Below are 56,176 nucleotides of genomic sequence, written 5' to 3'. Positions count from 1 at the left end.
CTGGCGCACTTTCTGGAACACCTGCTGTTTCTCGGGACCGAGCGCTTTCCTGTCGAACAGGGGCTGATGGCCTATGTACGGGCCCAGGGCGGGCAACTGAACGCGCGAACCTGCGAACGTGCCACCGAGTTCTTTTTCGAGCTGCCGGCCAGCGCCTTTGCCGGTGGCCTGGAACGTCTGTGCGAGATGCTCGCTCAACCGCGCATGAGCCTGGATGACCAACACCGGGAGCGGGAAGTCCTGCACGCGGAGTTCATCGCCTGGTCCCGGGATGCGACAGCGCAGCGTCAGTTCGCACTGTTTGACGGTCTTCATGCCGCGCACCCGCTAAGGGCCTTCCATGCCGGCAACCGCTACAGCCTGAACCTGCCCAATAACGCCTTCCAGCAGGCCTTGCAGCAGTTCCATCGCGAGTATTACCAGGCCGGGCAAATGGTCTTGAGCCTCGCCGGCCCCCAGCCACTGGAGGAGCTCCGAGCCCTGGCGGAACGCTACGGCAGTTGCCTGCCGAGCGGTCGACACCTTGAGCAGGCAGCGCCTCCCGCCCTAATGGCCACGGGCAACCAGACTTACCAACAACTCAGCGGCCAGCGGCTGGACCTGCTGTTTGCTCTAGAGCGGCTGCCCGCGGGCGCTACTGCCGCTGTGGATTTTCTCTGCACCTGGCTGCAATCGGCCAAGCCCGGCGGGTTGCTGGCGGAACTCCAGCAGCGCCAACTGGCTCACAGCCTCAAGGCAACGCTCCTGTATGAGTTCGCCGGCCAGGCCCTGCTGCACCTGGAGTTCGATCTGAGCAGCGTGGCGGCATCAGCCCCGGCTCAGGTACGCGAGCTGCTGACAGAGTGGCTGGGGTTCTTCAGTGCCCAGGCCGACTGGGCACCGTTGCGCGAAGAATATGCCTTGCTGCAACAGCGCCAGATCGAAGTTGCCAGCGCCCTGGAACTGTCCCGACGTGACAGCCGCCAAGCTGCCGATGGGCTGGATGAGTCGGGGCTGGCCGCCCTCAAGCAGGTGCTCAAGCAGTTGCAACCCCAGGCTGTGGACCACTTCAGCCACGACTGGCGCCTGCCTCCTGCCAACCCCTTTCTGCGCAGCACGATCGAGGCACCACGGGCCGGGTTGATTCGTGGGCAGACCAGCGCTCATCGCGGGCTGCGCACCTTTGCCCAGGATCGCTCCCGGGGCCGCAAGGAAAGCTCGGCCCTGAGCTTCAGCCAGGCGCTGCCAGCAGATCCTTCTGGTAGCGCCCTGACTCTGCGCTGGCAACTGGCCTCGCCTGCCCCGATGGGCTTGCATGCCCGGTTGCTGCGCAGCCTGGCGACATTGCGCGACGATGCCCGCCAGGCCGGCGTAGAGCTGAACTTCACCTCTTGTGGCAAAGACTGGCTGCTGAAACTGCACGGTTTGCCGTCCCCCATGCCCGCAGTGCTACTGCAAGCATTGAAAGCCCTGGGACGACCTGCCGAGTCGTTCTGGCAGGAGCAGGCAAGCGTCAATGCTGAAGCGCCCCTGCTGCCGATCCGCCAATTGCTCAAGGCATTCAGCGAACAGCCACAGCCCGACAGCCCGGCCCAGCCCGACCCAGAGGCCTTGCAAGCACTCTGGGCCAGCGCTCGCTGGGACGGACTGGGCCTGGCGCTGCCAGCCGCCATCCAGGAAGCCTTGAGCCGAACCCTGCAACAGATGCCCGGCACAGCGGACGCCACCCTCTGCTGGCCGGTGCCAGCAGGCACCGGCCAGCAGTGGCAGAACCTGCCCGGGAGTGCCGGTGAGCATGCCCTGCTGCTGTTCTATCCCGTGCCCAGCGCCAGCCTTGCCGACGAAGCCGCATGGCGCCTGCTCGGCCAGCTCTGCCAGACCCCGTTCTATCAGCGCCTGCGGGTGGAGCTGCAACTGGGCTATGGCGTCTTCAGTGCCGTTCGCCAGCGCAACGGCCGGACGGGTCTGTTGTTCGGCGTGCAATCCCCCGGCGCGACAGTCACCGAGATACTTCAGCACATCGCACAATTCCTTGAGCACCTGCCCGAACAACTCCAGGCACTCGACGAGCCCAGCTGGAATGATCAGCAACAGGCCCTGGCTCAACAGTTGCAGCCCGCGACCCTGCCCCTGGACCAGGCCATGGATTTGTTGTGGCAGGCAAAACTGGCCGGCCACTCGTCGGATTACCTGCCGCAGTTGCAAGGCTGCATAGAGGCCCTGACGCCCGCCATCGTGATCCAGGCCGCCCGCCAACTCAGAGTGGCTGCCGGCGGCTGCAGCGCGCTGGCCAACAGGTCGTGCCCGGGTGCACCCTGGCAAGTGGCAGAATGATCATTACCAGCGCTGCAATGAGCTTTCTTCAGAATTGCGGGCAACCTTTAGTGGGAATTTAGTAAGATAGCCTCCTAAGCATCTGAACATCTCCCGCCGGAGGTGGACTATATGTATAGGCAACACCCGTCCCACCCACCTCAAAGGAGCAATTTTATGACCTGGTCCAAACCTGCTTACACTGACCTGCGTATCGGCTTCGAAGTCACCATGTACTTCGCCAGCCGCTAATTTCTGCCTCTGGCCAGAAACGCAGCGCAACGCCTCGGCCCGTCCGGGGCGTTTTTATTTTCAGTTCTCCGTCCTTTTTTCAGTCTTGAGCCCAGGGAGCGTCCATGTTTGTCCAGATTCTAGGTTCCGCCGCCGGCGGTGGTTTTCCGCAGTGGAACTGCAACTGTGTGAACTGCGCCGGATTTCGCGACGGTAGCCTGCGGGCCCAGGCGCGCACTCAATCGTCCATCGCGATTTCCGATGACGGGGTGAACTGGGTGCTGTGCAACGCCTCTCCGGATATCCGCGCGCAGTTGCAAAGCTTCGCCCCCATGCAACCGGGCCGCGCACTGCGGGACACCGGCATCGGCGCCATCATCCTCATGGACAGCCAGATCGACCACACCACCGGCCTGCTCAGCCTGCGTGAAGGCTGCCCGCACCAGGTCTGGTGCACCGACATGGTCCATGAAGACCTGAGCACCGGTTTCCCGCTGTTCAAGATGCTCAGCCACTGGAACGGCGGCCTGAGCTGGAACCGCATCGAGCTGGACCAGAGCTTCAGCATCCCCGCCTGCCCCAACCTGCGCTTCACGCCGCTGCCCCTGCGCAGCGCAGCGCCGCCCTATTCGCCCCACCGTTTCGACCCGCACCCGGGGGACAACATCGGCCTGATCGTCGAAGACCTGCGCAGCGGCGGCAAACTCTTCTACGCGCCGGGCCTGGGCAAGGTCGACGCGCCACTCCTGGAGATCATGGCCGCCAGCGATGTGCTGCTGGTGGACGGCACCCTGTGGGAAGACGATGAAATGCAGCGTCGTGGCGTGGGCACCCGTACCGGCCGGGAAATGGGCCACCTGGCGCAGAACGGCCCCGGCGGCATGCTCGAAGTGCTGGAACAGTTGCCCCGCCAGCGCAAGGTGCTGATACATATCAACAACACCAACCCGATACTCGATGAAGACTCCGCCGAACGTGCCGAACTGGTACGCCGAAAGGTGGAAGTGGCTTACGACGGAATGAGTATTGAGCTGTAGGGCGAATCGCCCACAAGCTCGCCCCACGAGCCTTGGCCCCTTTGCGTAGGAGCGGGCTTGCCCGCGAAAGGGCTGCCCCCCGGAGAACACACATGACCGACACCCCGCTGTCCGCCGCCGAATTCGAGCAGGCACTGCGCGCCAAAGGCGCCTACTACCACATCCATCACCCTTATCACGTGGCGATGTATGAAGGCCGGGCGACCCGCGAGCAGATCCAGGGCTGGGTCGCCAACCGCTTCTATTACCAGGTGAACATCCCCATGAAGGACGCGGCGATCCTCGCCAACTGTCCGGACCGGGAGATTCGCCGCGAATGGATCCAGCGCCTGCTGGACCATGACGGCGCCCCGGGCGAGGACGGCGGCATCGAGGCCTGGCTGCGCCTGGGCCAGGCCGTGGGCCTGGATCCGGACCAGTTGCGCTCCCAGGAACTGGTGCTGCCCGGTGTGCGCTTTGCCGTGGACGCCTATGTCAATTTTGCTCGCCGGGCCAGTTGGCAGGAGGCGGCCAGCAGCTCGCTGACCGAACTGTTCGCGCCGCAAATCCACCAGTCGCGCCTGGACAGCTGGCCCCAGCATTACCCATGGATCGACCCCACTGGCTACGAGTACTTCCGCACCCGCCTGGGCCAGGCCCGCCGCGATGTCGAGCACGGCCTGGCGATCACCCTGCAGCACTACACCACCCGTGCCGGCCAGGAACGCATGCTGGAAATTCTCCAGTTCAAACTGGACATCCTTTGGAGCATGCTCGACGCCATGAGCATGGCCTATGAACTGAACCGCCCGCCCTATCACAGCGTCACCGATCAGCGGGTCTGGCATAAGGGGATCACCCTATGAGTTTCGACCGCAGTAAAACCCCACGCTGGCGCCCCGGCTACCGCTTCCAGTATGAACCGGCGCAAAAGGGCCACGTCCTGCTGTACCCCGAGGGCATGATCAAGCTCAACGACAGTGCCGCCCTGATTGGCGGCCTGATCGATGGCGAACGTGACGTGGCGGCGATCATCAGCGAGCTGGAAATCCAGTTCCCGGGGGTGGCCGAGCTCGGTGAAGATATCGAGCAGTTCATGGAGGTCGCCCGTGCTCAGCACTGGATCGAACTCGCCTGAACCGGCGGTTCTGCCCGGCAAACCGGAAGTTGGCCTGCCGCTGTGGCTGCTGGCCGAGCTGACCTACCGTTGCCCGCTGCAGTGCCCCTACTGCTCCAACCCCCTGGACTTCGCCGAGCAGGGCAAGGAGCTGAGCACCGAGCAGTGGATCAAGGTATTTCGCGAAGCGCGGGAAATGGGTGCAGCGCAGCTGGGTTTCTCCGGCGGCGAGCCGCTGGTGCGCCAGGACCTGGCCGAACTGATCGGCGAGGCGCGCAAGCTGGGCTTCTATACCAACCTGATCACCTCCGGCATCGGCCTCACCGAGCAGAAGATCAGCGACTTCAAGAAAGCCGGCCTGGACCATATCCAGATCAGCTTCCAGGCCAGCGACGAACAGGTGAACAACCTGCTGGCCGGTTCGAAAAAAGCCTTCGCGCAGAAGCTGGAAATGGCCCGTGCGGTCAAGGCCCACGGCTATCCGATGGTGCTGAACTTCGTCACCCACCGGCACAACATCGACAAGATCGACCGCATCATCGAGCTGTGCATCGCACTGGAAGCCGATTTCGTCGAGCTCGCCACCTGCCAGTTCTACGGCTGGGCCCAGCTCAACCGCGTGGGCCTGCTGCCGACCAAGGAGCAACTGGTGCGCGCCGAGCGCATCACCAACGAATACCGCGCCAGGCTGGAAGCCCAAGGGCATCCCTGCAAGCTGATCTTCGTCACTCCGGACTACTACGAGGAGCGCCCCAAGGCCTGCATGAACGGCTGGGGCAGCATCTTCCTCACCGTGACTCCGGACGGCACCGCACTGCCCTGCCACGGCGCGCGGCAGATGCCGGTGCAGTTCCCCAATGTGCGCGACCACAGCATGCAGCACATCTGGTACGACTCATTCGGTTTCAACCGCTTTCGCGGGTACGACTGGATGCCCGAACCCTGCCGCTCCTGCGACGAGAAGGAAAAGGACTTCGGCGGCTGCCGCTGCCAGGCCTTCATGCTCACCGGAGATGCCAGCAATGCCGATCCGGTGTGCAGCAAATCGCCACACCATGGGATGATCCTCCAGGCCCGTGAAGAATCTGAAACGGCCACCCACACCATCGAGCAACTGGCTTTTCGCAATGAACGAAACTCCCGCCTCATCGCCAAGGGTTGAGCCCTTCAGCGCCAGCCAGGCCACTACGGCCGGGGTCGATTTTGCTGAACTGCAACTGACGACCCACGGCCTGTTCTGGAATGAATATCGTCCCGAGGACGGCCGCTGTCGGATCTGGCAGTGGCATCAGGGCCAGCCCCAGTGCCTGACGCCAACCGGCTTCAGCGTGCGCAGCAGGGTCTATGAATACGGTGGTGGCGCCTTCTGCCTCAGCGATGATGCCCTGCTGTTCGTCAACGAGGCGGACCAGCAGCTGTATCGCCAGCCCCTGGCCGGTGGAGCGCCCAGCGCCTTGACTCAAGGCACGTGCCGCTACGGTGACCTGCGATGCCACGCTGGCCAGGTGCTGGCCGTCGAGGAGTGCGCCGAACAACACCAACTGGTGAGCATTGACAGCATCACCGGTCAACGCCGGCTACTGGCTGCCGGGGCCGACTTCTATGCCGCTCCTACCCTCAGCCCCAATGGTCTGCGCCTGGCCTGGATCGAGTGGGACCGGCCCCATCAACCTTGGACCAGCACCCGCCTGATGCTTGCTGAGCGCCTGGGCAACGGGACCTGGGGGGATCCCCGCTGCGTGGCGGGCGATGGCGAGCCAGAGTCACTGCAACAGCCGCGCTTCGACCAGCACGATCATCTGTATTGCCTCAGCGATCGCGGCGGTTTCTGGCAACCCTGGACCGAGTCGAGCGATGGTTTGCGGCCGTTGCCCAGCACCGCCGCGGACCATGCCCCGGCGCCTTGGCAACTGGGAAGTTGCACCTGGCTGCCCCTGGGCGGCGATGCCTGGTTTGGCAGCTGGACCGAGCAGGGTTTTGGCCGCCTCGGGCTGCGTCAGGACGACGGTTTCCAGCAGGACTTTAGCGGCAACTACAGCCGCTTCCGCAGCCTGGCGCTGGACCAGCACTACCTGTACTGCATCGCGGCTTCGCCTGTCAGCCCCTCGGCCGTTATCGCCATAGACCGCAAGACCCGGCAGGTCCAAGTCCTGGCGGGAGGGATTGCCCCTCTGCCGGCGGAACGCATCAGCCGCCCGCAGACCCTGTGCTACCCCAGCGGCGACGGCCAGGCCCACGGCTTCTTCTACCCGGCGATGAACGGTGTCAACCGGCCGCCCCTGGTGGTGTTCATCCACGGCGGCCCGACTTCGGCCTGTTACCCGATACTCGACCCGCGTATCCAGTTCTGGACCCAGCGCGGCTTTGCCGTGGCCGACCTGAACTACCGCGGCAGCACCGGATATGGCCGGGCCTATCGCCAGGCCCTGCACCTGCGCTGGGGCGAGGTGGATGTGCAAGACGCCTGCGCCGTGGTGGCCCACCTGGATGAGCAGGGGCTGATCGATCCGCAACAGGCATTCATACGCGGCGGCAGCTCGGGGGGCTACACCACCCTCTGCGCCCTAGCCTTCGCCAAGGTCTTCTGCGCCGGGGCCAGCCTCTACGGAGTCAGCGATCCGATCAGCCTGGCCCGCGCCACCCACAAGTTCGAAGGCGACTACCTGGACTGGCTGATCGGCGATCCTGAACGCGACAGCGAACGTTATCTGGCCCGTACTCCCCTGGCCCACGCCAGCAGCATCGGCGTGCCGGTGGTGTTTTTCCAGGGCGAGCAGGATGCGGTGGTGGTGCCCAAGCAGACCCGCGACATGCTCAAGGCGCTACAGGACCAGGGCATCGCCGCCGAGGCCCACTACTATCCCGATGAGCGCCACGGCTTTCGCAAGGCTAGCAACCAGGCCCACGCCCTGGAGCAGGAGTGGCGGTTTTACCGCCGAGTGCTGCAGGCACAGCACTGATCAGCTACTGCCCGTTCCCCTGGAACGGGCAGACCATCAGCGTTTGGCGATGATGTACACCGCATGCACGATCCCCGGAATGTAGCCGCACAGGGTCAGCAGGATGTTCAGCCAGAAAGCGCCGCCAAACCCCACTTGCAGGAAGACCCCCAGGGGCGGCAAGAGAATGGCGAAGATGATGCGGATCAAGTCCATGGGCAGCTCCTGATAACAATCGGCTCGAATGAGCCTTACCTGCAATCGACCTTGGCCATACGCCAGGGTTCAGAGCGATTCGAGGCCGCGCTGCCACTCGGGCGAGGATCTGGAGGCCATGTCCCTGCACCACGCTCAACAGCTTGATGGCCATGGCGCCCGTACAACGAGCCGGTACTTGAAGGAGGTTGCAAGAACAAAGAAGGGGTTTGAAAAAGCTGGAGATAAAAAAACGCCCCGTGCGAAAAATCGGACACGGGGCGATGCGTTATACCGCGAGACGGTTCAGGAAGTCAGTCAACGTAAGGTCGCATGTGGCCCGGAAAGGTAATCCAGCACCCGGAACAGCGTGGGTGCCAGACCACTGCAATGCGGGATTCCGGCGAGAATCGCCTGTTGATCCTCGACGCTATCGGGCTCGGCGCTGTGTTCAGCGCTCAGCCAACCGTTGGGGCGCGCCTGCAAAAGTGCCTCGATGCTGTGCAAGTCGCTCTGCAACAGGCATTGCAAGCCGATGGCCCGCTCCTGCCAGATAAAGCCCTGGTGATCGCAGGCCGCCGAGCGATAGAGCGGCAACGCGCCCTTGGGCAGATCGAAGCTTTCGCCGTGCCAATGAAAGGCCATCAGACGTTCCGGCAAGGCCAGCCCCAGAGGCGAGTCCTGGGCGTTGGGGTACTTTTCCACAGGCCACCAGCCAATCTCCCGCGCTGCACTGGGGCGAACCTGCGCTCCCAGCGCCTGCGCCAGAAGCTGGCCACCCAGGCCGATGCCCAGCACGCGCTTGCCGGCAGACAGGGCCTTGCGCAACAGGCGTTTTTCCGCAGCCAGCCACGGAGTCTGGGCCTCGTCGTGCACACTCATAGGCCCACCCAGAGCGATCAGCAGGTCGAAACTGTCGAGCCGCGGCAAACGTGCCTGGGCGTACAGATGGCAGATGTGCACGGCGCTCGCCCGCTCCAGCAGCCACTGGTTGATCCGCCCCGGTCCGGAGGCAGGCGAATGTTGCAGGATCAGTACACGCATCAGACGGCCACTCCCTTGCGACATTGCAATTGCGCCGTGCGCACCCGGGAAAAAGCCCGAGCCAGGCGCAGGAGCATTTCGTCGATATTGCCTTTGCTGACACTCAATGCCGGGGTAAAACGCAGGCAGTCCGGTTGCGGCGCGCTGAGCAGCAAGCCTTCATGCAAGGCGGCCTTGATCACCGCGTCGGCGGACTCATCCGCCAGGGTCATGCCCCACAACAAACCCTGCCCCCGCACTTGGCCCTGTGCATACCGGCTCGCCAGGCGGGTCAGTTCCTGCCCCAGGTACTGGCCGTTATGGCGCGCCTGCTGAAGAAAGCCATGCTCCTGCAAGCTGTCCAGAACCGCCAGGCCGGCCGAGGTCATCAGCGCATTGCCATGGTGAGTACCATCCAGCTCGCCCGACTCGAAACAGCAGGCCTTGCCCCGTGCCAGCAACGCCGCCAGTGGCACGCCACCGCCGAGCCCCTTGCCCAGAGCGATGATGTCGGCACGCACGCCATACAGCTGTTCGGCCAGCAGGGTGCCGCAGCGGCCGATGCCAGTCTGGACCTCATCGAGAATCAGCAGGATGCCCAGTTCACGGCACAGGCGCTCGACACCCTTGAGGTAATGCTCGGTCGCCGGAATGACACCAGCCTCACTCTGGATCGGCTCCAGCATGATCGCCACGGTTTGCGCATCCACCGCCGCGTGCAAAGCCGGCAGATCGTTGAACGGCACCTGGCTGAAACCCGGCAGCCCGGGGCCGAAACGATTGCCCGGAGCGCCGCTGCCAGCCGCCGACAACGCAGCAAAGCCACGACCATGGCAGCTCTGGCTGGCGGTGATGATGCCAGCCGCGCCGCCACGATGCAGTTGCCCCCATTTACGCGCCAGCTTGATTGCGGCCTCGCAAGCTTCAGTGCCGCTGCTCAGCAGGTAGGCCTGGTCGCTGCCGGTGCTGCGGCACAGGCGATCGGCCAGCTTGAGCATGCCACGGTTGTAGAACCCGGAACCCGGGTTGATCAGCGACTGCGCCTGCTCGGCAAGCGCGGCGACCAGGACCGACGGGCTGTGGCCAAGACTGTTGGCGGCCCCGGCCTGGGTGAAGTCCAGGTAAGTACGGTCTTCACTGTCCCACAGCCAAGAGCCCTGGCCGCGCACGAAGACCGGTTGGGGACGCTGCACACTGGGCATCAGGCACTCGCTGGAAAAGGCCGGGGCCGAAGCGTTTGCATAGGGCTCGGCGGCCAAATCTTCCAGGCTCGGCACAGTGCGGCGCAGGTTGAACAGATTCATGCCCGCAGGCCCTCCAGCGGCAGCCCCAGCAGGCGCGCGGACCAGTCTTCAACCCGGCCAGTACGCATGCGCTTGATAGCGATATCACGCCAGCGCGAGGAAAGCGCCGGGCAATCAATGAGGGTTTTCAAGCCAGCATGTTCCAGAGGTTCCTGGAAAAAACAGTGCAGGGCCCAGGCCACGGTGAGGCCGGGGTAACTGCGCTGAATCAGTTCAAAAGGTTCATCCGCTTGTACGAAACCTGGCTTGAGGACCCGGTAAAACCAGCCGCAACGACCATTGTCCTGGGCCTGTTGCGGCAGATTGGCCAGGCCCCAGCGATGGCTCAGGCGATAGCAGGGCGAACGCGGCTGGCTGACCTGCAATAGCGCACCGCCCCAGCGAAACAGATCGCCCAGGCACACCTGTTCTTCGGTGAGGCCATGGGTGGACAGGTTTTCACCGAAGGCCGGCGCGCACCAGGCGAACTGTGGGTAACGTTTGCGCCAGTGGTCATAGTGTTCAGCGGGGTAATGATGCAAGGCGCGCTCGGGACCGGTGTGAAAGCGCGGATCGCCGTGCTCATCGCTGCCCAGGCCTTGTGGCCACAACCAGAGTCGGTTGGCAACCGGGTACTTGTCAGTGTCGCTGACCAGACCCTGGCCGAGATTTTTTGCCTTGCCTATGTAAACACCATCGACGTAAACGGTATTCATCGCCCTTCGTGGCCCTGTAAGCCTTGTGAATAGGCGCTAGACTAGGCCCCTCCGGGGCTTCGGGCCATTTCGTTTTTTAAGCTTTTTCGATAAGAAATACTTATGGATTTTAAGCAACTGCGTTATTTCGTCGCGGTGTATGAAGAAGGTCATGTGGGACGTGCCGCCGAACGGCTGTCGATCTCGCAACCGGCGCTTTCCCAGCAGATCCGCCAGCTGGAACAGAACCTCGACGTCAGCCTGTTCGAGCGCAGCAGTAAACGCCTGTTGCCGACACTGGCGGCGCATACGCTGTACAACCACGCCCTGCCCCTGCTCGACGGCTTGCAACAGGCCCGCGAGGCCTTGCGCAACTTCAAGGGCCAGGCGCTGCGCACCTTGGCGATCGGCGTACTGCAAACCGTGCATACCAGCCTGGTGCCGCAGATGCTTGAGCGTGTACGCAAGGCCCAGCCCCATCTTGTGGTGCAGATCTATGAATTGACCGGCCTGGAGATCGAAAGACGCCTGCTCAATGGCTCGCTGGATATCGGCATCAGCTACTTGCCGCCACGCCAGCCAGGTCTGCATGGGGTACCGCTGTACGAAGATGAACTGACCCTGGTCATCCCGGAGCAGCATCCGCTGCGCGAGTTCAAAAAGGTCTCCATGAGCCAGGCAGCAGAGTTGCCGATGCTGTTGTTGGGAGAGGAGTTCCAGATCCGCCAGATCTGGCAGGCTCAACTGGCCAATCTGGGGCGGCGCCCGCAGGTGCAGGCGGAGCTGAACAACATGGCCGGGATTCTCGACAGCCTGCCCCATACACGGCTGGCCACCGTGCTTCCCGGGCGCTCCCAACAGCAGCACAGCAACAAGGAACTGTTGTGGAAACCGCTGAGCGAGCCCAGGGTGCCGCTAAAGGTGGGGTTGGTCTGCCGGGATCTGCAGCGTCAGCAAGGGACGCTGGAGCTGCTGCGCAGTTTGTTGGAAGACTCGATGAATGCGCAGGAACCGCGCCTGGGGGGAACTTCCGCCGTGGAGGTGCCGGGATAAGCCTGCCAAAATAAAAAACCCGGACAAAAGAAAACCCCGCCGAAGCGGGGCTTTGCAGACTGTTTCCCTGACATCCTTTTCACTCCACCATCCTGGCGGAATCCTACGTGTCCGTGTTGTTGCTTTGCGCTTCCTGCGCGACGTCCATGTGAAGTAGATTAGCTTCAGCCGTCATCTACCGATATGGACGATCAGCAGCACGTTATGTAAGAGATGACTTACAAACGCCCTTGCTGGTTAAAACTGCTCAGCCTGCAACAGGAACAGCGATTCGCTACCGGCCTTGACCGAGGCGCTAAGCGAGTGGATACGCGGCAGCAGGCGGGCGAAGTAGAACCGCGCCGTCCCCAGTTTGCTGGCATAGAAGTCGTCTTCCTGCTCCTTGCCCAACGCAGCCTTGGCCATCAGTGCCCACATGTAGGCGTAGGCGGTGTAGCCAAATACCTGCAGGTATTCCACCGACGCTGCCCCGATTTCGTTGGGGTTGCTGGCGGACCGGTCCAATACCCAGGCGGTCAGCTCATCCAGATTGTCCAGCGCCGCGTTCAGCGGGCGGATGAACTCCCCCCATTGCTCATCCGCCGTAGCGGTGAAATGGCGGATCTCGTCGGCGAACAGCTTATAGAACGCACCGCCGCTCCCGACGATCTTGCGTCCCACCAGATCCAGAGCCTGGATACCGTTGGTGCCCTCGTAGATTTGGGTAATCCGTACATCGCGCACCAGTTGTTCCTGGCCCCACTCACGGATATAGCCATGGCCGCCGAAGATCTGCTGGCCATGAACCGTGGTTTCCAGACCCAGGTCGGTCAGGAAAGCCTTGGCCACCGGGGTCAGCAATGCCACCAGGCTTTCTGCCCGCTTGCGGGTATCCGGATCTTCGCTGAACTTGGCGGTATCCAATTGCATCGCCACGTAGGTGGAAAATGCCCGGCCGCCTTCGTTTGCAGCCTTCATGGTCAGCAGCATGCGCCGCACATCCGGGTGCACAATGATCGGGTCGGCTACCTTGTCCTTGGCTTGCGGGCCGGTAGGCGAGCGGCTCTGCAGGCGATCACGGGCATATTCAATAGCGTTCTGGTAGGAACGCTCGCCAGTGGCCAGCCCCTGGATACCTACCCCCAAACGCTCGTAGTTCATCATGGTGAACATGGCCGCCAGGCCCTTGTTCGGTTCACCCACCAGGTAACCGATGGCCTGATCGAAGTTCATCACGCACGTGGCCGAAGCCTGGATGCCCATCTTGTGCTCGATCGAACCACAGGTCACCGGGTTGCGCTCGCCCAGGCTGCCATCGGCATTGACCATGAACTTGGGCACCAGGAACAGGGAAATACCCTTGGGACCAGCCGGCGCATCCGGCAGCTTGGCCAGCACCAGGTGAATGATGTTTTCCGTCAGGTCGTGCTCACCACCGGTAATGAAGATCTTGGTTCCGCTGATGGCATAGGAACCGTCGGCCCGAGGCTCGGCCTTGGTGCGGATAATCCCCAGATCGGTACCGGCATGGGGCTCGGTCAGGCACATGGAGCCTGCCCAGACACCGGCATACATGTTCGGCAGGTAGGTGGCTTTCAGCTCTTCGCTGGCATGGGCGTTGATCGACAGGCAGGCCCCGGCAGTCAGCATCGGGTACAGACCAAAGGCCAGGCTCGCGGAGTTGACCATTTCCTCGACCTGGGCCGATACCGCCTTGGGCATGCCCATGCCGCCGAATTCGGGATCGCCACCCACGCCGACCCAACCACCTTCGGCGTAGGTCTGATAGGCCTGTGGGAAACCTTCAGGGGTGGTCACCTCGGTGTTGTCCCAGTGGCAACCTTCCTCGTCGGCACCGCGACTCAGCGGAGCAATGCTTCTGGCGGTGACTTTGCCCGCTTCCTCCAGAATCGCCTCGACCGTCTCGACATCCACAGTCTCAGCCAGAGCCGGCAACTGGGCCCAGAGTTTGGCGACCTCGAAAACTTCATTGAGGACGAAGCGCATATCGCGCAAGGGCGCTTTGTAGTCAGCCATGGCAAACCTCGCAAGAACTAAAAAAGCGGGCCGAAACGGACCCATTTAGAAAACCAGAGTGTACCCGAACAACTTTTGCGACACATAGGGTCAACTAGTGACCTTTATGTAATTTTTAGTCACAGATATTCCCAAGCACGAAAAAACCCGCAGCAGCGGGCTTTGTTCGTGCCGCCCTAGCAGTTACAAGGCGAACAACTGCGCGGGAAGCTTCATCAGGCAATCACTGCCGGCCTCGATGGCCGCCCGATGAGCCCCCGTACGGGGCAGCAGGCGCTTGAAATAGAACTCGCAGGTGATCAGCTTGGCGGTGGCGAAGTCCTGGTCGCCCTGCCCGGCGTCCAGTTGCTGCTGGGCGACCAGAGCCATGCGCAACCAGAAATAGGCCAGGACGATGTAGCCGCTGTACATCAGGTAATCCAAGGCCGCGGCCCCCACTTCGTCGGGGTTGTTCATGGCTGCCATGCCGACCTTGGTGGTCAACTCGCCCCACTGACGGTTCAAGGCATCGAGTTGCGCGACATAAGCCTGGAGCTGCGGATGCTCGGCATGCGCGCTGCAGAACTTGTGCACAATCCGGGTAAAGCCCAGCAGCAGCTTGCCCTGGCTGCCCAGCACCTTGCGGCCCAGCAGGTCCAGGGCCTGGATGCCATTGGTACCTTCATAGATCGGCGCAATGCGGCAATCACGTACCAACTGCTCCATGCCCCATTCGCGAATAAACCCATGACCGCCGAACACCTGCATGCCGTGGTTGGTCACTTCCAGCCCGGTCTCGGTCATGAAGGCCTTGCAGATCGGGGTGAGGAACGCCAGGAGGTTCTCGGCGTCCTGGCGCTGGGCTTCATCGCGGCTCAGATGCGCCACATCCAGCAACTGGGCGGTGAAGTAGGCCAGGGCCCGGTTGCCTTCGTTGAACGCCTTCATGGTCAGCAGCATGCGCCGCACATCAGGGTGGACGATGATCGGGTCCGCCGCCTTGTCCGGAGACTTGGGGCCGGTCAGCGACCGCATCTGCAAACGATCGTTGGCGTATCTGATCGCCCCCTGGAAGCTGGTTTCACCCAGACACAGGCCCTGCATTCCGGTCCCCAGGCGGGCGTGGTTCATCATGGTGAACATGCAGTTCAGGCCTTTGTTGGCCTGACCAATCAGAAAGCCCCTGGCACCGTCGAAGTTCAGTACACAGGTCGCGGACGCCTTGATCCCCATCTTGTGCTCGATGGAGCCGCAGCTCACGCCATTGCGCTCGCCGGCCTCACCTGCCGCATCCGGCAGGAACTTGGGCACGATGAACAGCGAAATACCCTTGGTTCCGGCCGGCGCGTCCGGCAGCTTGGCCAACACCAGGTGAACGATGTTCTCGCTCATGTCGTGCTCGCCGGCGGAGATGAAGATCTTGCTCCCCGTCACCGCATAGCTGCCGTCTGCCTGGGGCACCGCGCGAGTCTTGATGATGCCAAGATCAGTGCCGCAATGGGCTTCGGTCAGGCACATGGTGCCGGTCCATTGCCCGGCGGTGAGCTTGCCCAGGTACAACTGCTTCTGTTCCGCGCTGCCGTGGGCATGAATAGCCGACATGGCACCGTGGGTCAGGCCCGGGTACATGCCCCAGGAGGTGTTGCTGGAGCCCACCATCTCGCTGATCACCAGCCCCAGCGAGTGGGGCAGTCCCTGGCCGCCATAGGCCGGATCGGCGGCCAACCCGTGCCAGCCGCCTTCAACGTACTGGGCGAAGGCCTGCTTGAAGCCCTTGGGCGTGGTGACCACGCCGTTATCAAAGTGGCAACCTTCCTCGTCACCGGAACGGTTCAACGGGGCCAGGACGTTTTCGCAGAATTTCGCGCCTTCCTCGAGGATGGCACTGACCATGTCCGGGCTGGCGTCAGTGGCCCCCAACGCCGCGTAACTGGCATGAAAGTCGAAGACGTGATCGATCAGAAAGCGCATGTCGCGCAAGGGGGCTTGATACTCGGGCATGGTGGTTTCTCCGGCAGCAGATCAGACCAACCTACTGCCGCCGCCCTCAGCCTGCCAATGACTGTGCAGGCGCTGAATGCGCCATCATCACTCAACCCGCAGCTGTATCCATGCGCACCGCACCGCGGCGGTTCTGTCCGAATGCAATGACACAGTTACGCCCCGCCCCCTTGGCGCTGTAGAGCGCCTGGTCTGCAGCCTTGAGCACTTCCTCCGGAGTCCGGTGCTCTGCCAGCCGCTCGGCGACGCCGATACTGATGGTCACCGAGACACTGGACGCGGCAGCGACACCGCGACGCTGGCGACCCTGCTGGTCGTCCTGAGGGCGGTTGTCCTGATTACGCAGTTGAATGTTGTAGGTGGCGATGATCTCGCGAATCATCTCCAGGTGCGGCATGCATTCGTCCATGGTCTTGCCGGCGAACACCACGGCAAACTCCTCGCCTCCGTAACGGTAGGCCCGGCCGCCCCCGGTGACTTTCGAGAGCTTGCTGGCCACCAGGCGCAACACCTGGTCGCCCACATCGTGCCCGTGGGTGTCATTGAATTTCTTGAAGTGATCGACGTCGGTCATCGCCAGCACATAGTTGCGCCCCAGGCGCTGCATGCGCTCGTTAAGCGCCCGACGCCCCGGCAGGCCGGTCAGCTCGTCGCGGAACGCCATCTGGTAAGCCTCGTGGGCGACAGCAGCAGCGATCATCAGCATCACCTGGCTGCACATGATGTTCAGGGTGAACGGCAGGATGAAGGTCTTGGGCAGCATCCAGAACAGCCCCAGAAGCCCCACCAGCTGCGCCGCGTGCAGCGGACGCGGGCTGCGCCAGTACTGGATCGCCAGCAGCAGGAAGGCTGCGAAGAACACTGGATACGACAACTGGATCAAACTCATCCAACTGCCATGCAGGGCCGGCCAGCGGATCTCCGCCAACCAGTTAAGCAGAGCCTGCGGGTAACTCTGCTCGAGCCCCAGAGCCACACTGCCGAAGGCCAGCAGCACGGCAAAACGCGCCACCATGTCCTGGAACAGGTGCGTGCGCTCCTGCCAGGCAGCGAACAGGCCGAACAACAGCGGCAGCAACAGGCAGCAGAGATGGAACACCACCGCCGCGTCTTCCCGGACCCTGCCGTTGTCCCGGTAATAGTCGGTCTGGGTGTCCAGCAGGAAATAGGCGATGTACACGGTGACCATCAAGAACAGTTCGCGCTGGCGCCGATACACCGCACAATACGCCCCGCCCAGCAACAGCACCAAGGTTGGCAGCACGTTGAACAGCGAGGTGAAGAAGACGTTGAGGTCCTTGACGTAGGCGGCCGCCAGCCCCGCAAGCAGAAGCAGTAAAGACGGTACAAAGTGACTGAAACGTACAGCGAAAGAACGCGGCAAGGGTAAAACTCCGACCCGGCTGATCAATGAATGGCATTGTGCCTTCATTTGTTGAAGTTAAGCACACGCGGTGTGATGGACATCACATTGCCATCTCTTTAACGGCAGGAAATCGCTTCTGCTTAGCGATTTAGTCGGGAATTTTCATGAAGATTCTGCGGGCATAAAAAAACCGCTCGCCCCAAGGGGCGAACGGCTTTTCGAACCACTGCGGTCGGGCTTAGTAAGCCAGGCCGAAGTCTTCTTCCTTCATGTCCATCAGGTTGTTGGCACCCGAAAGCATGGTTGCAACGTGAGTGCGGGTACGCGGCAGGATGCGCTGGAAGTAGAAACGCGCAGTCTGCAGCTTGGCGGTGTAGAACGCCTCTTCGGTGGTGCCGGCTGCCAGCTTTTCTGCCGCCAGGCGTGCCATGTCGGCCCAGAAGTAGGCCAGGCAGGCATAACCGGAGTACATCAGGTAGTCCACGGAGGCCGCGCCGACTTCTTCGCGATCTTTCATGGCAGCCATACCGACCTTCATGGTCAGCTCGCCCCATTCTTTGTTCAGTGCAGCCAGGGGTGCGACGAATTCCTTGACGGCTTCGTTGCCTTCGTTGTTCTGGCAGAACTTGTGGACGATCTTGGTAAAGCCTTTCAGAGCCTCGCCCTGAGTCATCAGCACTTTACGGCCCAGCAGGTCGAGTGCCTGGATACCGGTGGTGCCTTCGTACAGCATCGAGATACGGCTGTCGCGAACGTTCTGCTCCATGCCCCACTCGGCGATGAAGCCGTGGCCGCCATAGATCTGCACACCGTGGTTGGCGGATTCAAAACCAACTTCAGTCATGAACGCCTTGGCGATCGGAGTCATGAACGCCAGCAGTGCGTCGGCTTTCTTCTTCTCTTCTTCATCCACACCGTACTTGACGATATCGACCTGCTTGGCAGTGAAGTAGACCATTGCCCGGTTGCCTTCGGCGAAGGCCTTCATGGTCAGCAGCATGCGGCGCACGTCAGGGTGCACGATGATCGGGTCGGCAGCCTTGTCCGGCGCTTTCGGGCCAGTCAGGGAGCGCATTTGCAGGCGATCGCGAGCGTACTTCAGGCCGCCCTGGAAGCCGATTTCGGCATGGGCCAGGCCTTGCAGAGCGGTACCCAGGCGCGCGGTGTTCATGAAGGTGAACATGCAGTTCAGGCCTTTGTTCGCCGGGCCGATGAGGAAACCGGTGGCCGCGTCGAAGTTCATCACGCAGGTGGCGTTACCGTGGATCCCCATCTTGTGCTCCAGGGAACCACAGCTCACGGCGTTGCGCTGACCTACGCTGCCATCAGCGTTAGGCAGGAACTTGGGCACGATGAACAGCGAAATACCCTTGGTACCGGCCGGTGCGTCCGGCAGGCGGGCCAGAACGATGTGGACGATGTTGTCGGCCATATCGTGTTCACCGGCAGAGATGAAGATCTTGGTGCCAGTGACTTTGTAGGAACCATCGGCCTGAGGTTCGGCCTTGGTGCGCAGCATGCCCAGGTCGGTGCCGCAGTGCGGCTCGGTCAGGCACATGGTGCCGGTCCATTCGCCGGACACCAGCTTGGTCAGGTAGGCCTCTTGCTGCTCGGCAGTACCGTGCTCGGAAATGGTGTTCATCGCGCCATGGGACAGGCCAGGGTACATGCCCCACGACCAGTTGGCTTCGCCAACCATTTCGCTGACCGCCAGGCCCAGGGATTCAGGCAGGCCCTGACCACCGTGCTCAACGTCGTGAGCCAGGCTTGGCCAGCCGCCTTCGACGAATTGCTTGTAGGCTTCCTTGAAGCCGGCAGGGGTCTTAACGCCGGATTCACTCCAGGTGCAACCTTCCAGGTCGCCCACACGGTTCAGCGGAGCCAGCACCTGCTCACAAAACTTGGCACCTTCCTCGAGAATGGCGTCAACCATGTCCGGAGTGGCGTCCTGGCAAGCCGGGAGGCTCTGATAATGCGCCTCATAGCCGAGCAGCTCGTCACGAACGAAGCGAATATCACGCAAGGGGGCCTTGTAGTCAGGCATAGCGATAAACCTCTGCTGATGTAACCGGGAATGAACAACCGCGTTGAGTTTTTATAGCGGTCAAACAGTTGTTTGAAACATACGTTTACGCCCAAATCTTGTCAAGCGTCGCGCCAATGCCTTTCGTCATCGAAACAAAATGCATACGCAGGCGAACACCCACGGCACTGCCATGAAGTGTAGGAGCCGACGCACCGGTAATCAGTCAGGGAAAGGAATCAGCGAGAGCCGCTATCAGCAGAAAAGGCATGAAAAAGCCCGGTCTCTATGGGAGGCCGGGCTTTTGCAGAGGGTAATCAGGCGTAGGTATCGATCAGGGTGCCGAGGACTTCATCCGAGGCCTTGGCGACATTGACGCCCAGTTCTGCCTGGATCTTGCCCATGGACATCTCCACCATGCTGCTGGCCAGATCCGATTCCTGGCTGCGATCCACAGCGCGCAGGCGGTCAACCTGAACATCCGACGACTGGCTGCCGGCAGAGCGTTCAACTGCAGTGCTGGCAATCTGGCCGGCGGCTTGATCGACGCGATTCTGACCGGTCTGGATAGCGTTCAGCCCGGCGTAGAAAGCGGTGTTCCCGGAGATTTGCATGGGAGAACTCGACCTTGAGAATGAGTGACAGGTGTCATTGAAGCAGACCCGTCAAGAAAACACCCGTCAAAAACACTAATGGCAATATGCCCTGCAATAGGCAAAATCTAGTCCAGCAGATCCAGTTGCAAATGCTCGGCCACCGCCTCGGCGCTGGCCGGCTTGAGTTTCGGCACCCTGCCCAGGCACGGGGCCGGCAAGCGTTCGGCCAGGGTTGCGAGGTTTTCCTCCAGACGAGAGGTCTTTGGATCGATGATATTGGCCACCCACCCCGCCAGTTGCAGGCCGTCCTGAGCGATGGCTTCGGCCGTCAGCAACGCATGATTGATGCAACCCAGACGCACGCCCACCACCAGGATTACCGGCAACCCCAGCGCCATGGCCAGATCCGACAGATTGTCCTGGTCTGCCAGGGGTACCCGCCAACCACCCGCGCCTTCGATCAGCGTGAAGTCCGCGCCCTTGGCCAGCAGATGGCGCATGGGCGTCAATAGCGACTGCACGGTCAGCGCAACCCCGGCCTCTCGCGCTGCCAGATGAGGGGCGATGGCCGGTTCGAAGGCAACCGGATTCACTTCTGCATAGGCCAACGGCAACGAAGACTGCGCCTGCAATGCCAGGGCATCGGCGTTACGCAGGCCCTTGGCCGTCAGCTCGCAACCCGAAGCCACCGGCTTGCCCGCAGCAGTACTCAGGCCGGCCAGACGCGCCGCATGCAGCAAGCCGGCCGCAATGGTGGTTTTCCCCACATCGGTATCGGTACCCGTAATGAAGTAGGCAGGGCTCATAGCGGTTTCTCCAGCACGGCATAGACCACTTGATAAGTCGCCGGCAGGCCCTTGGCCTGTCGGAAACCCTCGTAGGCATCGATCAACCCGGCGATCCGCGCCCGTCCGGTCAAGCCGCCCGGGCGTCCGGGATTAAGGTTGTGCGCGCCCAGGGCTTTCAACTCATGGGTCAGGCTGCGCACATCCGGGTAATACAGGACATGGGGCGCCTTTTCCAGACTGCGCACTTGCAAGCCACTGGCTTCACACAGCTGTCGATAACGTTCGAACTCACGGAAGCGATTGACGTGAACCTGGCCATCGACCTGCGCCCAACTATCGCGCAGTTCCTGCAAAGTACCCACGCACAGGCTGGCAAAAGCCAGCACGCCGCCCGGCTTGAGCACCCGCATCGCTTCACTGAGCACGGCAGAGAAATCGTCGCACCACTGCACCGCCAGGCTGGAGAAGATCAATTGGCAACTGTCGCCTTGCAACGGCAGGCGTTCAGCGTCCCCGGCGATGAAATGGTCCGCGCCACCCAAAGGCCGGGCGTGATTGAGCATGCCCTCGGCAATATCCAGGGCCAGCCCCTGGGCAGCACGGAAACGCTGCCCCAGCACCCGGCTGAAATGCCCGGTGCCGCAGCCCAGGTCCAGCCAGCACCGTGGCTCAAGGCCCGGGGGCAGACGGCTGAGCAATTGTTGCCCGACCGCGCGCTGCAGCTCCGCGACACTGTCGTAGCTGGCCGCCGCGCGGGAGAACGAAGCCGCGACCTGGCGCTTGTCAGGCAGGCGACCGGGAAAGGCAGTCAGAGAAAGGTCAGTCATCACCGGACTCATGCAAGAAAGCCTGGATCGCTCCCGCCACTCCATGGGGGTCCTCCAGGAGAAATCCGTGGCTGGCGTGTTCAATCAGGCCAACTTCAATATCCGGCAGCAAGGCCAGCAATTCACCGGCCGCCTCGGCAGGCACCAGAGCATCGAGCCCGGCAAACAAGTGCAACTGCGGCCCGCGAAAGCCTTGCAAGGCTTCGCGGGTATCCAACTGCGCCAGCAACTCCAGCCCGGCCATCAGCACCGCCGGCGCCGTGGTCGGCGCGCCGCTCAGGAGCAACCGCGACAGGCCTCGCGTGTCCGCGGCGCCCTGGGCGCAGAGCAAGGCAAAACGCTTGAGGGTGGTTCGCGGATCGGCCGCGCAGCCGGCCAGGAAACCGTCGAAGGTTTCCCCGGCCATGGCACTGGCCCATTGTTCATGGGCGACAAAACTGGGATTGCTGGCCAGGGTCAGCAGGCCGCAGCAGCGCTCACCACGGCGCGCCGCCAGTTCCGACGCCAGCATGCCGCCGAGGGACCAGCCACCCAGCCAGGCATTGTCCGGCACGGCGTCATCGAGTTCGTCCAGCCAGTCCTGCGGGTCGCTGGAGGTCAACTCCGGCAAGGGCTCGATCTCCACCCGCAAGTGTTCATCCAGCCCCTGCAAGGCCGCCGCCAGAGGTTCCAGCGGCGACACGCCCAAGCCCCAGCCCGGCAACAGAATCAGTCGATCACGCATGGCTCGGCTCCGCTTGCAGTTCACTGAAACAGTCTGCCAACGCGCTTAACAATAGCTGCACCTGGGCCTCGCTGTGGGCCGCGGACAAGGTCACCCGCAGCCGCGCGCTGCCGGCCGGCACGGTAGGCGGGCGAATGGCGCTGACCATGACTCCCCGTTCACGCAACATCTGCGACAGGCGCACGGCCCGAGCACTGTCGCCCACCAGGATCGGCTGGATCGGGGTGAAACTGTCCATCAGCTGCAGGCCGATCTGCTCGGCGCCCTGGCGGAATTGACGGATCAAGGTCGCCAGGTGCTCGCGCCGCCAATGCTCGCTGCGCAGCAGCTCCAGGCTTTTCAGGGTGGCGCAGGCCAGGGCTGGCGGCTGGCTGGTGGTGTAGATATAAGGCCGGGCAAACTGGATCAGGCTCTCGATCAGATCCTCGCTGCCGGCGACAAAGGCCCCGGCGGTGCCGAAAGCCTTGCCCAGGGTGCCCACCAGTACCGGCACCTCATCCAGCCCCAGGCCGAAATGCTCCACCAGCCCGCCGCCATTGGCCCCCAGCGGCCCGAAACCATGGGCATCGTCCACCATCAGCCAGGCGCCACGGGCCTTGGTTGCCCGAGCCAGGGCCGGCAGGTCGGCGACATCGCCGTCCATGCTGAACACCCCATCGGTGACCACCAGGGTATTGCCGGTGGCCTTTTCCAGACGCTTGGCCAGGCTGTGCGCATCGTTGTGCAGATAGCGGTTGAAGCGCGCACCGGAAAGCAGCCCCGCATCAAGCAGCGACGCGTGGTTGAGACGATCCTCCAGCACCGTATCGCCCTGCCCCACCAGCGCCGTCACCGCCCCCAGGTTGGCCATGTAGCCGGTGGTAAACAACAGCGCCCGAGGGCGGCCAGTGAGTTCGGCCAGCGCCTCTTCCAGGGCGTGATGGGGCGTGCTGTGGCCGATCACCAGATGGGAAGCACCACCGCCCACGCCCCAGCGGCTGGCACCGGAGCGCCAGGCTTCGATCACTTGCGGATGGTTGGCTAGGCCCAGGTAGTCGTTGTTACAAAAGGCCAGCAATGGCTGACCGTCGACCACCACTTGCGGCCCCTGGGGGCTCTGCAGCAGCGGGCGCTGGCGATAGAGGTGTTCGGCACGGCGGGCAGCAAGGCGCGCGGAGAGATCAAAAGACATGCAGGCCTCGATATTGGCTTACGGACAGTTCATCGCCAGGAGCTGGCTTGCCGGCGAAGCAGGCGACGCGAAATCCATGAGGCTCGCGAGATTCGCCGGCAAACCGGCTCCTACGGCAGAAGGTCAGACGGCGGCGTTGTAGAACTGCTCGCTGCTTTTCTGCTCCACCAGGGCCTGTTCGATGGCGGCCTGGTGCACCTCGTCGGCGTGTTCTTCGCGGGCTTCGGGCTGGATGCCCAGGCGCGCGAACAACTGCATGTCCTTGTCGGCCTGCGGGTTGGCGGTGGTCAGCAACTTGTCGCCATAGAAAATCGAGTTGGCGCCGGCGAAGAACGCCAGGGCCTGCATCTGCTCATTCATCGCCTCACGGCCGGCCGATAGCCGCACATGGGATTGCGGCATGAGAATCCGCGCCACCGCGAGCATGCGGATAAAGTCGAAGGGGTCTACCTCTTCGGCATTTTCCAGCGGCGTACCCGCCACCTTCACCAGCATGTTGATCGGCACCGACTCCGGATGCTCCGGCAGGTTGGCCAGCTGGATCAGCAGGCCGGCGCGGTCATCCAGGGATTCGCCCATGCCGAGAATGCCGCCGGAACAGATCTTCATGCCCGCGTCACGCACATAGGCCAGGGTCTGCAGGCGCTCGCTGTAGGTGCGGGTGGTGATGATGTTGCCGTAGAACTCCGGCGAGGTATCGAGGTTGTGGTTGTAGTAGTCCAGGCCGGCCTTGGCCAGCGCCTCGGTCTGGTCCTGATCGAGACGGCCCAGGGTCATGCAGGTTTCCAGGCCCATGGCCTTCACGCCTTTGACCATCTCCAGCACATAGGGCATGTCCTTGGCCGAAGGGTGCTTCCAGGCCGCGCCCATGCAGAAACGGGTAGAACCGATGGCCTTGGCCCGGGCGGCCTCTTCCAGGACCTTCTGCACCTCAAGGAGCTTTTCCTTTTCCAGGCCGGTGTTGTAGTGACCGGACTGCGGACAATATTTGCAATCTTCCGGGCAGGCGCCGGTCTTGATCGACAGCAGCGTGGAAACCTGGACCCGATTGGAGTCGAAATGCGCGCGGTGCACCGTCTGCGCCTGGAACAGCAAGTCATTGAACGGCTGGACGAACAGGGCTTTGACTTCAGCCAAAGTCCAATCATGACGCAGGGTGGCGGTGGTGCTGGCGCTCATGGGCGATTCCTTGATTATGCTTGGCAAGCGGTGCGGGACAGGAAAGCCCACAGCCGCGACACGGATGTTCGGCATATTTAAGGAAGAGTCATGCACTGTCAACCCAGATACAAAGGACCGGTTTACATCTGGCTAAAAAACAATCAGGCATGTTTATTGTGTGACGAACCCAGCGATTCGGCCCTGGCCCTGTGTGCTCCCTGCCTGGACGAGCTGCCCTGGCTCGGCGCCCAGTGTTCAGTCTGCGCCCTGCCCCTGCCTGGGCCCGGCCTCACCTGTGGCCAGTGCCTGCAAGAGCCGCCGGCGTTTCAGCGGGTGATCGCACCCTGGCGCTACGATTTCCCGGTGGACAGCCTGATCAGTCGTTTCAAGCACCATGAGAAATGGCCTTTTGGCCGGCTGATGGCCGAACTTCTCGGCCAGTTCCTCCACTATCGCTTCGATGAAGGCCTGCCACGGCCTGATTGCCTGCTGCCGGTGCCACTGTCCCGCAGGCGGCTGCGCCAGCGCGGCTTCAATCAGGCAGGCATGCTGGCCCAGTGGCTGGGCGCTTCGTTGCAATTGGTGGTGCAACCCAAGCTCCTCCTGCGCACCCAAGACACCCCCGCCCAGCAGGGCCTGGATGCCCGGGCCCGCCAGCGCAACCTGCGCCAGGCCTTCGCCCTAGCAGATCAGGCCCAGGTTGCAGGACGACACCTGGCCCTGGTGGACGATGTCCTGACCACCGGAGCCACCGCCCAGGCCCTGGCCCGTTTGCTGATCAACGCCGGTGCCCGTCGGGTGGATATCTACTGCCTGGCCAGGACCCCAAGCCCCGGCACCGGCGACTGACTTGACTCTCGTCGCCCAAGCCGCAAACTCCCAGTCCACCCCCAGTGTTCAAAGCGCCCCCCGCCATGTCCTTGCCCACTCTGTTGACCCAGCACATCGTCCGCCGCCCGCAACGCATTGCCTTGCTGCAACACATCGCCGAACAAGGCTCCATCACCCGCGCGGCAAAAAGCGCCGGCCTGAGCTACAAGGCAGCCTGGGATGCCATCGACGAACTGAACAACCTGGCCCAGAGCCCGCTGGTGGAGCGCAGCGTCGGCGGCAAGGGCGGCGGCGGCGCCAAGCTGTCCGCCGAGGGCGAGCGGGTGCTGCGTCTTTACCAGCGCCTGCAAGCTCTGCAGGCCCAGGTACTGGAAGCGGCGGAAGACACCAGCGACCTCGACTTGCTCAGCCGCCTGATGCTGCGCACCAGCGCGCGCAATCAGTTGCATGGCAAGGTCCGGGCTGTCGAAAGCCAGGGCTGCAACGACCTGATCGTCCTGGAACTGCCCGAGGGCCTGCAACTCCAGGCGCAGATCACCCACGACAGCACCCTGCGCCTGGAACTGCTGCCGGGGACCGAAGTGGTGGCACTGATCAAGGCTGGCTGGCTGGACGTACAAGCTGCGGGCGCCCAAGTAACAACTGGACACAATTGCCTGAGGGGCACGATCGAGCAGATTCTCGACGCCGAGGACGGCCCCTGCGAGGTGCGAATTGCCCTGCCCAATGGTCAGACCTTGTGCGCCCTGGCCGAGCCGTTGCTGCTCAAGACCCTGGAGTTGAAGGAATCCTCGACCGTCCAGGTGCAGTTCTCACCGTCCCACGTGCTGATCGGAACCCCGCTCTGACCAAGGCTCCACCGCCATTTCACTGCAACATATTCGTCATGGGGGCTCATTAAGGTGGCTGCAAAAACCTGCAGGGAGCCTGATATGAGCCTGTTACTAGAAGAAGACCAACCCACCGACCTGGAACAGATGGTCGGCCTCAGCCGCCGCGGTTTCATCGGTGCCGGCGCCCTGTGCGGTGCAGCGCTGTTCCTGGGCGGCAACCTGTTGAGCCGCAGCGCCCTGGCCGCCAGCGTCAGCGCCGGCACCAGCCAGTTGCTGGGCTTTGCCGGCATCCCTGCCGCCACCAGCGACAGCATCACGTTGCCACCTGGCTACAAGTCCTCGGTACTGATCAGTTGGGGCCAGCCACTGGCCAAGAACGGCCCGGCCTTCGACCCCAGCGGCAATGGCACCGCCCGGGCCCAGGAAGTGCAGTTTGGCGACAACAACGACGGCATGAGCCTGTTCGCCTTCCCGGACGACCGCCACCGCGCGCTGATGGCCATCAATAACGAATACACCAACTACCGCTACCTCTACCCCCATGGCGGCTTGCCGCAATCCGCCGAAGACGTGCGCAAGGCCCAGGCCAGCGAAGGCGTGTCGGTGATTGAAGTGCAGCGCAAGAATGGCCAGTGGCAGTTCGTCCAGGGCTCACGCTACAACCGACGGATCCACGGCAACACGCCGATCCGCCTGAGTGGCCCCGCAGCCGGTCACGATCTGCTCAAGACCAGCGCCGACCCCAAGGGCAGGAAAGTCCTCGGCACCTTCCAGAACTGCGCCAACGGCAAGACCCCATGGGGCACCTACCTGACCTGCGAAGAGAACTTCACCGACTGCTTCGGCAGCAGCAACGCCGAGCAGAAATTCGACGCCGCGCAGAAGCGCTACGGCGCCGTGGTGGCCAGCAAGGAGATCAACTGGCACCTGCACGATCCGCGGTTCGACCTGGCGAAGAACCCCAACGAACTCAACCGTCACGGCTGGGTGGTGGAAATCGATCCGTTCGACCCGCAATCGACCCCGGTCAAGCGCACCGCCCTGGGTCGCTTCAAGCACGAAAACGCCGCCCTGGCCGAAACCTGCGACGGCCGCGCCGTGGTCTACATGGGCGACGACGAGCGTGGCGAATTCATCTACAAGTTCATCAGCCGCGACAAGATCAACCACCGCAACCCCAAGGCCAACCGCGACCTGCTGGACCACGGCACCCTGTACGTGGCGCGCTTCGATGCCGGCGACGGCAACCCGGACCACCCCAAGGGCCAGGGCCAGTGGATCGAGCTGACCCACGGCAAGAACGGCATCGACGCCAGCAGCGGCTTCGCCGACCAGGCCCAGGTGCTGATCCAGGCTCGCCTGGCCGCCAGCGTGGTCCAGGCCACGCGCATGGACCGCCCGGAATGGATAGTGGTCAGCCCCAAGGACGGCCAGGTCTATTGCACCCTGACCAACAACTCCAAGCGTGGCGAGGACGGCCAGCCGGTAGGCGGCCCCAACCCGCGGGAGAAGAACGTCTACGGGCAGATCCTGCGCTGGCGCACCGGCGGCGACGACCATGGTGCCATGAGTTTTTCCTGGGACCTGTTCGTAGTGGCCGGCAACCCGGGGGTGCACGCCGGCCAACCCAAGGGTGGGTCGTCCAACATCACCCCGCAGAACATGTTCAACAGCCCCGACGGGCTGGGTTTCGACAAGGCCGGGCGCCTGTGGATCCTCACCGACGGCGACTACAGCAACAGCGGCGACTTCGCCGGCATGGGCAACAACCAGATGCTCTGCGCCGACCCGGACAGCGGTGAGATCCGCCGTTTCATGGTCGGGCCGGTGGGTTGCGAAGTCACCGGCATCGCCTTCGCCCCGGACCAGAAGACCCTGTTCGTGGGTATCCAGCACCCTGGGGAAAACGGCGGTTCGACCTTCCCCGAACACCTGCCCAACGGCAAGCCACGCTCCTCGGTCATGGTCATCACCCGGGAAGACGGCGGCGTCATCGGCGCCTGACCCCGCCTCGCGCCCGGCCGGCTTCTGCACCCGCAGGAACCGGCTGGGCGGCGAACCCGACGCACGGCCGAACCACCGGCAAACCCTCCCCCGCTGGCTCCCCGTCTGCGTTACCATGCTTGGCCGGACGCGGCAGCCTGCTGCGCGCAGGAGTAAGCATGTCGCACCCGTTTGAAACACTGACCCCCGATCTGGTCCTGGACGCCGTTGAAAGCATCGGCTTTCTCAGCGACGCCCGCGTGCTGGCGCTCAACAGCTACGAAAATCGCGTCTATCAAGTCGGTATCGACGAAAGCGAGCCACTGATCGCCAAGTTCTACCGGCCCCAGCGCTGGACCAACGAAGCGATCCTGGAAGAACACCGCTTCACCTTCGAACTCGCCGAATGCGACGTGCCGGTGGTGGCGCCGATCATTCATGACGGCGCCAGCCTGTTCGAACACGCGGGCTTTCGTTTCGCCCTGTTTCCCCGCCGCGGCGGCCGCGCCCCGGAGCCAGGCAACCTGGACCAGCTCTACCGTCTCGGCCAGTTGTTGGGCCGCCTGCACGCGGTGGGTGCCACCCGCCCGTTCGAACACCGCGAAGCCCTGGGGGTGAAGAACTTCGGTCACGATTCCCTGGCAACCCTGCTGCAGGGCAACTTCATCCCCAAGAGCCTGCTGCCAGCCTACGAGTCGGTGGCCCGGGACCTGCTCAAGCGGGTGGAAGAGGTCTACCAGGCCACGCCACACCAGAACATCCGGATGCACGGCGACTGCCACCCCGGCAACATGATGTGCCGCGACGAGATGTTCCATATCGTCGACCTGGATGACTGCCGCATGGGCCCGGCGGTGCAGGACCTGTGGATGATGCTCGCCGGCGACCGCCAGGAATGCCTGGGCCAGTTGTCCGAGTTGATGGATGGCTACAGCGAGTTCCATGATTTCGACCCGCGGGAGCTGGCCCTGATCGAACCACTGCGAGCCTTGCGCCTGATGCACTACAGCGCCTGGCTGGCACGACGCTGGGACGACCCGGCGTTCCCCCACAGTTTCCCCTGGTTCGGCAGCGAGCGTTATTGGGGCGATCAGGTGCTGGCCTTGCGCGAACAGCTGGCGGCCCTCAACGAAGAACCCCTCAAGCTGTTCTGACCCGGCCTGCAGGAGCCGGCTTGCCAGCGAAGGGGACCCGAGAAATCGCCTTCGCCGACAAGCCGGTACCCACACAAGGGCGCCAGCCGTAGGAGCTGGCTTGCCAGCGAAAGGGCCCGAGAGATTGCCCTCGTCGGCAAGCCGGCGTCCACAGTGGGCGGCGGGGTAAAAGTCAGGACAGGTCTAGACAATTGTCCTTACAATTGCGGCTTTGTTAGCTGCCTAAGCAAGGATTCTGCATGCAAGCCGCCAACCCGCGCCGCGGGTACATCCTGGGTCTGACCGCCTACATCATCTGGGGTCTGTTCCCGCTCTATTTCAAAGCTATCGCCAGCGTTCCCGCGGTCGAGATCATCATCCACCGGGTGCTCTGGTCGGCGCTGTTCGGCGCCCTGCTGCTGATGGTGTGGAAGCACCCCGGCTGGTGGCGCGAACTGCGGGACAACCCCAGGCGCCTGGCGATCCTGGCCCTGAGCGGTACCCTGATCGCCGCCAACTGGCTGACCTACGTCTGGTCGGTAAACAACGGGCGCATGCTCGAAGCCAGCCTGGGCTACTACATCAACCCACTGGTCAACGTGCTGCTGGGCATGCTGATTCTTGGCGAACGCCTGCGGCGCATGCAGTGGCTGGCGGTAATCCTGGCGGCGGTGGGCGTGGCCCAGCAAGTGTGGCAGGTAGGCAGCCTGCCCTGGGTCTCGCTGATGCTGGCGCTGAGCTTCGGCTTCTACGGGCTGATCCGCAAGCAGGCGCCGGTCAAGGCCCTGCCCGGCCTGGTGGTGGAAACCTGGATGCTGGTGCCCATCGCTCTGGGTTGGCTGCTGCTGCACCCCGATGCCAGCAGTGCCCATGCCGAGTTCTGGAGCAGTTCCCAGACCTGGTGGCTGGTGGCTGCCGGCCCGGTGACCCTGGTACCTCTGGTGTGCTTCAACGCTGCCGCGCGGGACCTGCCCTACACCACCCTGGGTTTCCTCCAGTACCTGGCTCCCACCCTGGTGCTGCTGCAGGCCGTGCTGCTGTTCGACGAGCACCTGTCCTCCAGCACCTTGCTGGCCTTCATGTTTATCTGGGCCGGCCTGGCGGTATACAGCGTGGATGCCTGGCTCAGCCTGCGCGGGCGTCGCTGATCAATAAACGTACAAAGCCCTGCAGGCCACGCTCTTCGTGGCTTGCAGCGGTTCTTCCCAAGGTTATCCACAACCTGATCCCCGCCCTTTGTGCACAAGCCCTTGAAACTGCTGGTTTTTTGATCAACTGGCGCAACGCCGCGCTGGCTCTGGGCCAGGGCCTGGTCTCTACAGGTTATCCACAGGCACATGCACGGTTTACTGGGATAACCCTCACAAGGGCTCAGGGCTCGCTGCGCAGGACCAATTCCACCATCAAGTCGTCCGCCAGGGTTTCCAGGCGCGCCTGCAGCACTTCCAGGGACAGGGTCAGCGGCACCGCAAGGATCGCCTCGGCGTGGAACAGCGGCTCGCTGCTCATGGGCGCTGGGCGCACCTCGGTCACCAAGCGCTCCAGGTTCACCCCCTGCTCGGCCAGCAGCCGGGTGATGTCGCGCACGATTCCCGGGCGGTCGTTGCCCACCAGTTCCATGGCGATGGGTTTCCAGGTGCAGGACTGCTCCACGCCGCTTTCGGCGATCAACACGCGAATGCCCTGGGCCGACAAGCCTTGCAGGGCATCCACCAGTTCATCGTAGGCTTCGGCCGGCACTGCCACCCGCAGGATCCCGGCGAACTGCCCGGCCATGCGTGACAGGCGGCTTTCCAGCCAGTTGCCGCCATGCTCGGCGATGCACTGGGCAATGCGCTCGACCTGGCCGGCCTTGTCCGGGGCGAATACCGTGAGAACGAGATGGTCCATGGCGCAGCCCTCTTTGAGCAATGAAAGATCCAGTATAGGCAGCCTCATTCTCCGCGCCTTCCAGCCCATAGCAGCAGCTTGTGCAGGAGCTGGCTTGCCGGCGAATGCGCCCGCAAGGCCGACGCAAACCCCGAAGGCCCATTCGCCGGCAAGCCGGCTCCTACGAGGGTGCGCAAGGCAAAACACAAATCGTGTACAACTTTTTGTATTTATATGGAACAATCCACCGGCTTTTTGAGAACATCGCATTCCCCTGCGTGACCGCACTGCACTTTAAAGTCGCGGAACGACGCTTTTAGTCTAATTTTCACAACCGCAGTTCATCATGTAGTATGCCGCAGCGCGCACTACATAACGTTGGAACGATGTCCGCCAAGGCCTGATCGCAACCCCCGCAACAGCCCGTCAGCAAGGCTCCGCCGTTGATTGGAAGGACCCAGCCGCCAGCGATGGCATGTACTGGAGAACAGGGTTGTGCTTTAAATGGCCGCCGGCTTCATTGTTAATTTGAAGAGCTGAAAAGCGAAATAGCTGAGCAGAGTGAGGCAAGCAATGACTGAGCACGTTCAAGTCGGTGGCCTGCAGGTCGCCAGAGTCCTGTTCGACTTCGTGAACAACGAAGCCATTCCCGGTACCGGCCTCACCGCCGACTCGTTCTGGGCCGGTGCAGACAAGGTCATTCACGACCTGGCGCCGAAGAACAAAGCCCTACTCGCCAAACGCGATGATTTCCAGGCACGTATCGATGCCTGGCACCAGTCCCGTGCCGGCCAGGCGCATGACGCTGTGGCTTATAAAGCCTTCTTGCAAGACATCGGTTACCTGCTGCCAGAAGCGGCGGATTTCCAGGCCACGACGCAAAACGTCGATGAAGAGATCGCCCACATGGCCGGCCCGCAGCTGGTGGTGCCGGTGATGAATGCGCGCTTCGCCCTCAACGCTTCCAACGCTCGCTGGGGCTCGCTGTACGACGCCCTGTACGGCACCGATGCCATCAGCGAAGCCGATGGTGCGGAAAAAGGCAAAGGCTACAACAAGGTCCGCGGCGACAAGGTCATCGCCTTCGCCCGCGCCTTCCTCGATGAATCCGCGCCGCTGACTGCCGGCTCCCACGTGGACTCGGTGAGCTACAAGATCGTCGGCGGCAAGCTGGTGGTCGGCCTCAAGGGTGGCAGCAACAGCGGCCTGCGCAACGACGCGCAACTGATCGGCTACCAGGGCGACGCTGCGGCCCCTACCGCGATCCTGCTCAAGCACAACGGCCTGCACTTCGAGATCCAGATCGACGCCACAAGCCCGGTCGGCCAGACCGACGCCGCCGGGGTCAAGGACCTGCTGATGGAAGCGGCCCTGACCACCATCATGGACTGCGAAGACTCGGTCGCCGCAGTGGATGCCGACGACAAGGTGGTGATCTACCGCAACTGGCTCGGCCTGATGAAAGGCGACCTGGCGGAAGAAGTTTCCAAGGGTGGCAAGTCCTTCACCCGCACCATGAACGCCGACCGCGAATACACCGGGGTCAATGGCGAGCCGGTGAAACTGCACGGTCGTTCGCTGCTGTTCGTGCGCAACGTCGGCCACCTGATGACCATCGATGCGATCCTCGACAAGGATGGCAACGAAGTGCCGGAAGGCATCCTCGACGGCCTGGTCACCAGCCTGGCGTCGATCCACAACCTCAACGGCAACACGTCGCGCAAGAACAGCCGCACCGGCTCGATGTACATCGTCAAGCCGAAGATGCACGGCCCTGAAGAAGCGGCGTTCACCAACGAGCTGTTCGGCCGCATCGAAGAGGTGCTGAACCTGCCGCGCAACACCCTGAAAGTCGGGATCATGGACGAGGAGCGCCGCACCACGGTCAACCTCAAGGCCTGCATCAAGGCGGCCAGCGAGCGCGTGGTGTTCATCAACACCGGCTTCCTCGACCGTACCGGCGACGAAATCCACACCTCCATGGAAGCCGGCGCCATGGTGCGCAAGGCCGACATGAAGGCCGAGAAATGGATCGGCGCCTACGAGAACTGGAACGTCGATATCGGCCTGAGCACCGGCCTGCAAGGTCGCGCGCAAATCGGCAAGGGCATGTGGGCGATGCCGGACCTGATGGCAGCGATGCTCGAACAGAAAATCGCTCACCCACTGGCCGGTGCCAACACTGCCTGGGTTCCATCCCCGACCGCCGCTGCGCTGCACGCGCTGCACTATCACAAGGTCGACGTATTCGCCCGCCAGGCCGAACTGGCCAAGCGTGCCCGCGCCTCGGTGGATGACATCCTGACCATCCCGCTGGCGGTCAACCCGAGCTGGACGCCAGAGCAGATCAAGAACGAACTGGACAACAACGCCCAGGGCATTCTCGGTTACGTGGTGCGCTGGATCGACCAGGGCGTGGGCTGTTCGAAAGTGCCGGACATCAATGACGTCGGCCTGATGGAAGACCGCGCCACCCTGCGTATCTCCAGCCAGCACATCGCCAACTGGCTGCGCCACGGCGTGGTCACCCAGGAGCAGGTGCTGGAAAGCCTCAAGCGCATGGCTCCGGTGGTTGACCGGCAGAACGCCAGCGACCCGCTGTACCGCCCCCTGGCACCGGACTTCGACAGCAACATCGCCTTCCAGGCCGCCCTGGAACTGGTGATCGAAGGCACCAAGCAGCCAAACGGCTACACCGAGCCGGTCCTGCACCGCCGGCGTCGCGAGTTCAAGGCCAAGAACGGTCTGTAAGCCCGCGTAACCAGCAGTAATTAAAAAAGCCCCGGTCGCAAGGCCGGGGCTTTTTTCGCCTGCGTGGCAAGGGATCGGCTAGAGCACCACGCCCAGCTCGTGCTTGACCAGGGCCAGCAGCTTGGTGGTGTCGATCGGCTTGAGCAGGAAGTCCACCACGCTCAGGTGCATGGCGGCGATGGCATCGCGGACATCGGCGTCGCCGGAAATGATGATGATCGGCAGCGCCGCCCGCTCCGACTCACGCACCTGGCGGATCAGGTCCAGGCCATTGCAGGGCGCCATGCGCAGATCGGTGATCAACAGGCCGATGGATTTATTCGATTCAAGCAACTCAAGTGCGGCCTTGCCACTGGCCGCCGTGATGCAACGGATGCCATCCAGGCCAAGAATCTCCGCAAGCAGCTCCCGTGCATCCTTGTCGTCATCGGCGATCAGCACCCGCTGGGGCGGCAGATCCGGTTCCAGCATGACCGCACTCAGGGCCTCGCGCTCGGCGTCACTCAAAATATCGTGGTCGGGCATACATTTCTCTACATGAACAGATCAATCCCCTAGCACAGTGGTCAGACATCGCTAAGCAGGCCTCCAATGTGCACTTCGTCGGAAAAATTGCCAAGAGTCTTGATCAGAGCTTTTTCGCATTGATTGCCGACGCTTCAAAGCCAAATGTCCGGCCCCTAGGGCGCTACCTAGACTTACGTCCAATGGGCACCCCAGACGTTGCAGCCGACCATGCCGTGATCCGACCACAACAAATCCAAAAAGACTGCGGTAATCGTTATGAGTAAAGCGGACGCCTTCACCCAGGCCGGGAAGACCGCGGTGTTGCAGAACATCCAGGGGACCGTGCAGTTCCTGCAACGGTTCCCGCCGTTCAACCAGATGGAGCAGCTGCATCTGGCCTACCTGGTAGAACAATGCCAACTGCGCTTCTACGGCCCCGGCGACAGCATCATCAAGCCGGCCGACGGCCCGGTTGAGCACTTCTATATCGTCAAGCAGGGCCGCGTGGTGGGCGAACGCACACACGCCGCCAAGGGCAGCACCGAGACCACCTTCGAAATCACTTCCGGCGAGTGTTTCCCCCTGGCCGCGCTGCTGGGTGAGCGCGCGACCCGCACCGAGCATCGCGCCGCCGAAGATACGTTCTGCCTGCAACTGAACAAGGGCGCTTTCATCAAGCTGTTCGCCCTGTCCGCGGAGTTTCGCGACTTCGCCCTGCGTGGAGTCAGCAGCCTGCTGGACCAGGTCAACCAGCAAGTCAAACAGAAAGCCGTGGAAACCCTCGGCACCCAGTATTCGCTGAACACCCGCCTGGGCGAGCTGGCCATGCGTCATCCGGTGGCCTGTTCACCGCAGACGCCGCTGCGCGAAGCCGTGGCGCTGATGCATGAGCAGCAGGTAGGCAGCATCGTCGTGGTGGACGAACGCAAGGCCCCGCTGGGGATCTTCACCCTGCGCGACTTGCGCCAGGTGGTGGCCGACGGCACCCAGGACCTCAACCAGCCCATCGAACAGCACATGACCCAGGCGCCGTTCTTCCTCAGCCCGGACCACAGCGCCTTCGACGCCGCCATCGCCATGACCGAGCGGCATATCGCACATGTCTGCCTGGTGAAAGAACAGCGCCTGTGCGGGGTGGTTTCCGAGCGCGATCTGTTTTCCCTGCAGCGGGTCGACCTGGTGCACCTGGCGCGGACCATCCGCAACGCGCCCCGGGTCGAACACCTGGTGGCGCTGCGGGGCGAGATCGGCCAGTTGGTGGAGCGCATGCTGGCCCACGGCGCCTCCTCGACCCAGATCACCCATATCATCACCCTGCTCAACGATCACACCGTGTGCCGGGTCATCGAGCTGACCCTGGCCGACAAGGGCGACCCCGGCGTGCCTTTCAGCTGGCTGTGCTTTGGCAGTGAAGGCCGACGCGAACAGACCCTGCACACCGACCAGGACAACGGCATCCTGTTCGAGGCCCGGGACGCGGCCCACGCGGCAGAAATCCGCGGCAAGCTGCTACCCATCGCCCAGCAGATCAACCAGAGCCTGGCCATGTGCGGTTTCACCCTGTGCAAGGGCAACATCATGGCCGGCAACCCCGAGCTGTGCCTGTCCCGTGCTGAATGGGCCCGGCGCTTCGCGGCCTTCATCCGTGAGGCCACCCCGGAAAACCTGCTGGGTTCGAGCATCTATTTCGACCTGCGGGTGGTCTGGGGCGATGAACAGAGCGCCGAACAACTGCGTCGGGGCATCCTCGACCAGGTGGCGGACAACCGTCTGTTCCAACGCATGATGGCGGAAAACGCCCTGCGCCAGCGCCCGCCCGTGGGGCGTTTTCGCGAGTTCGTGCTGGCCAGGAAAAATGGCGAAAAGGCCACCCTGGACCTCAAGGTCCAGGGCCTCACCCCCTTCGTCGACGGTGCCCGGTTGCTGGCCCTGGCCAACGGCATCGGCGCGATCAATACCCTGGAGCGCCTGCGCCAGCTGGTGTCCAAACAAGTGATCGAGCCCCTGGACGGCGCCGCCTATGAAGAGGCCTATCACTTCATCCAGCAGACCCGCATGCAGCAGCACCAGCGCCAGACCCGGGAGAACCAGCCCTATTCCAACCGGGTCGACCCGGACAGCCTGAACCACCTGGACCGGCGCATCCTGCGTGAATCCCTGCGCCAGGCCCAGCGCCTGCAAAGCAGCCTGGCCTTGCGGTACCAGCTATGAGCCTGTTTGCCTGGTTCCGCCCCGCAGTCAGCCTGCTGAGTGCCGAGCAGCAACAGCGTCGCGATCGGCTACCGGCCTTCACCGAGCTGAATGAAAGCAGCCTGCGAGAGCAGCGCTGGGTAGTGGTGGACGTGGAAACCACCGGCCTCAACCTCAACCGCGACCAGGTGCTGTCCATTGGCGCGGTGGTGATCGAAGACGGTGCCATCGACTTCAGCCAGCAGTTCGAGCGCACCCTGCAACGCCAGGGCCACAAGCTCAGCCCCAGCGTACTGATCCACGGCCTGGGGCCCAGCGCCATCGCCGCCGGCTGTGATCCGGTGGAGGCCCTGCTGGATTTCATGGAGTTCGTCGGCGACAGCCCGCTGCTGGCCTTTCATGCCCCGTTCGACCAGCACATGCTCGGCCGGGCGCTGAAGGACAGCCTGGGCTACCGCCTGCAACACAGCTTCCTCGATGTAGCGGACATGGCGCCGTTGCTGTGCCCCCAGGCCCAGATCCGCGAAGCCGGGCTGGACGACTGGGTGCGCTGGTTCAACCTGCAAGTGGTGGAGCGCCATAACGCGGCGGCCGATGCCCTGGCCACCGCGGAGCTGGCGCTGATCCTGTTCAACCGCGCCCGCCAGCAGCAGATCCACAGCCCGCTGAACCTGCAACAGCGCCTGGGCCAGTGGAAACGCCGGCAGCAGGCACCTTCGTTCTGAGCCACCGCACTGTGGCGAAGGAGCTTGCTCCCGCTCGGCCGCGCCGCGGCCGTAGAACCTGAGTCCTGGATCTAACAGATACAACGCCTTGGGCGTGCTGCGCACGCCAACGGGAGCCAGTTCCCTCGACACAACTGGTTCCTTGTCTTGGGCACCCGCCCTCTTCAGCCACAAGGCAGCCGACCAGCGTCAATTGCGCCACTGTTTCGCCTCTGCCACAATCGCGAATAATTCTCGTTAGTTTAAACTTCTCGATTGGTGAGTTCCGTTGTCGTCAGTCCAAAGCCCTCACAATGAGCTGGTTGGTGCGTTGTATCGCGACCATCGTGGTTGGCTGTTGGCCTGGCTACGGCGCAACGTTGCCTGCAGCCAGCGGGCCGAGGACCTGAGCCAGGACACCTTCGTGCGCCTGCTGGGCCGCGACGAACTCAAGGCGCCCCGGGAGCCGCGGGCGTTTCTGCTGGCCATCGCCAAGGGCCTGCTGTTCGACTATTTCCGGCGCGCCGCGCTGGAACAGGCATACCTCAGCGAACTGATGCTGATCCCCGAAGGCGAACAACCGTCGCCCGAAGAACAGCAGATGATCCTCGAAGACCTCAAGGCCATCGACCGCCTGCTGGGCAAGCTCTCCAGCAAGGCGCGCATGGCCTTCCTCTATAACCGCCTCGACGGCCTGAGCCACGCCGAGATCGCCGAACGCCTGGGGGTCTCGGTGCCAAGGGTGCGCCAATACCTGGCCCAGGGCATCCGCCAGTGCTACATCGCCCTGTACGGGGAGCCGCTATGACCCCCATGAGTTCCAAGCCGGTGTCGGCCCAGGTGCTGGATGCCGCCATCGCCTGGCAGCTGTCGCTGGATGGCGGCGCCAGTGCCGTGGAGCGCGAAGAGTTTGCCAAGTGGCACGCTGCCCATGAAGAACACGCCCGCGCCTGGCGCCAGCTGGGCATGCTCGACCAGCGCTTTGGCGTGGCCACCGGCCCGGCCCGCAACGCCTTGCTGCAATCGCGCGAAGGCTTGCGCCGGCGGGTACGCAAGCTGGGTCGCGGGGTCGCCAGCGTCGTGCTGTTCGGCGCCCTGGCGCTGTTTGCCGGAGAACGCTACCTGCCGATGGACTACTGGCTGGCAGACCAGCGCACCGCCACCGGCGAGCAGCGCACCCTGCGCCTGGCCGACGGCACGGTGATCAACCTCAATACCCACAGTGCGCTGGATGTGCGCTTCGACGAGAAGCAGCGGCGGATCGTGCTTCAGGAAGGCGAGATCCTGATCGAGACCGGGCACAACGACAGCCGGCCGTTCATCGTCGAAACCCGCGACGGCCGTATGCGCGCCCTGGGCACGCGGTTCCTGGTCAAGCGCGAGGACCAGGGCACCCGCCTCGGGGTGCTGCAATCGGCGGTGGCGGCGCGGCCGCAAGCCGGTCAGGACGAGCACGTGTTCAAGGAAGGCCAGCAAGTGCTGATGCGCCGCGATGGCCTCGGCCCGCTGCAGGCCCTGAACCTGGGGGCCGACGCCTGGACCCGGGGCATGCTGGTGGTGGACAACGCCCGGCTCGGTGACCTGATCGATGAGCTGGGCCGTTACCGCCGTGGTCACCTGGGCGTCGCACCGGAACTGGCCGACCTGCGGATCACCGGCAGTTTCCCGTTGCAGGACACGGACCTCGCGCTCAATGCCCTGCTGCCGACCCTGCCGGTGAAGATCGAACGGCACACCCCCTGGTGGGTGACGGTGGTGGCCAAGGCCGACGCCAAGCACTGAGGTCGGTGTCGCAGCCTTCACCGGCAAGCTGGCTCCTGCACCGATCCCGTAGGAGCTGGCTTGCCGGCGAATTAGCCTCAATCAGTCTAAATCTAAATTATTTTCAATCCGCCCCTATCACTTTTCCAATCTCGTCCGGCACCTAGGCAATTGCGAAACATTTCCATTCAGGAGCCGCCGTATGTCCCGCCCGCTAGACACCCTGTTGCGCCCCAGTCTCTTGGCCGTTGCCATCGCCCTCTGCGTCCCCCTGGCCAGCCCGGCGCTGATGGCCGCCGAACAGTCCACCAACGTGCGCGCCTACAACCTGCCGGCCGCACCGCTGGCCAGCACCCTGAACCAGATCGCCAGCCAGGCCGGCCTGGCCCTGAGCCTGAATCCGTCCCTGGCGGCGGGCAAGACTTCGGCCCCGGTCAAGGGCCAGTTCGATGCGCCGGGCGCCCTGCGTGAGGCCCTGCGTGGCACCGGCCTGCAACTGGAGCACAGCAGCGCCGGCACCTACAGCCTGGTGGCGACACCGGAAGGCGTGGTGGCCTTGCCGCAAACCAATATCAGCGGCCAGAGCAGCTATGAAACGGCGTGGGGTCCAGTCGAGGGTTACATGGCCAAGCGCACTGCCGTCGGCACCAAGACCGATACCGAACTGCGTGAAGTGCCTCGCTCCATCTCCGTCGCTACCCGTGAGCAGATGAGCGACCGTGCGGTACAGAACCTCGACGATGCCGTGCGCTACATGCCCGGCGTCACCGCCAGCAGCTACGGCAGCGACAGCCGCGCCGAGTGGCTGAAGGTGCGGGGCTTCGAACCCACCCAGTTCCTCGATGGCCTGCCCCTGCCAAAGGGCACCTACACCATGCCCAAGCTGGAAACCTGGGACCTGGAGCGTGTAGCCCTGCTCCGCGGCCCAGCGTCTTCGGTCTACGGCCAGACACCACCCGGGGGCTTGCTGGACATGGTCAGCCGCCGCCCGGAAGACAGCAGCAGCCACGAAGTGCAACTGCAGATCGGCAGTTACCAGCGCAAGCAGATCAGCTTCGACAGCACCGGCCCCATCGATGACGAAGGGCGTTTCCTGTATCGCGTCAGCGGCGTGGTCCGCGACAGCAACACCGCCATCGAGCACAACCAGGACAAGCGTTACAACCTGGCCCCCAGCCTGACCTGGAACATTGACGAAGACACCAAGCTGACCTTCCTCAGCCAGTTCAATCGTGACGATACCGGCATCACCAGCCAGTTCCTGCCGTTGCAGGGCACCAAACTGGCGAGCCCGGCGGGCGAGATCAAGTACCACAAGAACCTTGGCGATCCGAGCTGGGAATACTACGACAAGACCTACTACGCACTGGGTTACGCCTTCGAGCACCGCCTGGATGACGTCTGGCAGTTCCGCCAGAACCTGCGCTACACCAAGAGCGATCTGTCGTTCCAGGGCATTACCGCCGGTGGCAGCTACTGGCCCAACAAGCCCGACCAGGCGGTGAGTGCCGACGGCACCGTGCGCCGTGGCGCCAACATCGTCAACGAGGACATCAGCCAGTTCGCCGTGGACAACAACTTCCAGGCCGACTTCGACACCGGCGAGCTCAAGCACACCCTGTTGCTGGGCCTGGACTACCAGCGCGTCAACACCAACTACAAGTGGCTGTACGGTGAAGCGCCAACCAGCAACATCATCAACCCGGTCTACGGTCAGGATTTCAGCAAAGTCGCCTACTTTGCCTACAACGACTACAACCAGAAGCGCCAGGGCACCGGCCTCTACGTCCAGGACCAGATGGCCCTGGACAACTGGCGCCTGACCCTGGGCGGGCGCCAGGACTGGCTGCACACCGAATCCCGGTTCTACAACATCGCCAACAAGCCCCACGATGAGCGCAACGACCAGGCCTTCACCGGCAACGCGGCCCTCAGCTACGTCTTCGATTCCGGCTTCACCCCTTACATCTCCTACGCCGAATCCTTCCAGGCCGAACCCGGCGGCAACGCCAAGGGCCAGGCCTTCGAGCCCAGCACCGGCAAGCAATACGAACTGGGCCTCAAGTACCAGCCTCCTGGCAGCGACATGCTGTTCACTGCCGCGGTGTACGACCTGACCCGGCAGAACATCGTCCTTACCGACAGCCTGGGTGTCAGCCGGCCCCTGGGGGAAGCCAAGGTCCGTGGTTTCGAGCTGGAAGCGGTGGGCAACGTCAATGAGAACCTCAAGCTGACGGCGGCCTATACCTATGCCAACAGCAAGATGACCAAGGTCGGCGACCCTCAGGACAAGAACCGCCCATTGCCATTGACCCCGGAAAACCAGGCCTCGATCTGGGCCGACTACACCTGGCACAACGGCTTGCTGGACGGCTTCGGCGTAGGCTTCGGCGCCCGCTATATCGGCGAGACCAACAACGTGCCGGCAGGCAACCTGGCCTATGTCGCGCGCAAATCCGACGGCGATACCGCGTCCTACACCGTGTATGACGCCGCGGTGCACTACGATCTCGGCCGCCTGGACAGCTCGCTCAAGGGCGCCAGCGTGGCCCTCAACGCCAACAACGTGTTCGACAAGGAATACATGTCGACCTGCGACGGCACCTACTGCTACTACGGCGACCGCCGCAACGTCATGGCCAGCGTGAATTACAAATTCTAAGAAGGGAAAACCCTCGCCGAAGGGCCGCCTGAACCGCGGCCCTTTTGCCATTGGAGCCTCGATGAAAAGCAAGACAATCCGCCGCTGGTCCTTTATCCACACCTGGACCAGCCTGATCTGCACGGTGTTCCTGCTGATGCTGGCGCTCACTGGCCTGCCGCTGATCTTCCACCACGAGATCGACCACCTGCTGGGCGATTCCCCCGAACTGCGGGAGATGCCTGCCGACACCCCGCACCTGGACCTGCAACAGCTGGTCAAGGCCGCCGAGGCTCATCGCCCGGGTGAGGTCATGCAGTACTTCGGCTGGGACGAGGACGAACCCAATGGCGTGATGACCATCATGGCCAGGACCGCCGGCACCGAGCCCAACGCCTCCCACACCTTCATGCTCGACGCCCGCACCGGCGAGGCCGTGGCCATGCCCTCGGCCAATGGCGGGTTGATGATGGTCATGCTGCGCCTGCATGTGGACATGTTCGCCGGGCTGCCGGGCAAGCTGCTGCTGGCCTTCATGGGCATCCTCTTCGTGCTGGCGATCATCTCCGGCACGGTGCTCTACCTGCCGTTCATGCGCCGCCTGAAGTTCGCCACGGTGCGCCAGGACAAGTCCAGCCGCCTGCGCTGGCTCGACCTGCACAACCTGATCGGCGTGGTAACCCTGACCTGGGCCCTGGTGGTGGGCGTTACCGGCGTGATCAGCGCTTGTGCCGACCTGATCATCGCCGCCTGGCGCAACGACAGCCTCAGCGCCATGGTCGCGCCCTACCGCGACGCGCCGCCACTGACCTCACTGGCGCCGGCCAGCCGCCTGCTGGATATCGCCAGGGAAGCCGCCCCGGGCATGCAGCCGGACTTCATCGCCTTCCCCGGCACACGCTTTTCCAGCGAGCATCACTACGCGGTGTTCCTCAAGGGCAGCAGCCACCTGACTTCGCACCTGCTGACCCCGGTGCTGATCGACGCCAGTAGCCTGCAGGTCACCGCCGTGGCCGGGCGGCCCTGGTACATGGACGCCATGGGCATGTCCCAGCCGCTGCATTTCGGCGACTACGGCGGCATGCCGATGAAGGTGCTGTGGGCGGCGATGGACGTGCTGACCATCATTGTCCTGGGCAGCGGCCTGTACCTGTGGCTAGCCCGCCGGCGAGCCGGCAAGTCGATGCCGCAGGTGCGCCCATGAAACCCCGGCAATCGAACTTCTGGAAGGTCTTCGCCGCGCCCCTGGGCATTGGCCTGCTCTGCGCCGCCGGGTTGTTCGCGGCGCTACTGGGAGACGGGGCCTGGGACAGCCTGAGCTGGCTGGGCCTGGGCCTACCGACGCTGATCGCCCTGCGCGGCCTGTTGCGGCGCAAGCCGGCGGCCTGAACCTGGCGCCGGGAAACCACGCCACAGGTACATCGAGAGCCCGAGGCCGATCAGCATCACCGGGATGAACAGGCGATTTTCCAGCAGCGCCTCGATGGCCACCAGCACGCTGAACAACGCCAGCCCCAGCAGCGGCACATAGCTGGCCGCCAGGCTCCAGCGCCAGGGCTGGGTCACCGGGTCGGGCCCGCGCCAGGCCAGCAGTGCGCAGCCCAGGCCCGGCAGGGCCAGTGCCGGCAGGGCCCAGTACCAGGCCATGTAGGCGAACGCCATGACCAGCTCCGGCTCCCCTTCACCCTTGCGGCGGAACTCGTATTGCAAGGCCAGATACACCGCCAGCGCGCCCAACAGAGTCAGGGCCAGGCTGTACAACCCGTGTAGAAGATAGGACCTGCGCACTCATCACTCCTCGTCTGTATCGCCAATCGCCCCTGTGGCCAATGCCACAGGCTGCGCTAAGATCCCCGGGCTGCGAGACTTCCACCCGCGAGGAATATTCATGTCCACCCCAAGCATGACGCTGTTCCACAACCCGGCATCACCTTACGTACGCAAAGTCATGGTGCTGCTGCATGAAACCGGGCAGTTGAACCGGGTCGCCCTGCAAGCCAGCCAGTTGAGCCCGGTAGCTCCGGACGCCGCGCTGAACCAGGACAACCCCCTGGGCAAGATCCCCGCCCTGCGCCTGGACAACGGCCAGGTGCTGTACGACAGCCGGGTAATCCTCGACTACCTGGACCAGCAGCACGTCGGCAACCCGCTGATCCCCCGGGACGGCTCGGCCCGCTGGCGGCGCCTGACGCTCGCGGCCCTGGCCGACGGGATCATGGACGCCTCGGTACTGGTGCGCTACGAGCTGGCCCTGCGTGCCCCGGAAAAACACTGGGAACAGTGGCTCGACGGCCAGCGCGACAAGATCCGCCGAGCCCTGGCGGTTCTCGAAGCCGAAGCGATTGCCGAACTGGCCAGCCACTTCGATATTGCCGCCATCAGCGTTGCCTGCGCCCTGGGCTACCTGGATTTCCGCCACCCCGACCTGGAATGGCGCCAGGACCATCCCCAGCTGGCCGCCTGGTACTTCGAGATCAGCCAGCGCCCGTCGATGCTGGCGACCCGGCCGCCGGTCTAATCGGTCAGGCGATCGGGCCTCTTCGTCGGCAAGCCGGCTCCTGCAGCACGGGGCATGGCTTGCTGGCGTACCAGCCACCAGGCATCGAGCGGAAACAACTGGCCGATGCGCTGCGCCAGATGCTCCCGCTGGCGCTGATCCTCACGCAAACCCAATGACCTACTCATGGACGGCCTCCAGATCGAATTGCAAAGGCTGCGCTGCCTTGCGCTGGCCAATGCCATACCAGTCCAGCTTGCGGGTCAGCACCATGAACACGCCCAACAGCCCGAACAGCAGCAGCGAGCCCATCAGCAGCGCGTAATCCTCGGCGCTGAGCAGGCCATAGAGCAGGCCGTACAAGGCCGCCAGCGCGATCGCGAACAGCGCGCCGTTACGCCAGCTGTGCAGCACATGGCTGACATAGAAGCCGATCAGCCCCACACAGGCTGCCGCCGACACGCCATAGGCCAGCGCAAAGCCCAGGTGCTCCGATAGCGACAGCAGCAACAGGTAGAAGAACGCCAGGGCCACGCCCACCAACCCGTACTGGATCGGGTGCACCGACAGGCTCTTGAGCACCTCGAAGAGAAAGAAGCCGGCGAAGGTCAGGCCGATGAACAGCAAGGCGTACTTGATGGCCCGGTCGCTCTTCAGGTACTGGTCCACCGGGTCGATGAAACTCACGCCGAAGCTGCGGCCGTTGAAGTCCTGGCATTGCGTGCCGAATGCGCAACGCTCCATGGCCTGTTCCAGGTTGGTGGAGAAGAACGAGGTCTGCCAGATGGCTGAAAAGCCCTGCTCGGTCACTTCACGCTGCACCGGCAGGTAGTTGCCGATAAAGCTCGGGTGCGGCCAGTTGGCCGTCAGCAGGACTTTGCTGGTCTTGCCCACCGGCAGCACCTGCAACTGGCCGGTGCCCTGCAGGCGCAGGTCGAAGGCGAAATCCAGGCGGGTGTTCTTTTTCAGGTCCAGGGGCGGCAGCAGCACATGCACGCCTTCATCCAGCCAACTGACAAAGGTGCCCGGGGCGAAGTCCAGGGTCTGGCCGTTGAGTTGCAATTGCAGGGCGTTCTCGATGCCGCGGATATCGCTGATGCCCACCGCCAGGAAGGGCTGGTCGAACTGGTAGTCGGCAAAATCTTCCTTGATCCCGTATTGCTCGGGAACGGCGAAATGGCCGCTGATGTGATTGTCGGCGTGGAACAGCCGAGCCTCGTAGATGCCCCGGGCACGCAGCTCGGTCTGGGCCTTGCCGTCCAGCTCGAAGTGTTCCGGCAGGAAGAACATGCGCCCTTGCTCCTCGCCGATGTCCTGATAGCGCTTCTTGGTCTTTTCGTCGGTCTTCCAGGTGCGCACGGTCTTGCGGTAATCCACCACCATCACCGGGCCGCGGATCTGCTGCTGGGTGCTGGAGCTGCGGGCAATATCGTCGAGCACGCCGTCGCGCAGGCTCTGGCGCTCGCTGATCAGGCCGCTGATCATCAGCAGCGGTATCAGCAACAGCAGGATCAACAGGCCAATGGCCCCGAGTTTGAAGGTCAGGTTGCGGTTCATGAGGCTCTCCCGGTTCGAATGGAGGAGAGTCTGGAACGCGGCTATGGGGGTTTTATGGAAGCAATGTGGAGAGTCTGTGGAGAATCCCCGCTCAGGGTAGGCGCAAGGTCACCTGCACCCCGCCCGGAACGTTGTCGATACGCATCTGGCCGCCATGCAACTGCACCACTTCCTCGACGAAGTTCAGCCCCAGGCCGGTGCTCTTGCGTCCGCTGTCCGGGCGCGGCAGGGAATAGAACCGCTCGCACAGGCGCGGCAGGGCATAGTCCGGAATCGGCTCGCCCTGGTTGAACAGCACCAGCTCCACGCCCTCCTCCACAGGTTGCGCGCTGCAACGCAACAGGCCGCCCACGGGGCTGAAGTCCAGGGCATTGGTCAGCAGGTTGCCCAGGGCCTGGCGCAGCAGGAACGGCTCGCCGGACCAGGCCAGGTCCGCTGGCACCTGAAGTTCCACCTGCAGTTGCTTGCCTTCGATACGCCCGTGCTGGCTGTTCAGCAGCTCCTTGCACAACGGCGCCAGGGGCACATTCACCTGCTCTTCCAGGCCCTGGCGCTGCTCCACCTGCGCCAGGTTCAGCAGGCGCTCGATCAACTGCTGCATGCGCGCGCTTTCGCTGTCGATATTGCCGACGAAACGCTGGCGCTGTTCCAGGGGCATTTCGCCCTGCAGCAGCTCCGCCGCCCCGCGAATCGCCGCCAGGGGGCTTTTCAGTTCGTGGGTCAGGGTATGCACGTAGCGCTCGACGTAGGCCTTGCCTTCGAGCTGGGTGCGCATGTGTTCCACCGCCGTGGCCAACTGCTCCATTTCACCGCCGCGATAGTGCGGCAACTCGGCCCGGCGCCCTTCGCTGACCGCCAGGGCATAGGCGGTCATGCGCCGCAGCGCGGCGCTCAGCCACCAGGACAGCAAGGCACCGAACAGCAGGCCCATGGCGATCAGCCCGGCGCCGTACCACAGCAGGCGCCGCTCGGTGCGGTCGACATAGGGCTGCAGGGAACTGTTGGGCTTGGCCACAGTGACCACGCCGATGATCTGGCCGTTGTCGCGGATCGGCGCACCCACGTGCATCACCGAGGAATTGGGATCGTCGGCCAGCGAGCGCGACGAGCGCGCGCCGTACTGGCCGCGCAGGGTCAGGTACACGTCGTTCCAGCGCGAATAGTCCTGGCCCACCGCCAGGCCGCTGGAATCCAGGACCACGATGCCCTTGGCGTCGGTCACGTAGATGCGGTGGTTGACCTGATTCTTCGGCAGGCCCCAGATGGTCGCCGCCGGTTGCCGCTCGCCATAGGCACGCAACAGCTGCGGCCAGCGGTTCTCGCTGAGGGTGCCGGCCTTGAAGTCATCCCGCAGGATCTCCGCCAGCAGGTTGGCGGTGTCCACCAGGGTTTCCTCGGTGGACTGGCGGACCCCGGGGCGGATCTCCTTCATCACCGTGCTCAGCACGAAATAGCCGGTCAGGCTGATGAACAGCAAATAGACCAGGAAGATCCGCAGCCCCAAGGTCATCAGGCGTGGCTCGGGCTGTAGCTGTAGCCCAGGCCGCGATGGGTCTGGATCGGTTCGGCCTGGGCCGCCACCAGGCGCAGCTTGGCCCGCAGGCTTTTGATATGGCTGTCGATGTTGCGCTCATAGCCCACATCCGCCATTACCCCCAGGGCGTCCAGCAACTGCTCGCGGCTGAACACCCGCTCGGGCTGTTCCAGCAGGCATTGCAGCAGGCGGAACTCATGCCGGGTCAGGCTCAGGGGCTGGCCACGGTAACTGATCTGCACCCGCTCAGGGTCAATCACGAACAACGCCGCGACCGCCTCGGGAGCCACCCGCGGGACCATGCGCTTGAGGATCGCCTTGACCCGCGCCGCCACTTCCCGCGGGCTGAAGGGCTTGACCACATAATCGTCGGCACCGATTTCCAGGCCCACCACCCGGTCGATCTCGCCGTCCCGGGCACTGAGGAACATCACCGGCACCTCGCTGAAGCGCCGCAGTTGCTTGCAGGTTTCGAAGCCGCTGATATCCGGCAGGCCGATGTCGAGGATGATCAGGTCCGCCGGGCTCGCCTGTTGATGCTCCAGGGCCGCACGGCCCAGGCTCAGCCAGGTGGTAGTGAAGCCTTCGCCTTGCAGGGCAAAGATCAGGGTGTCGGCAATCGCCGCTTCGTCTTCGACAATCAGGATATGGGGCATGGCATCCAAGCACGCAAATTCAGTGGGCGAACGGTGCCGGATGCCTGGTAAGTCGTCAATCAGCAGTCGGGTTTATCGGCGGTATAACGCCGCGCCGGGTTTACCGCCGCACCGAATTCGCGCAGGGCCTTGGCGCCAATCAGCAGCGGGTAGTTGAAGCTGCTGCGGTCGGTGAGGTTGACCTCCACCGTGCGCTTGACGTTGCCCAGGCACATTTCCAGTTCCACCACCGGGCGCTTGGCCGCCTGCGGCTCTTCCCGGTCATCGTCCTCGTCGGAACGGCTCTTGATCTTGCTGATGCGCGCCACCTTGTGTTCGTAGACCTTGCTGCCAGCGTCCTTGGTGGCCAGGCGGAAGCGCACCCAGTCCTCGCCATCGCGGGTGAAGGTCTGGATATCCTTGGCCGACAGCGAAGCGGTCAGGGCCCCGGTGTCCATCTTGGCTTGCAGGGTTTCGCCGATTTCCGGCAGGCGGATGTATTCGTAACGGCCATACAGGGTCGGCTCGGCAGCCATCACCGGCAGCGCCAACAGAGACACAAGAGCAAGGACAGATTTCACGACGGTGGATTCCTTGAAGAAAGTGGGCAGCGGGATTTTAGACCGCTGCCAACGAATTGGTTCTACCCGAGCCCCGTAGGAGTCGGCTTGCCGGCGAAAGGGCCCCGATAGACACCCCAGCCAATTGCCACCCACCCTACCCGCCCCCAGGTGAAACATTCGTCAGCACACTAGAATTTGGCCTGCCCGCCGAAGCTGCTTATCATGGCGCGCCCAAAAGATTGCAAAGAGTGCCTTATGCGCCGCCTGCTCACCGGCTGTTTCGTCACCCTGCTCCTGCTGCTCAACACCCTGGTGCTGTTCGGCCCGTTGATGGTGTTCGCCCTGCTCAAGCTGGTCCTGCCCGGGCGCCTGCGTGACTACGCCTCGGCCGCGGTGATGTGGATCGCCGAGACCTGGGCCGAGATCGACAAGCTGATCTTCGCCCTGTGCATCCCCACCCGCTGGGACATACGCGGCGGCGAGGGCCTGCGGGTCGACACCTCCTACCTGGTGGTGAGCAACCACCAATCCTGGGTCGACATCCCGGCCCTGATCCAGACCCTCAACCGGCGCACGCCGTTCTTCAAGTTCTTCCTCAAGAAGGAACTGATCTGGGTGCCGTTCCTGGGGCTGGCCTGGTGGGCCCTGGACTACCCCTTCATGAAGCGCTACAGCAAGGCCTTCCTGGCCAAGCACCCGGAACTGCAAGGCAAGGACCTGGAAATCACCAAGGCTGCCTGCGAGCTGTTCAAGCGCCAGCCGGTGACCGTGGTCAACTACCTGGAGGGCACCCGCTTCACCCCGGCCAAGCGCCAGCAGCAGGGCTCGCCCTTCCAGCACCTGCTCAAGCCCAAGGCTGGCGGCGTGGCCTTTGTCCTCGCGGCCATGGGCGAACAGCTGGACGCCATGCTGGATGTCACCGTGGTCTATCCCCAGGAACGCATTCCCGGTTTCTGGGACCTGATCTGCGGCAGCGTGCCCAAGGTGATCATCGACATCCGCACCCGCGAACTGGACCCCGCGCTGTGGCAGGGCGATTACGAAAACGACCCGGCGTTCCGCCAGCAGGTGCAGGACTGGGTCAACCGGCTGTGGACCGACAAGGACCAGCGCATCAGCGAGTTGCTGGGCGAAAGCCGCTGATCAATCGCTGATCACGTGGGGCAGGAAGCGGCTGCTGTCCTTGGTGATCGGCGAGTTGTCCTCACGAATGCCGATACCCGCCGGCTGGTCCCCGATCACCCAACTGCCGATCACCGTGTGGTTGCCAGCAAACACCGGCAAGGGGTGGAACTGCTGGCGGATGCAGGGCCCGCCGCCGTAGGGCCCGGCCTCGATCAAATGCTCGCCGCCTTCGGTGCAGATTTCCACATTGGCGCCCTCTCGGGAAAAGAACGGCTTGCGCACCCACCCCGGGCCCAGGCTGGCGGCGGGGTCGTCGTCGATAAACGCCGGCAGCAGGTTCGGGTGCCCCGCATGCCGTTCCCAGAGCAGGGCCAGCGCGCCCTTGTTGGAGAGAATGGCTTTCCACGGCGGCTCGACAAACTGCGTGCGGCTGCCGGCAATGGCCGGGCCAAAGGCTTCGTTGAACAGGTGCTCCCAGGGGTAGAGCTTGAACAGGCTGTCGATGGGGGTGCCCAGCAGGTCGACGAAACGCCCGCCGGCATTCAGACCGATGTCCTCGATGTCGAGCAACCGCGTCCCCAGGCCAGCCTGACGGGCAATGTCGCGCAGGTATTCGACCGTGCCGCGGTCTTCGAGCGAATCCCTGACCGAGGCAAAGTGCATCGGCGACTTGAAGCCGCCCTGGACGAAGGCCTGGAGCAGCTTGTCCTCGATGCTGTTGAACTGGTCGCAGCCGGCCGGCAATTGCCCGCGCTGCATCTGCTGTTCGAGCCAGACGTACTGGAAGAAGCTCGCCTCGTACAGCGAGGTCGGCGTGTCGTAGTTGGTTTCCAGGAGCTTGGCCGGGCCGGTGCCGTCGTAGCACAGGTCCATGCGCCCATAGAGGTGGGGGTCGCCCTGCTTCCATGACTGGCGGATCAACTCATGAAAGGCCGCAGGGATAGCCAGGCGCTCCAGCAGTTCCTCGCTGTCCACCACCTCGGCCACCAGGGCCATGCACAGCTCGTGCAGTTCCTGGGTCGGGTCTTCCAGGTCGTCCTCGATCTGCCGCAGGCTGAAGCGGTAGTAGGCCGACTCGTCCCAGTAAGGCTCACCGTCGAAGGTGTGGAAGGCAAAACCCAGTTGCTCCGCCGTGGCTTGCCAGTCCGCACGCGGGGTGCTGGGGATGCGCTTCAAGAACCGAAGCTCCAACTGCTGCGGCTGGAGGAACCGAAGCCGCTGCGGCTGACCACTTCATGGGCGCCGGCCAGCGGGTTGCCGGCGCTGGTGAAGTGTTCCGGGCTGGATATCCCGAAGCGCCCGCCACTGGCGCCGGAGAAGGTCTTGCCGGCCTCCACCTGCTGGCTGAGGGTGCTCAGCTGGGTACCGCCACGACCATCGCGCTGCTTGTACAGGGCCTCGCTGAAATAGCGCGGTTCAGGGGTCGAATCCAGGCCGATCCAGCGCCAGAAGCGCGAGCCCGAGCTGGAGCCACCACCACCACCACCACCACCACCACCACCACCACTGGAGCTGGTCTGTTGTTCTTCTTCGGGCTTGTCCGGCACCGTGCGCTGGGAGGTCAGGGCAAAACCGCTGGAAATCGGTACATAGGCTCGGTTATCGCGCGAGACCATGCAGTTGGCGGTGACGAAATCCTCCTCGCAACGTTGCAGGTCCAGGTAACGCGGGGCCACACGCTCCCCACGCTCGCGGGCGTCATCGCGGGCGGCCTGGCAAATGGCGGACGGAATCTGTGCCCGTTCGCATTCGCTGACGCTGCTGAAATTCTGGGTCTGGCGCACTTCCCGGGTCGCCTGGGGCTGGCCGTCACAGGCGGCCAGGGCAAACGGCACGCTGCCCAGCAACACCAGGCGCACGCTCTTGCTGCGTTTCATGGCCGCGCCCTCAGACCGAAGGGGTCATGCAGGCCGCGTTCAGCAGGCCGACACCGACAGAAACCGATGCCACCAGGATGGCCGCCGCGTACTCCTGGCTGGCAATGCGCTGGGACAGGCCCTTGAGGGTCAGGCTGACCACAAAGAACGCCAGCAGCTGCACCACCGCGGCGATGCCGGCCCAGAGCAGGAAGTCGATGATCGAGATTGAATGGGAAATAGCGCTGGCCACCGGAATGGCAAAACCCAGCAAGGCACCGGACAGGGCGATGGAGGCCGCGCTGTTGCCCTCGCGGATCAGGGCGAATTCGTTATAGGGGGTCAGGCGCGTATAGATGAACGCATAGAGGGCAAAGACCAGGGCCGCGCCCAGCATGTAGAGCATGAAACCGAGCACCGCATCGGCGGGCAGAGACATCTTCAGTGCATCCATGAACATCGCGTTCGAACTTCCTTGGAAAACGGGGCGCGAGATATAGCACAGGCCCGATTCGACGAAAACTCCAGGAGAGGTCAAGATGAGTGTTTCAACATTCAGGAAAAGCCCCGACGCGCCCGGCGTCGGGGCTGCAGGGCATTACTTGGCCACGCCCCAGATGCCGCTCAGGCTTTGCAGCAGAGAACCGCCGACGCCCTGCTGGCCCAGGTACTGCAGGATCAGCGGGGCAAACTGGCCGATCATGCCGCTGTCCATGCCCAGGGCGCCAAAGGCGTTGTTCAGGTCATTGGTGTCCTTGACGTTGCCCAGGGCGCTGTCCAGGCCGGCGGTTTTACCGGAAGACTGACCGAGCAGCCCGCCCAAGGCGCCCAGACTGCCCAGGGCGTTGCTGCCCGAGAGCTGGTCCAGGCCCGGTACGCTTTTGCTCAGTTGCGAATAGTCCGAACTGCTCAGTTGATTCTTCGCCAGGCCGAGCATGGCGCCGGTGCCGCCGACGGCTTGCTCGGGGGTGACATTGAGTTGCGACAGGGTGCCCAGCAGACCGGCGGTCTGGGAGGTCGGTGCGGCGGATGTGGCCTTGTCGCCGCCCTGCATGCCGGCAATGGCATTGGCCGCATCGTTCAGGCTGAAACCGCCGGCCAAAGCCGAACCGGCTGCCAGGGTCATCAGGGTAGCCAGGGCGAAACCGCGTGGAATATTCATCGAAACAACCTCATGGGGCGAGAAACCACCCGGATTCGGGCGGCGGGAAAACAGTGTTTTGACTGAGGCCAACGGCGAATGTTCCGACACCCGCCCTGCCGTCCGGCGGCTGCATCCAGGCCCGTTGCTGCTGCGTATATCGTCCATAAGTGCCAACCCCAGCCCCCCGGCGCGAGGCAGCAAGACGTGAATGGAACAACCGACCCTCCTGGACTAATCTTTGGCTGCGTCAATCAGCGCCTGTCGTTGCCCCTTGCCCCAGTTCCTGCCAGGAGAACCGCCATCTCGAGCCTCGACACCGATCAGCTGCGACACCTGCTGGCCCAGTGTTCACTGGGAGATCGCCGGGCCTTCGAAACCCTCTATCGCAGTGTTGCGCCCCGCCTGCACGGCGTTGCCCTGCGCTTCATGGGCCGCCGCGATCTGGCCGAGGAAGTGCTGCAGGAAAGCTTCGTGCGCATCTGGAACAACGCCGTACGCTACCAGCCGCACCTGTCCGCCCCCCTGACCTGGATGATCAACATCACCCGCAACCAGGCCATCGACCAGTTGCGCAAACACCGCGAACGGCCCCTGGGCGAACTCGAAGAGCAACAGCTGGAGGATCAAAGCCCTTCGGCCCACGAACAACTGGACAGCGCCCGCTCCGCCGTGGCCCTGAACCGCTGCCTGGAAAGCCTTGACGGCATGCAACGCCAATCCATCACCGTGGCCTACTTCCAAGGCCTGTCCTGCTCGGAGCTGGCCGAACACCTGGCGGCGCCCCTGGGCTCGGTGAAATCCTGGATTCGCCGGGGCATGGAACGCCTGCGCCGGTGCCTTGAATCATGAACTATCAAACCCCTGAACGCCGCCGCGCCTTGGCCGCCGACTACGCCATCGGCCTGATGCAGGGCGCCGCGCGCCGCCGCTTCGAAATGCTCCTGCTGGACGACGCGGCCCTGCGCGAAGAACTGGCGCAGTGGCAGGAAAGCCTCGCCCCCCTGACCGACGCCTTGCCGGAAGAGGTGGTGCCCGAACGAGTCTGGGAGGGTATCCAGGCGCGCATCGAGCCTCAGGTCCTGCATGTACCGAAAAAGAATCCACTGTGGATGCGCCTGCGCTTGGCGATTGCCGCCTGCGCGGTCGTGGCGACTCTGTACATCGGCTTTATCCAGCAAAGCGATCAGGTGCGCTACAGCGCCACCCTGCTCAGCGCCGACCAGCAACCGGCGCTGCGGATCAAGGCCCACGCCCAGTACCTGCAAGTCGAACCCTTGACCCTGGCCACCGTCGGCCTGGACCGCAGCCTGGAACTCTGGGCGATCCCTGCCGACGGCAAACCGATTTCCCTCGGCGTGGTGCCGGTGGGCGGCCAAGGCAAGATCAACCTGAGCCCGGCCCAACGCGAACTGCTGGGCACCCCGATAGCCCTGGCCGTGAGCCTGGAACCCCACGGCGGCTCACCCACCGGCCAACCCACCGGGCCGGTGCTGTACCAGGGACAACTTACAGTGCTGTAACCGGCACCCGCTGGCGTAGGAGCGGGCTTGCCCGCGAACGCCCTCAAGGTAAACTCCGCGCCCAGGCCCCCACCCACGCCTTTGCAGACAGCCCCCCTGCCTGCCATGGAAGACCCCGCGCCACCTGGCGCCATCAACCGAACGGACTCTTATGAGAGCTGCGCTATACAGCTGCATCCTGCTGGCCCTGGCAACGGCCCTGTTCCTCTGGCGAATCGGCACCCCGGTCGATAGCAGCCAATGCGCCGACACGCCCCCGGGCCCCCTGACCGGCTTCATCCGCCAGCACTTCAGCGATCGCCAGGGAGCCGACTGGCGCGACGACGGCAGTGCCTTGGGCATTCTTGGCGTTGCCGAGGCCCAGGCGTTCGCCCGCCAACCCGAGCGTTACTACTGCGAAGCCCTGAACCTGCTGCAGGACCCACAGCGAACCCAGACCGAAAAGGTGCATACCACGGCCCTGATGCTGTCCCTGCCCCTCGACTACTACCTGGACCTCATGGACCGCAGCCACCAGCTGTACCAGCGCGGGGCCATGGACCGCCCCGTCCTGACCCTGGTGCTGATACCAAGAGGCACGGCGCTGAACTACTGGTGGCTGCCCCAGTGGCGCTCGCGCTTCCAGCGGGATGCGCCAGGCATCCTGGCCGAGACCGACATAAAGGAAATCCTGAGTGGCGAACACTGGTTCGACTACCCGGGTAGAGGCTATTGATCAGGCTTGATTGGCGGGCAACACAAACCCGCCAATAGGCGGGTTTGTGCAATCTGCATGAGGTTATCTGAACAATTCGGCATGGCTGCCCAGATCGACAAAGGTCACAAGACCGGCTCGGGCCACGTCATAAATCAGCAGAAAATCGCCACCGATATGACACTCTCTGAAACCGTCCCACTCCCCTTTCAACGCATGATCGAGGTACTGGGCCGGTAGTGGCTCCCCCAGGAACAGCAGCACCATGACCTTGCGCACTTCGTGCATATCACGACGCCCTGCACGCCGATAGCGCTCCCAGGACTTTTTAAACTCCGGCGTTTGTGCGCATTGCCTGGGCAGGTCAGCGCGCTTGGGGTTCCTCTCCGGCTTCGCCATCAGCATCCCTCAACATGTCGTCAATCGAGTCGTACTGACGACGAATCTCACGCGCCTGCGCCATGGCACGAGCGGTTTTCTCTGATGGGACACGCACTTCGAAAGGCAGTCCCTGCACGGCCACAACCTGACGCAGGAACAGGCGCATGGCCTCACTGAGGCTCAGCCCGCAGGCTTCCAGCACAGCAGTAGCACTCACCTTCAAGTCCTCGTCTATGCGGCAACGCACATCAGTGGTTTTCAGTAATGCAGCCAAGGTATCACCTCTATTGGTTATTTGTAGCTACATTGTCGCTACGTTTTTCCATTCTGCGAGGTCGACTCTTTGCGGTCAACCGATTTCAGTGGACCGGCCTCGTGGACAGCGCCTCGTGCACGTTCAGCGACGCCACAGCGGACGAAACCTTCTGCAAGACATCCACCACCCGACGCCTTGCCGCTCCTGCGCCAGCGGCTTATAGTCCGCCGGTCGCCGAGATGGCGACCGGGTTTGGCGACCCGTCAGATACAAGGCGTACACGGTTTCCGCGCTCAGTGGAAAACGTGAGCGCAAGCGCATCCGTTGCTTTATGGCAGCTGTGCGCGGGAGACCTTCGGGTCTGCCGGGTTCTTGTGTCTCCGGTTCGCCAACCTGCGTACAGCTGCCACCCAATGCTTGGCGACAGATGAGTGGCGGCATTCAGGAAGACGACACAGGAGTGTTATCGAATGAACCGTTACATGCCGATCACCGGCCACGACTGCAATATCCCCTCCCTACTGATCGACACTCAGGCGCCGCTGGATGTGCTCCATGAAGCCGCCGCCTTCCGTATCCGCGCCGTGACCCAGGTGCTGGAGCAACTGGCCTTGAGCGATGCCCTGGGCAAGGACCCGGTACTGGCCCAGGAGCTGGCCCAGCTCTGCGCCATTCCCCTGCGCGATGGCTGCGACCTGATGGATGTGCTGGGACG

Annotated in this window: 55 protein-coding genes (1 of these 55 cut by a window edge); 27 read left to right on the top strand and 28 right to left on the bottom strand. The window is 63.5% G+C overall.

The window, feature by feature from the left end:
* The 7 genes from pqqF to F6S12_RS01185 form a co-directional block, all read left to right on the top strand.
* Window positions 1–2,313 carry the 3' portion of a pyrroloquinoline quinone biosynthesis protein PqqF gene (gene pqqF, locus F6S12_RS01215; protein ID WP_315868668.1) on the top strand. 150 nt of this gene lie to the left of the window's left edge, so the window shows 2,313 of its 2,463 coding nt (coding positions 151–2,463); its start codon lies off the left edge, out of view; the stop codon is at window positions 2,311–2,313.
* 156 nt (window positions 2,314–2,469) lie between these two features.
* Window positions 2,470–2,544, top strand: coding sequence for a pyrroloquinoline quinone precursor peptide PqqA (pqqA, locus tag F6S12_RS01210; RefSeq protein ID WP_003194766.1), 75 nt, complete (start codon window positions 2,470–2,472; stop codon window positions 2,542–2,544).
* A gap of 104 nt (window positions 2,545–2,648) precedes the next feature.
* Window positions 2,649–3,560, top strand: coding sequence for a pyrroloquinoline quinone biosynthesis protein PqqB (gene pqqB / locus F6S12_RS01205; protein WP_011063849.1), 912 nt, complete (start codon window positions 2,649–2,651; stop codon window positions 3,558–3,560).
* 92 nt (window positions 3,561–3,652) lie between these two features.
* Window positions 3,653–4,405 (top strand): pyrroloquinoline-quinone synthase PqqC, encoded by a 753-nt coding sequence (gene pqqC, locus F6S12_RS01200; RefSeq protein WP_011063850.1) that lies wholly within the window; start codon window positions 3,653–3,655, stop codon window positions 4,403–4,405.
* Window positions 4,402–4,677, top strand: coding sequence for a pyrroloquinoline quinone biosynthesis peptide chaperone PqqD (gene pqqD, locus F6S12_RS01195; RefSeq protein ID WP_011063851.1), 276 nt, complete (start codon window positions 4,402–4,404; stop codon window positions 4,675–4,677). Before pqqC ends, pqqD begins: the two co-directional genes overlap by 4 nt.
* Window positions 4,649–5,818 carry a pyrroloquinoline quinone biosynthesis protein PqqE gene (gene pqqE / locus F6S12_RS01190; RefSeq protein ID WP_019094523.1) on the top strand — a complete coding sequence of 390 codons (1,170 nt, stop codon included), beginning with the start codon at window positions 4,649–4,651 and terminating at the stop codon, window positions 5,816–5,818. The genes pqqD and pqqE overlap by 29 nt, the downstream gene beginning before the upstream one ends.
* A complete protein-coding gene (locus F6S12_RS01185; protein WP_174395252.1) occupies window positions 5,784–7,616 on the top strand; it encodes an alpha/beta hydrolase family protein in 1,833 nt (610 codons plus the stop codon). Before pqqE ends, F6S12_RS01185 begins: the two co-directional genes overlap by 35 nt.
* Before the next feature lie 36 nt (window positions 7,617–7,652).
* Here F6S12_RS01185 and F6S12_RS01180 read toward each other — a convergent pair whose 3' ends face one another.
* From F6S12_RS01180 to F6S12_RS01165, 4 genes are all read right to left on the bottom strand, one after another.
* Window positions 7,653–7,811, bottom strand: a complete 159-nt coding sequence (locus F6S12_RS01180; RefSeq protein WP_011063854.1) for a YqaE/Pmp3 family membrane protein — start codon at window positions 7,809–7,811, stop codon at window positions 7,653–7,655.
* A gap of 297 nt (window positions 7,812–8,108) precedes the next feature.
* Complete coding sequence (locus tag F6S12_RS01175; protein WP_011063855.1) at window positions 8,109–8,834, bottom strand: type 1 glutamine amidotransferase; 726 nt, start codon at window positions 8,832–8,834, stop codon at window positions 8,109–8,111.
* Window positions 8,834–10,117, bottom strand: a complete 1,284-nt coding sequence (locus F6S12_RS01170; RefSeq protein WP_161466535.1) for an aspartate aminotransferase family protein — start codon at window positions 10,115–10,117, stop codon at window positions 8,834–8,836. Before F6S12_RS01170 ends, F6S12_RS01175 begins: the two co-directional genes overlap by 1 nt.
* Window positions 10,114–10,812, bottom strand: a complete 699-nt coding sequence (locus F6S12_RS01165) for an MOSC domain-containing protein (RefSeq protein ID WP_161466536.1) — start codon at window positions 10,810–10,812, stop codon at window positions 10,114–10,116. Before F6S12_RS01165 ends, F6S12_RS01170 begins: the two co-directional genes overlap by 4 nt.
* 102 nt (window positions 10,813–10,914) lie before the next feature.
* Between F6S12_RS01165 and F6S12_RS01160 the strand changes: the two genes are divergently transcribed.
* Window positions 10,915–11,844 (top strand): LysR family transcriptional regulator, encoded by a 930-nt coding sequence (locus tag F6S12_RS01160; RefSeq protein ID WP_152686493.1) that lies wholly within the window; start codon window positions 10,915–10,917, stop codon window positions 11,842–11,844.
* 237 nt (window positions 11,845–12,081) lie between these two features.
* On the opposite strand, the gene F6S12_RS01155 is transcribed toward F6S12_RS01160, so the two are convergent.
* The 10 genes from F6S12_RS01155 to bioB form a co-directional block, all read right to left on the bottom strand.
* The gene (locus F6S12_RS01155) at window positions 12,082–13,860 is read right to left on the bottom strand and encodes an acyl-CoA dehydrogenase C-terminal domain-containing protein (protein ID WP_315868667.1); all 1,779 of its coding nucleotides are present in this window, start codon (window positions 13,858–13,860) and stop codon (window positions 12,082–12,084) included.
* A 183-nt stretch (window positions 13,861–14,043) separates the two neighbouring features.
* Window positions 14,044–15,840 carry an acyl-CoA dehydrogenase C-terminal domain-containing protein gene (locus tag F6S12_RS01150; RefSeq protein WP_011063860.1) on the bottom strand — a complete coding sequence of 599 codons (1,797 nt, stop codon included), beginning with the start codon at window positions 15,838–15,840 and terminating at the stop codon, window positions 14,044–14,046.
* Between the two features lie 91 nt (window positions 15,841–15,931).
* On the bottom strand, window positions 15,932–17,224 hold the full coding sequence (locus F6S12_RS01145; protein WP_011063861.1) for a GGDEF domain-containing protein: 1,293 nt from the start codon (window positions 17,222–17,224) through the stop codon (window positions 15,932–15,934).
* Between the two features lie 220 nt (window positions 17,225–17,444).
* On the bottom strand, window positions 17,445–19,250 hold the full coding sequence (locus tag F6S12_RS01140; RefSeq protein WP_210457983.1) for an acyl-CoA dehydrogenase C-terminal domain-containing protein: 1,806 nt from the start codon (window positions 19,248–19,250) through the stop codon (window positions 17,445–17,447).
* Between the two features lie 296 nt (window positions 19,251–19,546).
* Window positions 19,547–19,843, bottom strand: coding sequence for a hypothetical protein (locus F6S12_RS01135; protein WP_011063863.1), 297 nt, complete (start codon window positions 19,841–19,843; stop codon window positions 19,547–19,549).
* Window positions 19,844–19,950: 107 nt separating this feature from the next.
* Window positions 19,951–20,631, bottom strand: a complete 681-nt coding sequence (gene bioD / locus F6S12_RS01130; RefSeq protein ID WP_011063864.1) for a dethiobiotin synthase — start codon at window positions 20,629–20,631, stop codon at window positions 19,951–19,953.
* Complete coding sequence (gene bioC, locus F6S12_RS01125) at window positions 20,628–21,440, bottom strand: malonyl-ACP O-methyltransferase BioC (RefSeq protein WP_125063490.1); 813 nt, start codon at window positions 21,438–21,440, stop codon at window positions 20,628–20,630. The genes bioD and bioC overlap by 4 nt, the downstream gene beginning before the upstream one ends.
* Window positions 21,433–22,164 (bottom strand): alpha/beta fold hydrolase, encoded by a 732-nt coding sequence (locus tag F6S12_RS01120; protein ID WP_041120124.1) that lies wholly within the window; start codon window positions 22,162–22,164, stop codon window positions 21,433–21,435. The genes bioC and F6S12_RS01120 overlap by 8 nt, the downstream gene beginning before the upstream one ends.
* A complete protein-coding gene (gene bioF, locus F6S12_RS01115) occupies window positions 22,157–23,335 on the bottom strand; it encodes an 8-amino-7-oxononanoate synthase (protein WP_152686495.1) in 1,179 nt (392 codons plus the stop codon). The genes F6S12_RS01120 and bioF overlap by 8 nt, the downstream gene beginning before the upstream one ends.
* A 123-nt stretch (window positions 23,336–23,458) precedes the next feature.
* Window positions 23,459–24,514 carry a biotin synthase BioB gene (gene bioB, locus F6S12_RS01110; RefSeq protein WP_152686496.1) on the bottom strand — a complete coding sequence of 352 codons (1,056 nt, stop codon included), beginning with the start codon at window positions 24,512–24,514 and terminating at the stop codon, window positions 23,459–23,461.
* Between the two features lie 90 nt (window positions 24,515–24,604).
* Between bioB and F6S12_RS01105 the strand changes: the two genes are divergently transcribed.
* The 5 genes from F6S12_RS01105 (at window position 24,605) to rarD (ending at window position 30,424) form a co-directional block, all read left to right on the top strand.
* Window positions 24,605–25,345 (top strand): ComF family protein, encoded by a 741-nt coding sequence (locus F6S12_RS01105; protein WP_015637275.1) that lies wholly within the window; start codon window positions 24,605–24,607, stop codon window positions 25,343–25,345.
* 65 nt (window positions 25,346–25,410) lie between these two features.
* A complete protein-coding gene (locus F6S12_RS01100; RefSeq protein WP_011063870.1) occupies window positions 25,411–26,175 on the top strand; it encodes a TOBE domain-containing protein in 765 nt (254 codons plus the stop codon).
* 84 nt (window positions 26,176–26,259) lie between these two features.
* Window positions 26,260–28,164: a PhoX family phosphatase gene (locus tag F6S12_RS01095; protein WP_315868666.1), complete on the top strand. Its 1,905-nt coding sequence runs from the start codon at window positions 26,260–26,262 to the stop codon at window positions 28,162–28,164.
* A gap of 158 nt (window positions 28,165–28,322) precedes the next feature.
* A complete protein-coding gene (locus F6S12_RS01090; protein WP_011063872.1) occupies window positions 28,323–29,297 on the top strand; it encodes a serine/threonine protein kinase in 975 nt (324 codons plus the stop codon).
* Window positions 29,298–29,536: 239 nt separating this feature from the next.
* Window positions 29,537–30,424 (top strand): EamA family transporter RarD, encoded by an 888-nt coding sequence (gene rarD / locus F6S12_RS01085; protein WP_315868665.1) that lies wholly within the window; start codon window positions 29,537–29,539, stop codon window positions 30,422–30,424.
* Between the two features lie 223 nt (window positions 30,425–30,647).
* Here the strand turns inward: rarD and F6S12_RS01080 are convergent, their stop codons facing one another.
* Window positions 30,648–31,166 (bottom strand): glycine cleavage system protein R, encoded by a 519-nt coding sequence (locus F6S12_RS01080; RefSeq protein WP_011063874.1) that lies wholly within the window; start codon window positions 31,164–31,166, stop codon window positions 30,648–30,650.
* A gap of 552 nt (window positions 31,167–31,718) precedes the next feature.
* Here F6S12_RS01080 and F6S12_RS01075 point away from each other — a divergent pair.
* Window positions 31,719–33,896: a malate synthase G gene (locus F6S12_RS01075; RefSeq protein ID WP_011063875.1), complete on the top strand. Its 2,178-nt coding sequence runs from the start codon at window positions 31,719–31,721 to the stop codon at window positions 33,894–33,896.
* Between the two features lie 78 nt (window positions 33,897–33,974).
* On the opposite strand, the gene F6S12_RS01070 is transcribed toward F6S12_RS01075, so the two are convergent.
* Entirely contained in the window at window positions 33,975–34,421 is a 447-nt protein-coding gene (locus tag F6S12_RS01070) for a response regulator (RefSeq protein WP_015637278.1), read from the bottom strand.
* 258 nt (window positions 34,422–34,679) lie between these two features.
* Between F6S12_RS01070 and F6S12_RS01065 the strand changes: the two genes are divergently transcribed.
* The 7 genes from F6S12_RS01065 to F6S12_RS01035 all read left to right on the top strand — a co-directional run bounded on the left by F6S12_RS01065 (window position 34,680) and on the right by F6S12_RS01035 (window position 43,088).
* Entirely contained in the window at window positions 34,680–36,614 is a 1,935-nt protein-coding gene (locus F6S12_RS01065) for a putative nucleotidyltransferase substrate binding domain-containing protein (protein WP_015637279.1), read from the top strand.
* Complete coding sequence (locus F6S12_RS01060; protein ID WP_011063878.1) at window positions 36,611–37,318, top strand: PolC-type DNA polymerase III; 708 nt, start codon at window positions 36,611–36,613, stop codon at window positions 37,316–37,318. The genes F6S12_RS01065 and F6S12_RS01060 overlap by 4 nt, the downstream gene beginning before the upstream one ends.
* A gap of 268 nt (window positions 37,319–37,586) precedes the next feature.
* Window positions 37,587–38,105: an RNA polymerase sigma factor gene (locus tag F6S12_RS01055; protein ID WP_053154253.1), complete on the top strand. Its 519-nt coding sequence runs from the start codon at window positions 37,587–37,589 to the stop codon at window positions 38,103–38,105.
* The gene (locus F6S12_RS01050; protein WP_053154256.1) at window positions 38,102–39,079 is read left to right on the top strand and encodes a FecR domain-containing protein; all 978 of its coding nucleotides are present in this window, start codon (window positions 38,102–38,104) and stop codon (window positions 39,077–39,079) included. The genes F6S12_RS01055 and F6S12_RS01050 overlap by 4 nt, the downstream gene beginning before the upstream one ends.
* Before the next feature lie 181 nt (window positions 39,080–39,260).
* Entirely contained in the window at window positions 39,261–41,720 is a 2,460-nt protein-coding gene (locus F6S12_RS01045) for a TonB-dependent siderophore receptor (protein WP_194237771.1), read from the top strand.
* A 61-nt stretch (window positions 41,721–41,781) separates the two neighbouring features.
* Complete coding sequence (locus F6S12_RS01040) at window positions 41,782–42,903, top strand: PepSY-associated TM helix domain-containing protein (RefSeq protein WP_053154262.1); 1,122 nt, start codon at window positions 41,782–41,784, stop codon at window positions 42,901–42,903.
* Window positions 42,900–43,088 (top strand): hypothetical protein, encoded by a 189-nt coding sequence (locus F6S12_RS01035; RefSeq protein WP_011063883.1) that lies wholly within the window; start codon window positions 42,900–42,902, stop codon window positions 43,086–43,088. Before F6S12_RS01040 ends, F6S12_RS01035 begins: the two co-directional genes overlap by 4 nt.
* On the opposite strand, the gene F6S12_RS01030 is transcribed toward F6S12_RS01035, so the two are convergent.
* Complete coding sequence (locus F6S12_RS01030; RefSeq protein WP_011063884.1) at window positions 43,035–43,487, bottom strand: hypothetical protein; 453 nt, start codon at window positions 43,485–43,487, stop codon at window positions 43,035–43,037. The genes F6S12_RS01035 and F6S12_RS01030 overlap by 54 nt on opposite strands.
* A gap of 100 nt (window positions 43,488–43,587) precedes the next feature.
* Between F6S12_RS01030 and F6S12_RS01025 the strand changes: the two genes are divergently transcribed.
* Window positions 43,588–44,217, top strand: coding sequence for a glutathione S-transferase (locus F6S12_RS01025; protein ID WP_011063885.1), 630 nt, complete (start codon window positions 43,588–43,590; stop codon window positions 44,215–44,217).
* Here the strand turns inward: F6S12_RS01025 and F6S12_RS01020 are convergent.
* The 5 genes from F6S12_RS01020 to F6S12_RS01000 all read right to left on the bottom strand — a co-directional run bounded on the left by F6S12_RS01020 (window position 44,214) and on the right by F6S12_RS01000 (window position 48,503).
* A complete protein-coding gene (locus tag F6S12_RS01020; protein ID WP_155246651.1) occupies window positions 44,214–44,384 on the bottom strand; it encodes a hypothetical protein in 171 nt (56 codons plus the stop codon). The two genes, F6S12_RS01025 and F6S12_RS01020, sit on opposite strands and share 4 nt — an antisense overlap.
* Window positions 44,377–45,753 (bottom strand): cell envelope integrity protein CreD, encoded by a 1,377-nt coding sequence (gene creD / locus F6S12_RS01015; RefSeq protein ID WP_011063886.1) that lies wholly within the window; start codon window positions 45,751–45,753, stop codon window positions 44,377–44,379. The genes F6S12_RS01020 and creD overlap by 8 nt, the downstream gene beginning before the upstream one ends.
* 91 nt (window positions 45,754–45,844) lie before the next feature.
* Window positions 45,845–47,263, bottom strand: a complete 1,419-nt coding sequence (gene creC, locus F6S12_RS01010; RefSeq protein ID WP_258718048.1) for a two-component system sensor histidine kinase CreC — start codon at window positions 47,261–47,263, stop codon at window positions 45,845–45,847.
* On the bottom strand, window positions 47,263–47,943 hold the full coding sequence (gene creB, locus F6S12_RS01005) for a two-component system response regulator CreB (protein WP_011063888.1): 681 nt from the start codon (window positions 47,941–47,943) through the stop codon (window positions 47,263–47,265). Before creB ends, creC begins: the two co-directional genes overlap by 1 nt.
* Window positions 47,944–48,002: 59 nt before the next feature.
* A complete protein-coding gene (locus tag F6S12_RS01000) occupies window positions 48,003–48,503 on the bottom strand; it encodes an ATP-dependent zinc protease (protein ID WP_011063889.1) in 501 nt (166 codons plus the stop codon).
* Between the two features lie 237 nt (window positions 48,504–48,740).
* Between F6S12_RS01000 and F6S12_RS00995 the strand changes: the two genes are divergently transcribed.
* Entirely contained in the window at window positions 48,741–49,628 is an 888-nt protein-coding gene (locus tag F6S12_RS00995; protein ID WP_011063890.1) for an acyltransferase, read from the top strand.
* On the opposite strand, the gene F6S12_RS00990 is transcribed toward F6S12_RS00995, so the two are convergent.
* The 4 genes from F6S12_RS00990 to F6S12_RS00975 form a co-directional block, all read right to left on the bottom strand.
* Window positions 49,629–50,786: a glutathionylspermidine synthase family protein gene (locus F6S12_RS00990; protein ID WP_015637287.1), complete on the bottom strand. Its 1,158-nt coding sequence runs from the start codon at window positions 50,784–50,786 to the stop codon at window positions 49,629–49,631.
* On the bottom strand, window positions 50,783–51,487 hold the full coding sequence (locus F6S12_RS00985; RefSeq protein ID WP_315868664.1) for a DUF1190 domain-containing protein: 705 nt from the start codon (window positions 51,485–51,487) through the stop codon (window positions 50,783–50,785). Before F6S12_RS00985 ends, F6S12_RS00990 begins: the two co-directional genes overlap by 4 nt.
* 10 nt (window positions 51,488–51,497) lie before the next feature.
* Complete coding sequence (locus tag F6S12_RS00980; RefSeq protein ID WP_123431061.1) at window positions 51,498–51,926, bottom strand: DUF350 domain-containing protein; 429 nt, start codon at window positions 51,924–51,926, stop codon at window positions 51,498–51,500.
* Between the two features lie 138 nt (window positions 51,927–52,064).
* Entirely contained in the window at window positions 52,065–52,628 is a 564-nt protein-coding gene (locus F6S12_RS00975; protein ID WP_152686497.1) for a DUF2780 domain-containing protein, read from the bottom strand.
* A gap of 186 nt (window positions 52,629–52,814) precedes the next feature.
* Between F6S12_RS00975 and F6S12_RS00970 the strand changes: the two genes are divergently transcribed.
* The 3 genes from F6S12_RS00970 to F6S12_RS00960 all read left to right on the top strand — a co-directional run bounded on the left by F6S12_RS00970 (window position 52,815) and on the right by F6S12_RS00960 (window position 54,845).
* Window positions 52,815–53,459: a sigma-70 family RNA polymerase sigma factor gene (locus F6S12_RS00970; protein WP_077934891.1), complete on the top strand. Its 645-nt coding sequence runs from the start codon at window positions 52,815–52,817 to the stop codon at window positions 53,457–53,459.
* The gene (locus F6S12_RS00965) at window positions 53,456–54,130 is read left to right on the top strand and encodes an anti-sigma factor domain-containing protein (RefSeq protein ID WP_174395244.1); all 675 of its coding nucleotides are present in this window, start codon (window positions 53,456–53,458) and stop codon (window positions 54,128–54,130) included. Before F6S12_RS00970 ends, F6S12_RS00965 begins: the two co-directional genes overlap by 4 nt.
* Window positions 54,131–54,281: 151 nt before the next feature.
* Complete coding sequence (locus tag F6S12_RS00960) at window positions 54,282–54,845, top strand: hypothetical protein (RefSeq protein WP_174395243.1); 564 nt, start codon at window positions 54,282–54,284, stop codon at window positions 54,843–54,845.
* 63 nt (window positions 54,846–54,908) lie between these two features.
* On the opposite strand, the gene F6S12_RS00955 is transcribed toward F6S12_RS00960, so the two are convergent.
* Together F6S12_RS00955 and F6S12_RS00950 are read right to left on the bottom strand one after the other, a co-directional pair.
* Window positions 54,909–55,223: a type II toxin-antitoxin system YafQ family toxin gene (locus F6S12_RS00955; protein ID WP_015637293.1), complete on the bottom strand. Its 315-nt coding sequence runs from the start codon at window positions 55,221–55,223 to the stop codon at window positions 54,909–54,911.
* A complete protein-coding gene (locus F6S12_RS00950; RefSeq protein WP_077934894.1) occupies window positions 55,189–55,479 on the bottom strand; it encodes a type II toxin-antitoxin system RelB/DinJ family antitoxin in 291 nt (96 codons plus the stop codon). Before F6S12_RS00950 ends, F6S12_RS00955 begins: the two co-directional genes overlap by 35 nt.
* A 452-nt stretch (window positions 55,480–55,931) precedes the next feature.
* Here F6S12_RS00950 and F6S12_RS00945 point away from each other — a divergent pair.
* Window positions 55,932–56,176 (top strand): hypothetical protein (locus F6S12_RS00945; RefSeq protein ID WP_315868663.1); only part of this gene is annotated, 245 nt, incomplete at its 3' end.

This window comes from Pseudomonas sp. JV245A, assembly GCF_032424515.1.
Lineage (GTDB): Bacteria > Pseudomonadota > Gammaproteobacteria > Pseudomonadales > Pseudomonadaceae > Aquipseudomonas > Aquipseudomonas protegens.
Note: the sequence above shows the minus strand (reverse complement) of the source record. Positions and strands in the feature narration are given on the sequence as shown.

Coding starts and splice junctions, on each gene's coding strand:
- F6S12_RS01035 (WP_011063883.1), top strand. CDS start 42,900: ATGAAACCCCGGCAATCGAACTTCTGGAAGGTCTTCGCCGCGCCCCTG.
- F6S12_RS00975 (WP_152686497.1), bottom strand. CDS start 52,628: ATGAATATTCCACGCGGTTTCGCCCTGGCTACCCTGATGACCCTGGCA.
- bioC (WP_125063490.1), bottom strand. CDS start 21,440: ATGACTGACCTTTCTCTGACTGCCTTTCCCGGTCGCCTGCCTGACAAG.
- F6S12_RS01050 (WP_053154256.1), top strand. CDS start 38,102: ATGACCCCCATGAGTTCCAAGCCGGTGTCGGCCCAGGTGCTGGATGCC.
- F6S12_RS01065 (WP_015637279.1), top strand. CDS start 34,680: ATGAGTAAAGCGGACGCCTTCACCCAGGCCGGGAAGACCGCGGTGTTG.
- F6S12_RS01165 (WP_161466536.1), bottom strand. CDS start 10,812: ATGAATACCGTTTACGTCGATGGTGTTTACATAGGCAAGGCAAAAAAT.
- F6S12_RS01020 (WP_155246651.1), bottom strand. CDS start 44,384: ATGAGTAGGTCATTGGGTTTGCGTGAGGATCAGCGCCAGCGGGAGCAT.
- F6S12_RS01060 (WP_011063878.1), top strand. CDS start 36,611: ATGAGCCTGTTTGCCTGGTTCCGCCCCGCAGTCAGCCTGCTGAGTGCC.
- F6S12_RS01150 (WP_011063860.1), bottom strand. CDS start 15,840: ATGCCCGAGTATCAAGCCCCCTTGCGCGACATGCGCTTTCTGATCGAT.
- F6S12_RS01075 (WP_011063875.1), top strand. CDS start 31,719: ATGACTGAGCACGTTCAAGTCGGTGGCCTGCAGGTCGCCAGAGTCCTG.
- F6S12_RS00985 (WP_315868664.1), bottom strand. CDS start 51,487: ATGAAACGCAGCAAGAGCGTGCGCCTGGTGTTGCTGGGCAGCGTGCCG.
- F6S12_RS01185 (WP_174395252.1), top strand. CDS start 5,784: ATGAACGAAACTCCCGCCTCATCGCCAAGGGTTGAGCCCTTCAGCGCC.
- creD (WP_011063886.1), bottom strand. CDS start 45,753: ATGAACCGCAACCTGACCTTCAAACTCGGGGCCATTGGCCTGTTGATC.
- F6S12_RS00980 (WP_123431061.1), bottom strand. CDS start 51,926: ATGTTCATGGATGCACTGAAGATGTCTCTGCCCGCCGATGCGGTGCTC.
- bioB (WP_152686496.1), bottom strand. CDS start 24,514: ATGAGCGCCAGCACCACCGCCACCCTGCGTCATGATTGGACTTTGGCT.
- bioF (WP_152686495.1), bottom strand. CDS start 23,335: ATGTCTTTTGATCTCTCCGCGCGCCTTGCTGCCCGCCGTGCCGAACAC.
- F6S12_RS01180 (WP_011063854.1), bottom strand. CDS start 7,811: ATGGACTTGATCCGCATCATCTTCGCCATTCTCTTGCCGCCCCTGGGG.
- pqqC (WP_011063850.1), top strand. CDS start 3,653: ATGACCGACACCCCGCTGTCCGCCGCCGAATTCGAGCAGGCACTGCGC.
- pqqB (WP_011063849.1), top strand. CDS start 2,649: ATGTTTGTCCAGATTCTAGGTTCCGCCGCCGGCGGTGGTTTTCCGCAG.
- F6S12_RS01120 (WP_041120124.1), bottom strand. CDS start 22,164: ATGCGTGATCGACTGATTCTGTTGCCGGGCTGGGGCTTGGGCGTGTCG.
- F6S12_RS01025 (WP_011063885.1), top strand. CDS start 43,588: ATGTCCACCCCAAGCATGACGCTGTTCCACAACCCGGCATCACCTTAC.
- bioD (WP_011063864.1), bottom strand. CDS start 20,631: ATGAGCCCTGCCTACTTCATTACGGGTACCGATACCGATGTGGGGAAA.
- pqqD (WP_011063851.1), top strand. CDS start 4,402: ATGAGTTTCGACCGCAGTAAAACCCCACGCTGGCGCCCCGGCTACCGC.
- F6S12_RS01100 (WP_011063870.1), top strand. CDS start 25,411: ATGTCCTTGCCCACTCTGTTGACCCAGCACATCGTCCGCCGCCCGCAA.
- F6S12_RS01090 (WP_011063872.1), top strand. CDS start 28,323: ATGTCGCACCCGTTTGAAACACTGACCCCCGATCTGGTCCTGGACGCC.
- F6S12_RS00965 (WP_174395244.1), top strand. CDS start 53,456: ATGAACTATCAAACCCCTGAACGCCGCCGCGCCTTGGCCGCCGACTAC.
- creC (WP_258718048.1), bottom strand. CDS start 47,263: ATGACCTTGGGGCTGCGGATCTTCCTGGTCTATTTGCTGTTCATCAGC.
- F6S12_RS01070 (WP_015637278.1), bottom strand. CDS start 34,421: ATGCCCGACCACGATATTTTGAGTGACGCCGAGCGCGAGGCCCTGAGT.
- creB (WP_011063888.1), bottom strand. CDS start 47,943: ATGCCCCATATCCTGATTGTCGAAGACGAAGCGGCGATTGCCGACACC.
- F6S12_RS01155 (WP_315868667.1), bottom strand. CDS start 13,860: ATGGCTGACTACAAAGCGCCCTTGCGCGATATGCGCTTCGTCCTCAAT.
- F6S12_RS00995 (WP_011063890.1), top strand. CDS start 48,741: ATGCGCCGCCTGCTCACCGGCTGTTTCGTCACCCTGCTCCTGCTGCTC.
- F6S12_RS01140 (WP_210457983.1), bottom strand. CDS start 19,250: ATGCCTGACTACAAGGCCCCCTTGCGTGATATTCGCTTCGTTCGTGAC.
- F6S12_RS01135 (WP_011063863.1), bottom strand. CDS start 19,843: ATGCAAATCTCCGGGAACACCGCTTTCTACGCCGGGCTGAACGCTATC.
- F6S12_RS01160 (WP_152686493.1), top strand. CDS start 10,915: ATGGATTTTAAGCAACTGCGTTATTTCGTCGCGGTGTATGAAGAAGGT.
- F6S12_RS00955 (WP_015637293.1), bottom strand. CDS start 55,223: ATGGCGAAGCCGGAGAGGAACCCCAAGCGCGCTGACCTGCCCAGGCAA.
- F6S12_RS01040 (WP_053154262.1), top strand. CDS start 41,782: ATGAAAAGCAAGACAATCCGCCGCTGGTCCTTTATCCACACCTGGACC.
- F6S12_RS01170 (WP_161466535.1), bottom strand. CDS start 10,117: ATGAATCTGTTCAACCTGCGCCGCACTGTGCCGAGCCTGGAAGATTTG.
- F6S12_RS01105 (WP_015637275.1), top strand. CDS start 24,605: ATGCACTGTCAACCCAGATACAAAGGACCGGTTTACATCTGGCTAAAA.
- F6S12_RS01175 (WP_011063855.1), bottom strand. CDS start 8,834: ATGCGTGTACTGATCCTGCAACATTCGCCTGCCTCCGGACCGGGGCGG.
- F6S12_RS01045 (WP_194237771.1), top strand. CDS start 39,261: ATGTCCCGCCCGCTAGACACCCTGTTGCGCCCCAGTCTCTTGGCCGTT.
- F6S12_RS01080 (WP_011063874.1), bottom strand. CDS start 31,166: ATGGACCATCTCGTTCTCACGGTATTCGCCCCGGACAAGGCCGGCCAG.
- F6S12_RS00960 (WP_174395243.1), top strand. CDS start 54,282: ATGAGAGCTGCGCTATACAGCTGCATCCTGCTGGCCCTGGCAACGGCC.
- F6S12_RS01095 (WP_315868666.1), top strand. CDS start 26,260: ATGAGCCTGTTACTAGAAGAAGACCAACCCACCGACCTGGAACAGATG.
- rarD (WP_315868665.1), top strand. CDS start 29,537: ATGCAAGCCGCCAACCCGCGCCGCGGGTACATCCTGGGTCTGACCGCC.